Annotated in this window: 59 protein-coding genes and 1 pseudogene (2 of these 60 only partly in view); 25 read left to right on the forward strand and 35 right to left on the reverse strand. The window is 55.6% G+C overall.

Annotation, left to right across the window (positions count from 1 at the left end; genetic code table 11):
• Positions 1 to 56, forward strand: partial view of a glyoxylate/hydroxypyruvate reductase GhrB gene (ghrB, locus tag FA91_RS18385; RefSeq protein WP_034918108.1) — the 3' portion only. 919 nt of this gene lie to the left of the window's left edge; the window shows 56 of its 975 coding nt (coding positions 920-975); its start codon lies off the left edge, out of view; its stop codon occupies positions 54 to 56.
• Between the two features lie 118 nt (positions 57 to 174).
• On the opposite strand, the gene kduD is transcribed toward ghrB, so the two are convergent.
• The 4 genes from kduD to FA91_RS18405 all read right to left on the reverse strand — a co-directional run bounded on the left by kduD (position 175) and on the right by FA91_RS18405 (position 3429).
• Positions 175 to 936 carry a 2-dehydro-3-deoxy-D-gluconate 5-dehydrogenase KduD gene (gene kduD, locus FA91_RS18390; RefSeq protein WP_034918111.1) on the reverse strand — a complete coding sequence of 254 codons (762 nt, stop codon included), beginning with the start codon at positions 934 to 936 and terminating at the stop codon, positions 175 to 177.
• 44 nt (positions 937 to 980) lie between these two features.
• Positions 981 to 1817: a 5-dehydro-4-deoxy-D-glucuronate isomerase gene (gene kduI, locus FA91_RS18395; RefSeq protein ID WP_034918112.1), complete on the reverse strand. Its 837-nt coding sequence runs from the start codon at positions 1815 to 1817 to the stop codon at positions 981 to 983.
• 49 nt (positions 1818 to 1866) lie between these two features.
• A complete protein-coding gene (gene kdgT / locus FA91_RS18400; protein WP_034919563.1) occupies positions 1867 to 2868 on the reverse strand; it encodes a 2-keto-3-deoxygluconate transporter in 1002 nt (333 codons plus the stop codon).
• Positions 2869 to 2955: 87 nt separating this feature from the next.
• Positions 2956 to 3429, reverse strand: a complete 474-nt coding sequence (locus tag FA91_RS18405) for a YhcH/YjgK/YiaL family protein (protein WP_051937321.1) — start codon at positions 3427 to 3429, stop codon at positions 2956 to 2958.
• 328 nt (positions 3430 to 3757) lie between these two features.
• Here FA91_RS18405 and FA91_RS18410 point away from each other — a divergent pair, with 328 nt between their 5' ends.
• Positions 3758 to 5008 carry a valine--pyruvate transaminase gene (locus FA91_RS18410; protein ID WP_034918114.1) on the forward strand — a complete coding sequence of 417 codons (1251 nt, stop codon included), beginning with the start codon at positions 3758 to 3760 and terminating at the stop codon, positions 5006 to 5008.
• 42 nt (positions 5009 to 5050) lie between these two features.
• Here the strand turns inward: FA91_RS18410 and FA91_RS18415 are convergent, their stop codons facing one another.
• From FA91_RS18415 to ibpA, 5 genes are all read right to left on the reverse strand, one after another.
• Complete coding sequence (locus FA91_RS18415; RefSeq protein WP_034918117.1) at positions 5051 to 5719, reverse strand: amino acid ABC transporter permease; 669 nt, start codon at positions 5717 to 5719, stop codon at positions 5051 to 5053.
• 1 nt (position 5720) lies between these two features.
• Positions 5721 to 6446: an amino acid ABC transporter ATP-binding protein gene (locus FA91_RS18420; RefSeq protein WP_034918119.1), complete on the reverse strand. Its 726-nt coding sequence runs from the start codon at positions 6444 to 6446 to the stop codon at positions 5721 to 5723.
• On the reverse strand, positions 6424 to 7125 hold the full coding sequence (locus tag FA91_RS18425) for an amino acid ABC transporter permease (RefSeq protein ID WP_034918120.1): 702 nt from the start codon (positions 7123 to 7125) through the stop codon (positions 6424 to 6426). Before FA91_RS18425 ends, FA91_RS18420 begins: the two co-directional genes overlap by 23 nt.
• A gap of 5 nt (positions 7126 to 7130) precedes the next feature.
• Positions 7131 to 7889, reverse strand: a complete 759-nt coding sequence (locus tag FA91_RS18430) for a transporter substrate-binding domain-containing protein (protein WP_034918123.1) — start codon at positions 7887 to 7889, stop codon at positions 7131 to 7133.
• 312 nt (positions 7890 to 8201) lie between these two features.
• Positions 8202 to 8618 carry a small heat shock chaperone IbpA gene (ibpA, locus tag FA91_RS18435; protein ID WP_034918126.1) on the reverse strand — a complete coding sequence of 139 codons (417 nt, stop codon included), beginning with the start codon at positions 8616 to 8618 and terminating at the stop codon, positions 8202 to 8204.
• A 288-nt stretch (positions 8619 to 8906) separates the two neighbouring features.
• On the opposite strand from ibpA, the gene FA91_RS18440 reads away from it, so the two are divergent.
• On the forward strand, positions 8907 to 9254 hold the full coding sequence (locus FA91_RS18440; RefSeq protein ID WP_034919568.1) for a YceK/YidQ family lipoprotein: 348 nt from the start codon (positions 8907 to 8909) through the stop codon (positions 9252 to 9254).
• Here the strand turns inward: FA91_RS18440 and FA91_RS18445 are convergent.
• The 7 genes and pseudogenes from FA91_RS18445 to yidA form a co-directional block, all read right to left on the reverse strand.
• Positions 9251 to 10522: a DUF3748 domain-containing protein gene (locus tag FA91_RS18445; protein ID WP_156103104.1), complete on the reverse strand. Its 1272-nt coding sequence runs from the start codon at positions 10520 to 10522 to the stop codon at positions 9251 to 9253. The genes FA91_RS18440 and FA91_RS18445 overlap by 4 nt on opposite strands.
• 44 nt (positions 10523 to 10566) lie before the next feature.
• A pseudogene (locus tag FA91_RS18450) lies at positions 10567 to 11678 on the reverse strand (MFS transporter).
• Positions 11679 to 11770: 92 nt separating this feature from the next.
• The gene (dgoD, locus tag FA91_RS18455) at positions 11771 to 12919 is read right to left on the reverse strand and encodes a galactonate dehydratase (protein WP_034918130.1); all 1149 of its coding nucleotides are present in this window, start codon (positions 12917 to 12919) and stop codon (positions 11771 to 11773) included.
• Positions 12916 to 13533 (reverse strand): 2-dehydro-3-deoxy-6-phosphogalactonate aldolase, encoded by a 618-nt coding sequence (locus FA91_RS18460; RefSeq protein WP_034918133.1) that lies wholly within the window; start codon positions 13531 to 13533, stop codon positions 12916 to 12918. Before FA91_RS18460 ends, dgoD begins: the two co-directional genes overlap by 4 nt.
• Positions 13517 to 14398, reverse strand: coding sequence for a 2-dehydro-3-deoxygalactonokinase (locus tag FA91_RS18465; protein ID WP_034918135.1), 882 nt, complete (start codon positions 14396 to 14398; stop codon positions 13517 to 13519). The genes FA91_RS18460 and FA91_RS18465 overlap by 17 nt, the downstream gene beginning before the upstream one ends.
• A complete protein-coding gene (locus tag FA91_RS18470; protein WP_034918137.1) occupies positions 14395 to 15090 on the reverse strand; it encodes a FadR/GntR family transcriptional regulator in 696 nt (231 codons plus the stop codon). The genes FA91_RS18465 and FA91_RS18470 overlap by 4 nt, the downstream gene beginning before the upstream one ends.
• Before the next feature lie 649 nt (positions 15091 to 15739).
• Entirely contained in the window at positions 15740 to 16549 is an 810-nt protein-coding gene (yidA, locus tag FA91_RS18480) for a sugar-phosphatase (protein ID WP_034918141.1), read from the reverse strand.
• 357 nt (positions 16550 to 16906) lie between these two features.
• On the opposite strand from yidA, the gene FA91_RS18485 reads away from it, so the two are divergent.
• The gene (locus FA91_RS18485) at positions 16907 to 17506 is read left to right on the forward strand and encodes a LuxR C-terminal-related transcriptional regulator (RefSeq protein WP_034918143.1); all 600 of its coding nucleotides are present in this window, start codon (positions 16907 to 16909) and stop codon (positions 17504 to 17506) included.
• Positions 17507 to 17566: 60 nt separating this feature from the next.
• Here FA91_RS18485 and gyrB read toward each other — a convergent pair whose 3' ends face one another.
• The 4 genes from gyrB to dnaA all read right to left on the reverse strand — a co-directional run bounded on the left by gyrB (position 17567) and on the right by dnaA (position 23736).
• Entirely contained in the window at positions 17567 to 19975 is a 2409-nt protein-coding gene (gene gyrB, locus FA91_RS18490) for a DNA topoisomerase (ATP-hydrolyzing) subunit B (protein ID WP_034918145.1), read from the reverse strand.
• 17 nt (positions 19976 to 19992) lie between these two features.
• Complete coding sequence (gene recF, locus FA91_RS18495; RefSeq protein ID WP_034918146.1) at positions 19993 to 21078, reverse strand: DNA replication/repair protein RecF; 1086 nt, start codon at positions 21076 to 21078, stop codon at positions 19993 to 19995.
• A 164-nt stretch (positions 21079 to 21242) separates the two neighbouring features.
• Positions 21243 to 22343, reverse strand: a complete 1101-nt coding sequence (dnaN, locus tag FA91_RS18500) for a DNA polymerase III subunit beta (protein WP_034918148.1) — start codon at positions 22341 to 22343, stop codon at positions 21243 to 21245.
• Positions 22344 to 22347: 4 nt separating this feature from the next.
• Positions 22348 to 23736, reverse strand: a complete 1389-nt coding sequence (dnaA, locus tag FA91_RS18505) for a chromosomal replication initiator protein DnaA (protein WP_034918151.1) — start codon at positions 23734 to 23736, stop codon at positions 22348 to 22350.
• A 598-nt stretch (positions 23737 to 24334) separates the two neighbouring features.
• Between dnaA and rpmH the strand changes: the two genes are divergently transcribed.
• From rpmH to FA91_RS18555, 12 genes are all read left to right on the forward strand, one after another.
• Complete coding sequence (gene rpmH / locus FA91_RS20695; RefSeq protein WP_000831330.1) at positions 24335 to 24475, forward strand: 50S ribosomal protein L34; 141 nt, start codon at positions 24335 to 24337, stop codon at positions 24473 to 24475.
• Between the two features lie 17 nt (positions 24476 to 24492).
• On the forward strand, positions 24493 to 24852 hold the full coding sequence (rnpA, locus tag FA91_RS18510) for a ribonuclease P protein component (protein ID WP_034918154.1): 360 nt from the start codon (positions 24493 to 24495) through the stop codon (positions 24850 to 24852).
• Positions 24816 to 25073 carry a membrane protein insertion efficiency factor YidD gene (yidD, locus tag FA91_RS20700; protein WP_072016849.1) on the forward strand — a complete coding sequence of 86 codons (258 nt, stop codon included), beginning with the start codon at positions 24816 to 24818 and terminating at the stop codon, positions 25071 to 25073. Before rnpA ends, yidD begins: the two co-directional genes overlap by 37 nt.
• A 2-nt stretch (positions 25074 to 25075) precedes the next feature.
• Positions 25076 to 26713, forward strand: coding sequence for a membrane protein insertase YidC (gene yidC, locus FA91_RS18515; protein WP_034918155.1), 1638 nt, complete (start codon positions 25076 to 25078; stop codon positions 26711 to 26713).
• Positions 26714 to 26787: 74 nt separating this feature from the next.
• Entirely contained in the window at positions 26788 to 28149 is a 1362-nt protein-coding gene (gene mnmE / locus FA91_RS18520; protein WP_034918157.1) for a tRNA uridine-5-carboxymethylaminomethyl(34) synthesis GTPase MnmE, read from the forward strand.
• 216 nt (positions 28150 to 28365) lie between these two features.
• Positions 28366 to 29376, forward strand: coding sequence for a D-cysteine desulfhydrase (locus FA91_RS18525; RefSeq protein ID WP_034918160.1), 1011 nt, complete (start codon positions 28366 to 28368; stop codon positions 29374 to 29376).
• On the forward strand, positions 29369 to 30091 hold the full coding sequence (locus tag FA91_RS18530) for an amino acid racemase (protein WP_034918161.1): 723 nt from the start codon (positions 29369 to 29371) through the stop codon (positions 30089 to 30091). The genes FA91_RS18525 and FA91_RS18530 overlap by 8 nt, the downstream gene beginning before the upstream one ends.
• 128 nt (positions 30092 to 30219) lie before the next feature.
• Positions 30220 to 31230, forward strand: a complete 1011-nt coding sequence (locus FA91_RS18535) for a glycine betaine ABC transporter substrate-binding protein (protein ID WP_051937323.1) — start codon at positions 30220 to 30222, stop codon at positions 31228 to 31230.
• Positions 31227 to 31997 (forward strand): ABC transporter permease, encoded by a 771-nt coding sequence (locus FA91_RS18540; RefSeq protein WP_034918164.1) that lies wholly within the window; start codon positions 31227 to 31229, stop codon positions 31995 to 31997. The genes FA91_RS18535 and FA91_RS18540 overlap by 4 nt, the downstream gene beginning before the upstream one ends.
• Positions 31997 to 32785 carry an ABC transporter ATP-binding protein gene (locus FA91_RS18545; protein ID WP_034918165.1) on the forward strand — a complete coding sequence of 263 codons (789 nt, stop codon included), beginning with the start codon at positions 31997 to 31999 and terminating at the stop codon, positions 32783 to 32785. The genes FA91_RS18540 and FA91_RS18545 overlap by 1 nt, the downstream gene beginning before the upstream one ends.
• A 108-nt stretch (positions 32786 to 32893) precedes the next feature.
• Entirely contained in the window at positions 32894 to 33082 is a 189-nt protein-coding gene (locus tag FA91_RS18550; RefSeq protein ID WP_051937328.1) for a hypothetical protein, read from the forward strand.
• Complete coding sequence (locus FA91_RS18555) at positions 33082 to 33831, forward strand: SDR family oxidoreductase (RefSeq protein ID WP_034918168.1); 750 nt, start codon at positions 33082 to 33084, stop codon at positions 33829 to 33831. The genes FA91_RS18550 and FA91_RS18555 overlap by 1 nt, the downstream gene beginning before the upstream one ends.
• Positions 33832 to 33859: 28 nt before the next feature.
• Here FA91_RS18555 and FA91_RS18560 read toward each other — a convergent pair whose 3' ends face one another.
• Positions 33860 to 35173, reverse strand: a complete 1314-nt coding sequence (locus tag FA91_RS18560) for an NCS2 family permease (protein WP_034918170.1) — start codon at positions 35171 to 35173, stop codon at positions 33860 to 33862.
• Positions 35174 to 35353: 180 nt separating this feature from the next.
• Here FA91_RS18560 and yieH point away from each other — a divergent pair, with 180 nt between their 5' ends.
• The gene (gene yieH / locus FA91_RS18565; protein WP_034918172.1) at positions 35354 to 36016 is read left to right on the forward strand and encodes a 6-phosphogluconate phosphatase; all 663 of its coding nucleotides are present in this window, start codon (positions 35354 to 35356) and stop codon (positions 36014 to 36016) included.
• Here the strand turns inward: yieH and FA91_RS18570 are convergent, their stop codons facing one another.
• The 6 genes from FA91_RS18570 to pstS form a co-directional block, all read right to left on the reverse strand.
• Positions 36017 to 37246 (reverse strand): MFS transporter, encoded by a 1230-nt coding sequence (locus tag FA91_RS18570; protein ID WP_034918175.1) that lies wholly within the window; start codon positions 37244 to 37246, stop codon positions 36017 to 36019.
• Positions 37247 to 37360: 114 nt separating this feature from the next.
• A complete protein-coding gene (phoU, locus tag FA91_RS18575; protein WP_034918177.1) occupies positions 37361 to 38095 on the reverse strand; it encodes a phosphate signaling complex protein PhoU in 735 nt (244 codons plus the stop codon).
• A gap of 17 nt (positions 38096 to 38112) precedes the next feature.
• On the reverse strand, positions 38113 to 38880 hold the full coding sequence (pstB, locus tag FA91_RS18580) for a phosphate ABC transporter ATP-binding protein PstB (RefSeq protein ID WP_034918179.1): 768 nt from the start codon (positions 38878 to 38880) through the stop codon (positions 38113 to 38115).
• Between the two features lie 43 nt (positions 38881 to 38923).
• Complete coding sequence (gene pstA / locus FA91_RS18585) at positions 38924 to 39811, reverse strand: phosphate ABC transporter permease PstA (protein ID WP_034918181.1); 888 nt, start codon at positions 39809 to 39811, stop codon at positions 38924 to 38926.
• Entirely contained in the window at positions 39808 to 40770 is a 963-nt protein-coding gene (pstC, locus tag FA91_RS18590; RefSeq protein WP_034918184.1) for a phosphate ABC transporter permease PstC, read from the reverse strand. Before pstC ends, pstA begins: the two co-directional genes overlap by 4 nt.
• A 75-nt stretch (positions 40771 to 40845) precedes the next feature.
• Positions 40846 to 41886: a phosphate ABC transporter substrate-binding protein PstS gene (gene pstS, locus FA91_RS18595; protein ID WP_034918185.1), complete on the reverse strand. Its 1041-nt coding sequence runs from the start codon at positions 41884 to 41886 to the stop codon at positions 40846 to 40848.
• 300 nt (positions 41887 to 42186) lie between these two features.
• Here pstS and rhaT point away from each other — a divergent pair, with 300 nt between their 5' ends.
• The gene (gene rhaT / locus FA91_RS18600; protein WP_034918188.1) at positions 42187 to 43221 is read left to right on the forward strand and encodes an L-rhamnose/proton symporter RhaT; all 1035 of its coding nucleotides are present in this window, start codon (positions 42187 to 42189) and stop codon (positions 43219 to 43221) included.
• Between the two features lies 1 nt (position 43222).
• Here the strand turns inward: rhaT and rhaR are convergent, their stop codons facing one another.
• Positions 43223 to 44071, reverse strand: a complete 849-nt coding sequence (gene rhaR, locus FA91_RS18605) for an HTH-type transcriptional activator RhaR (protein ID WP_034918189.1) — start codon at positions 44069 to 44071, stop codon at positions 43223 to 43225.
• A gap of 72 nt (positions 44072 to 44143) precedes the next feature.
• Positions 44144 to 44980, reverse strand: a complete 837-nt coding sequence (gene rhaS, locus FA91_RS18610) for an HTH-type transcriptional activator RhaS (protein ID WP_034918191.1) — start codon at positions 44978 to 44980, stop codon at positions 44144 to 44146.
• A 341-nt stretch (positions 44981 to 45321) separates the two neighbouring features.
• Between rhaS and rhaB the strand changes: the two genes are divergently transcribed.
• From rhaB to rhaM, 5 genes are read left to right on the forward strand one after another with little or no spacing between them, the layout of a single operon-like run.
• Entirely contained in the window at positions 45322 to 46794 is a 1473-nt protein-coding gene (rhaB, locus tag FA91_RS18615) for a rhamnulokinase (protein WP_034919574.1), read from the forward strand.
• Positions 46791 to 48047: an L-rhamnose isomerase gene (locus FA91_RS18620; protein ID WP_034918194.1), complete on the forward strand. Its 1257-nt coding sequence runs from the start codon at positions 46791 to 46793 to the stop codon at positions 48045 to 48047. The genes rhaB and FA91_RS18620 overlap by 4 nt, the downstream gene beginning before the upstream one ends.
• Positions 48048 to 48056: 9 nt before the next feature.
• Complete coding sequence (gene rhaD / locus FA91_RS18625) at positions 48057 to 48881, forward strand: rhamnulose-1-phosphate aldolase (RefSeq protein ID WP_034918195.1); 825 nt, start codon at positions 48057 to 48059, stop codon at positions 48879 to 48881.
• Positions 48882 to 48891: 10 nt separating this feature from the next.
• Complete coding sequence (gene fucO, locus FA91_RS18630; RefSeq protein ID WP_034918197.1) at positions 48892 to 50040, forward strand: lactaldehyde reductase; 1149 nt, start codon at positions 48892 to 48894, stop codon at positions 50038 to 50040.
• A complete protein-coding gene (rhaM, locus tag FA91_RS18635) occupies positions 50037 to 50351 on the forward strand; it encodes an L-rhamnose mutarotase (protein ID WP_034918200.1) in 315 nt (104 codons plus the stop codon). Before fucO ends, rhaM begins: the two co-directional genes overlap by 4 nt.
• Before the next feature lie 45 nt (positions 50352 to 50396).
• Here rhaM and FA91_RS21405 read toward each other — a convergent pair whose 3' ends face one another.
• Both FA91_RS21405 and FA91_RS21470 read right to left on the reverse strand, forming a co-directional pair.
• The gene (locus FA91_RS21405) at positions 50397 to 50519 is read right to left on the reverse strand and encodes a DUF333 domain-containing protein (protein WP_231566786.1); all 123 of its coding nucleotides are present in this window, start codon (positions 50517 to 50519) and stop codon (positions 50397 to 50399) included.
• Positions 50507 to 50641, reverse strand: a complete 135-nt coding sequence (locus FA91_RS21470) for a hypothetical protein (RefSeq protein WP_255350084.1) — start codon at positions 50639 to 50641, stop codon at positions 50507 to 50509. Before FA91_RS21470 ends, FA91_RS21405 begins: the two co-directional genes overlap by 13 nt.
• 233 nt (positions 50642 to 50874) lie before the next feature.
• Here FA91_RS21470 and FA91_RS21125 point away from each other — a divergent pair, with 233 nt between their 5' ends.
• Entirely contained in the window at positions 50875 to 51084 is a 210-nt protein-coding gene (locus FA91_RS21125) for a hypothetical protein (protein WP_156103105.1), read from the forward strand.
• Between the two features lie 34 nt (positions 51085 to 51118).
• Here the strand turns inward: FA91_RS21125 and glmS are convergent, their stop codons facing one another.
• The 3 genes from glmS to FA91_RS18650 all read right to left on the reverse strand — a co-directional run bounded on the left by glmS (position 51119) and on the right by FA91_RS18650 (position 55231).
• Positions 51119 to 52948: a glutamine--fructose-6-phosphate transaminase (isomerizing) gene (glmS, locus tag FA91_RS18640; protein ID WP_034918203.1), complete on the reverse strand. Its 1830-nt coding sequence runs from the start codon at positions 52946 to 52948 to the stop codon at positions 51119 to 51121.
• A gap of 163 nt (positions 52949 to 53111) precedes the next feature.
• Positions 53112 to 54482, reverse strand: a complete 1371-nt coding sequence (gene glmU / locus FA91_RS18645; RefSeq protein WP_034918204.1) for a bifunctional UDP-N-acetylglucosamine diphosphorylase/glucosamine-1-phosphate N-acetyltransferase GlmU — start codon at positions 54480 to 54482, stop codon at positions 53112 to 53114.
• A 170-nt stretch (positions 54483 to 54652) separates the two neighbouring features.
• Positions 54653 to 55231, reverse strand: coding sequence for a TetR/AcrR family transcriptional regulator (locus FA91_RS18650; RefSeq protein WP_034918206.1), 579 nt, complete (start codon positions 55229 to 55231; stop codon positions 54653 to 54655).
• A gap of 107 nt (positions 55232 to 55338) precedes the next feature.
• On the opposite strand from FA91_RS18650, the gene FA91_RS18655 reads away from it, so the two are divergent.
• Entirely contained in the window at positions 55339 to 55878 is a 540-nt protein-coding gene (locus tag FA91_RS18655; RefSeq protein ID WP_034918208.1) for a nuclear transport factor 2 family protein, read from the forward strand.
• Between the two features lie 173 nt (positions 55879 to 56051).
• Here FA91_RS18655 and FA91_RS18660 read toward each other — a convergent pair whose 3' ends face one another.
• Positions 56052 to 56053 carry a 2-nt sliver of a F0F1 ATP synthase subunit epsilon gene (locus tag FA91_RS18660; RefSeq protein ID WP_034918211.1) on the reverse strand. It continues 418 nt past the right edge of the window, so only 2 of the gene's 420 nt are visible here; its start codon lies beyond the right edge, outside the window; only part of the stop codon is in view: it crosses the right edge, with 2 bases visible at positions 56052 to 56053.

Genomic DNA, 56053 nt, shown 5'->3' on the forward strand with positions numbered 1-56053 from the left:
CCGCACTGACGGGCAAGGTAGAGAAAAACTGTGTGAATCCGCAGGTGCTTAAATAGCAGGAAGGTTGGGGAAGGCAGGCCGATCGTAAGACGCCAAAGAAGTCATCCATGCAGGCCCGTCACGCGCCCTCTCTGCGCGTGACGCTTTGCGCCACCCTCCACCGGCCATTATCCTTTAGCGCGCCAGCCAGCCGCCGTCGACCGCCACGGTATAGCCGTTGATGTAGTCAGAAGCGGATGACGCCAGGAACACCACCGGGCCTTTCAGATCCTCCGGCAGACCCCAGCGCCCGGCAGGAATACGCTCCAGAATCGCCGCGCTGCGTTCTTCATCAGCCCGAAGCTGCTGCGTGTTGTTGGTCGCCATGTAGCCAGGCGCTATGGCGTTGACGTTAATGCCGTGCTGCGCCCACTCGTTGGCCAGTAAACGCGTCACGCCCATTACCGCGCTTTTCGAGGCGGTGTAGGAAGGAACGCGAATGCCGCCCTGATACGACAGCATCGACGCAATATTGATGATTTTCCCGCCCGTTCCCTGTTTAATGAACTGCTTTGCCACCGCCTGCGACATAAAGAATACCGATTTGATATTCAGATTCATGACGTCGTCCCAGTTTTTCTCGCTGAACTCAATGGCATCCTCACGGCGGATAATGCCTGCGTTATTCACCAGGATATCGATGTTGCCGCACTCAGCAACCGCCCGCTCAAGCAGGCCGGGGATGACATCTGTCCTGCTGAGATCCGCGGTCAGGCTGAGGAACCGGCGGCCCAGAGCGGTCACGCGCTCAATCGTTTCCACCGGCTCCACAATATTGATGCCGACGATGTCGCAGCCTGCTTCCGCCAGCCCCACCGCCATACCCTGACCTAAACCGGTGTCGCAACCGGTCACCACGGCCACGCGTCCCTGTAGTTCAAATGCATTTAAAATCATAAAAAGCTCCTTAAATCAGCAGAGTAATGTCAAAGGGAGAAGCCTTAGCGAATATCGCTGACTTTTACATGATCCATGTCGTCGAAGACCTGGTTTTCGCCCACCATGCCCCAAATAAAGGTGTAGTTTTTCGTACCCACGCCAGTGTGAATCGACCAGCTTGGTGAAATGACGGCCTGCTCGTTATGCACCAGCAGATGACGCGTTTCCTGCGGCTGTCCCATCATGTGGAACACGGCGGTTTCGTCATCCATATTGAAGTAAAAATACACTTCCATGCGGCGGTCGTGGGTATGACACGGCATGGTGTTCCACAGGTTACCTTCCGCCAGTTCCGTCAGGCCCATTGTTAACTGGCAGGTGGTGAGCACGTCGGGCACCAGGTATTTATTAATGGTGCGCAGGTTGCTGGTTTGCGGGCTGCCCAGCGTTTGCGGCGAAACCCGATCGCGGGTTACCAGGGTAGTGGGATACGTGGTGTGCGCCGGTGCGCTGTTGTAGTAAAACTTCGCCGGCTGCGCTGCGCTGGTGCTGCTGAACACCACCTCTTTCGCGCCTTTACCCACGTACAGCGCCTCTTTATTGCCCACTTCGTAGCAGTGGCCGTCAACGGTAATCGCGCCCGGCCCGCCGATGTTGATCACGCCTAGCTCACGACGCTCCAGGAAGTAGCTCACGCCAAACGCTTTGCCGGCGTCCGCCGCCAGCGCGACGGTTGTGCTGACCGGCATCACGCCGCCGATAACGATGCGATCGATATGGCTGTAGGTCATGGTCCAGGTATCAGCGTCGAAGATTTTTTCGATCAGAAACTCACTGCGCAGCCCATGGGTATCGAGACGTTTTGCGTGATCGCTGTGAATGCTTTGACGAACTTGCATAGTGTTACCTTTTTGTCAGGGACGGCAGCCGCCGTCCGTTACGAATACGTTAGCGCTTGCCGCTCTGCGTGGCGTTAACGATCACCACACGCTTGTCATGCTGCGGCGCGCTACACTGTTTTGACCACAGGGCGGTGAAGATCGGCACCAGCACCGAGGTGACGATAACCGAGGTGGCGACCAGCGCCGTGGCGGCCGGCGCCATCGGACTGAAGTGCGGCACCATCTCTGCAATCAGCACCGGCGTGGCCACGGCAGCGCCTGCCGAACTGGAGGCCGCCACGCCCGCCGTACCGTTGCCGCCGCCGATAAGCTTGTCGGCGATAATCAGCGGAATACCGGTTACGATGATGACGCCCAGGCCCAGCAGGCAGCCCAGCAGGCCGGTATCCAGAATCACGCCCAGGTTGATGGTGTTGCCCAGTGCGAAGCCAAAGAAAGGGATCAGCGTTTGCACGGCTTTGCTGAAGAACTCGCGCAGATCCTCATCCAGATTGCCCAGCGCGAAACCCGCGAGGAAAGGCAGCACCGCACCAACAAAGACGTGCGGTTCAAAGGAAGCGATGCCTGCCGTGCCGAGGATCACCATCGTCATCAGCGGACCAGACTCAATCGACATCAGTACAAAGGCGCCCGCTTCTTCTTTGCTGCCGTACTGCTGCATCAGCGAGGCATACAGGCCGCCGTTGGTCATATCCATGGCAGCGACAATCGCCAGCGTGGACAAACCGGCAAAGAAGCCGACCTCCACGCCGTTTTCGGGAATAACGCGCGATGCTATCGCCGCCACGACCCAGGCGGTGGCGATCTTCGTCACCACCAGCGTGCCGGACTTACGCAGCACGGTGCCGGTCGCCTTCAGTTTGATCGAGGCGCCCATGCACAAAAACCAGACGGCGAGGATCGGCACCGTGCCGCTCATCAGTCCGTTGGTGAACGATCCGAAATATTTGCCCGAACCGGGCGCCAGCGTATGAATAATTGCACCAAGGAACAGAGGAACCAGCATCATCCCGCCAGGGATTTTTTCAATGCTTTGTTTGATTTTCATAATCATCTCACCCGGTTTAATTTTTTGGCGTAGGGGAATACCGCCACGTATGTGGTTTAAAGAGAAAAGCCTGAGTAATGGGACTGTTTATTCGAGAATAGTCATTCTGACTTTTAAGACGGCTTTTTTAATTTTCTCTGAGGTGCCGTTTACGGCACATAACGGACGGTGTAATTCATGCGGGAAAAACACCACAAAGTTGCCGGGCCGCATCGTTAAAAACTGCTCGCCGGGAATATGCTGAAAGAAAGCGATATCCTGCTCCTCAAGGCGATCGTCATCCGCTGCCTCAACGCACTGCGTCAGGCCAAACCCCATCTTCTCCGTGCCTTCTAACAGGATTTGCACATCCAGGTACTGATGATGAAGCTCCGCCGGTCGCGCCGCCTGCGGCTCAGTCATCGGGCTGGAGACAAGCAGGAAAACGTCATCCCCCTCAATCTGATAGCGTCCATCGGCGGGACGGGTCTCAATGACGCTGAGCGCCTGCTCAACGAAATGCTTAAGTTTTTCAGAAAGTCCCTTTACCTGCTGATAATCCAGAATACTGGCCGCTATCATCGTTTTCTTTCCGCAGAGAAGTTAATCCCAACAAGCGATACGGCTGGCTTGCCCTTATTTTCTGCTGCCAACTATAGCGAAACCACCCACAGAAAAAACGTGATCGTTGTCGAACAAAATATATTTACGGTACATTATTTTTATAAAAATAAAACATTGTTTCATTTTTACATTCGTTTGTTGTTAAAAACAAAGATTTAGATTAACAACGCTTTTACAGATTAAAAGCGCAGCATTAACAGCGCCCGGCATTGGCCCGGGTTTGCATCATCACCGGCCTGACGCTAAGGTGAGCGTCTGGATAACATTAACAGGCTGTTGACATGCTATGAGCTTTTCCGCCTTCGGTGACAAATTTACGCGGCATACGGGCATTACTCGCCTGATGGAAGATATGGGTGAAGGACTACGCACGCCGGGCGCGGTGATGCTTGGCGGCGGAAATCCCGCGCAGATCCCTGAAATGAATGCCTATTTTCAGCAGTTGCTACAGGAGATGCAGCAAGACGGCTCACTGACGGAGGCGCTTTGTAACTATGACGGGCCGCGCGGCAAATCTACGTTACTGGTCTCGCTTGCCAGGCTGCTGCGCGACGAGCTGGGCTGGGAAGTCAGCCCGCAGAACATCGCCCTGACCAACGGCAGCCAGAGCGCCTTCTTTTATCTTTTTAATCTTTACGCCGGCCGACGTGCCGACGGCAGCAGAAAGCGCGTGCTGTTCCCGCTGGCGCCGGAGTACCTTGGCTATGCCGATGCCGGGCTGGATGAGGAGCTGTTCGTCTCCGTCAGGCCGGATATCGAAATGCTGCCGCACGGGCAGTTCAAATATCACGTGGATTTTGAACATCTGCATATCACCGACGATATCGGGCTGGTCTGCGTTTCCCGCCCGACCAACCCGACCGGCAACGTCATCACCGATGAAGAACTGATGAAGCTGGACGTGCTGGCGCAGCAGCATGACGTTCCCCTGCTGATTGATAATGCCTATGGCGTTCCCTTTCCCGGCATTATCTTCAGCGAGGCGCGGCCGCTGTGGAACCCCAATATTATTCTCTGCATGAGCCTGTCCAAACTGGGCCTGCCCGGCACGCGCTGCGGCATTGTGATTGCAGATGAAAAGATCATTAACGCAATCAGCAATATGAACGGCATTATCAGCCTGGCGCCGGGCAGCATTGGCCCGGCGATTGCCCATCAGATGATCCAGCGCGGCGATCTGCTGCGGCTGTCGGAAACGGTGATCCGCCCGTTTTACCAACAGCGAGTGAATGAAACCATTGCGCTAATCCGCCGCTATCTGCCGGAAGATCGCTGCCTGATACATAAACCGGAAGGCGCGATTTTTCTCTGGCTCTGGTTCAAAGATCTGCCAATTACCACGGAAGTGCTTTATCAGCGTCTTAAAAAGCGTGGCGTGCTGATGGTGCCGGGCCACTTCTTCTTTCCGGGGCTGGAGCATGAATGGCCGCACACGCATCAGTGTATGCGCATGAACTACGTGCCGGACAGCGACATCATTGAGAAAGGCATCGCGATACTGGCCGGGGAGATTGCGAAGGCGCATCGTGAAGGATAAAAACAGGCCGCGGGCGCGGCCTTTTTTTGCGGTTCCAGCCCGTTACTGCTGATAAAGCAGCCGACGCTCAACCGTTCTGGCCAGTATCACAACCACGGTGATAATCGCCAGATAGACCAGTGCGGCAAACAGATAGGCTTTAAAAAACTCGAAGTTTGCAGAGGCCACCTCCTGAATACGCGCAAAAAATTCAGGATATTGAATAAGAAAGGCGATGGTGCTGTCTTTAATATTATTAATGATCTGATTGGTCAAGGCGGGTACAGAGGTGATCAGCACCTGCGGCAATAAAATTAAGCGAAAACACTGCCAGCGGCTGAATCCCTGTACCGTCGCGGCTTCGGCCTCTGAAGGGCTCAATGAGTTAAAGGCGGTTGTCATATAGGCCGCATTATAGGCGCCTACGTTGAGGGTGAAACCGACCAGCGCCACGGTGAAAGAAGAGAGAAACAGACCGGCCTGAGGCAGGCCGTAGTAAATAACAAACAAAATAATAATCAGCGGCGTCCCGATAAAAAAATCCATGTAGAACGCCGTCAGCTTTTTAATAAGCGGTCGCGGGCTGAGGCTCAGGAAAAAAATAATAATTCCCCAAAAAAAACCGGTCACTGAAACCGCGACGGCCAGTTTCAACGTTTCTTTCACACCGTCCAGCACCAGCGGAAATTGCTCTTTCAGCTCACTGAAAAAATCCACCCATCCGGCCAGCATATTATTCGCCCCCAAAAAAACGGCGAATGTCCGCATCCGATCCGGATGATGAGAGTTGTTTAAACGAACCTTCGGCAGCGATGCGGCCATGATTAAGGAAAGTGACCCGGTCAGAGAGTTGCTCAGCGAGTCTTACGTCGTGCGTCACGCATAAAATGGTCACTTTTCGCCCGTGCAGGCTGCCAATCAGCGACCCCACCTCACACGTCATCAGCGGATCGAGTGCCGAAGTGGGTTCGTCAAAAACGATAACTTCGGGATCGGTTGCCAGGGCACGGCTCAGCGCCACACGCTGCTGTTGCCCGCCGGAAAGCTGAGAAGGATATTTTTTACTGTGGGGCGCCATTCCCAGTTTCTCCAGTTCATCCAGCGCCTTATCTCTGGCGCGGGCAGGCGACATATTAAACACTTTCCGCAGCGCCAGCGTAATATTATCGGTGACGTTCAGATGCCGATAGAGCGCATAATTCTGGAAAACAAAGCCAACTTTTTTTCTGAATTCAAGCGTATTAAAATTTTTGTCGTGGATGTTTTTTTGGTGAAAAAGGATGTCGCCTGAATCCGGCTTATCGAGTTTCGCCAGGCAGCGCAGGAGCGTGGTTTTGCCGCACCCTGACGGGCCCATGATGATTTTCACCTCGCCAGCTTCGATGGTTAAACTAATGCTGTCGAGTATTTTTTTATTGCCCAGTGTCTTACTGACGTTATTCAGTTCTACCAGCGCCATAGGTTTTTACCTTAATATCTTTCAGTTCCTCATCGGTCATATGTAATTTATTTTCAATCATTCTTGTTACAGACGCCGAGAGTTTATAAATAATGAAATAGAGTATGCCGGCCAGCGTATAGATCTCGAGCCCACTCATGGTCACGGCCGTAAGGTTCATTGCCTGTTTAGTCATTTCCGGCATACCGACGGTATAGGCGAAAGGAGACGCTTTTAATACGGATGAAAATTCGTTGAGGATGCCAGGAATAGCAAAACGGAACATCTGAGGCAGCTCAATATATTTTATTATCTGGAACTTACTCATGCCTGATGTCTGCGCGGCTGCAATTTCTGAACGGTCAACCAGCTGAAGCGCGCCGCGAAAGACTTCCGCAAGATAGCTGCCGCTGATTAAACCAATACTGATATTGAGTGCAAGCAGAGGTGAAATGGTCAGGCCCGTCGAGGGAAGACCAAAGTAGACGAGGAAAACAGCGATCAGGACCGGAATACTGCGAAAAATGTAGACCAGCGCATTCATTAACGCCGTGAGCGGCGCAAAATCAAGTCGCCGTAAAACGGCGACGATAACGCCAATAATCAGGGCTGAAGTAAAACACGTGAACGTCACAATCAGCGTGTTAACCAGCCCTTCAGCCAGCAAACTCAGCACGTTAAGCACAGTGGGCAACTGCATGAGTGCTATTTCATCCATTTATCCACAACGGCCGCGATCTTCGCTTCACCCTGTTCATTTAGCCATGCATTAAAATCATCCCGCACGGGCGATCCTTTTTTGAAAGCAAAGCCAAGATGGTCGACGCCTTTGAAAACATAGCGGCTTTCAATCGGCAATTTTTGCTTATTTTTATAATTGAAATAGACCGGATCTTCGATGAAAGCCAGATCCAGGTTGCCGTTTTTCAGATCGGTAATCGTTTCATTATAGGATGGATAAAGTTTTACTTTACTCAGGGTGTAATACCCTTTTGGCTCAAGATCTGACTTAATCAAATCAGCATATGCCATGCCGCGAGGATAGCCGACAGAGTATTTCTTTAATTCTTTCAGGTCGTCCAGGTTAATTTTACGATCTGACATGCTGACAAGATTAAACGAGTTAACATAATAAGGTGCGGAGAAGTCCATCACTTTTTTACGTTTGTCCGTTATGGATATACCTGAAAAAGCGACATCTGACTGCCCGCTGGCCACCGCGCCTAACATACCATCCCACGAATATTCAGTGATTTTTAGCTGACAGTGCCGCTCTTTACAGTAGGCGGAGAAAAGCTCGAGATCGATACCCTCTATTTTACCGTCGGCGCTTTTAAACAGCATCGGCGGCGACGCAGGCGAAACGGCAATATTCAGGGTTTTTCCATCGACCGGGTTAGCCGCAAAGGCCGCGCTGGACGATGCTGCTAACAGGATCGCCAGTGAGATTTTTTTTAAAAACATTGGAAACTCCGGATGTTAATTATCAGAGGTAACGATAATACCGCCACAGGTATGAATCAGAGATGCCCTGCTCCTGACCGCACGGTTCTTGAGAGCATGACGACGCTGTTTCTCATGTTTTATCTTTCTGCTAAAAAAGTAACAGCTATGTGGCAAGTTTTTCAGGGAAGTTCCATACGATTTTATTATGAAGTGTAGCTGAAAATAAAAGCGCTGGGGATAGGGTGATGGCGAAACGATTAATGCAGACTCGGCGGAGAATATTTTGATGGGGCGGAAAAAGTCGGGCCGCACAATGCGGCCCGACATCAATTATTTAACGATCTCAATACGGCGCGGCTTGTTCGCTTCCGGCACCACGCGCTCCAAATCAATATAGAGCAGGCCGTTTTCCAGACGGGCGTCGCGAATATTCACGTGCTCAGCTAACTGGAATTTCCGCTCAAAGTTGCGTTCGGCAATGCCCTGATACAGGTAAGTGCGCTCCTGTTGCTCTTCGGGGTGCGCGCCGCGAACGGTCAGCAGGTTGTCATGGGCGGTGATTTCCAGCTCTTCCTGAGCGAAACCGGCCACGGCAATGGTAATACGGTACTGGTTCTCTGCTACCAGCTCGACGTTATACGGAGGGTAGCCGCCATTGCTCTGATTCTGGTTGGATTCCAGCAGGTTGATAAGGCGGTCAAAACCAATTGATGAACGATAAAGTGGGGCAAGATCGAAATTACGCATTGTAACGACTCCTGAGTTTCAGCGAGAAGATGATTCAGACCCTCCACAATGGACAGGTCACCGGCCCAAAAGCGGTACCCTGTCGGCGTACGCTGTGTGACCTGATAAGTAAAATGGTGACGGGTAAGCCGCTTTCAAGAGGCGCAAATGCAATTTTTTTTACCCTCGCAGCGTGGATGACATACACTCAGAGAAGAATTTGCCGGGCCTCTGCATAAATCACCAAAGAGTGACCGTCCGGTAATCATAATCAGACCGGCGCCTGCCGTGACTGAAGGGATGATGAATATGATAGCTTTCAAAACGTGCCGTCTCGCCGGGCTTTTGGCCTGCCTTTCCGTAACCAGCTGCGCCAGCGTTATGTCCCACACCGGGCCGGATCAGGGATATTATCCCGGCACCCGCGCCAGTGCAGCAACGGTTGCCGACAGCAACAGCGGCTGGGTGATGCGTCCGCTTGCCGCCATCGATCTTCCTTTTTCCGCCGTTCTCGATACGCTGCTGCTGCCGTGGGATTACTATCGTTCCGACAGCGACAGAGCGAATGATTCACCACGTGCGCGCGTGCTGCGCAGCGAAAAACTAAATCATACCGATGAAGGCCTGGCGCAGTCGGCACCGTTTCCGAAGCATTAACGCCCCGTATCGGCAGTAAAGATTTGCTGCCAGCCGTTGACGTTGCGCAGGTAGGCCACCTTCCTGCCATCCGGCGAGCACACCACCGCATCCGCCAGCGGCGCTTCCAAAGTACGGGCGGTGAGCCGCTGCATCTCGCCATTAGCAACGTGGCAGAGCATGACGCTGTTATCCTGAATCAACGCGACGGCCGTACCCGCCGGGTGCCAGCTGAAGGCGGACTGAATATCGCTGTTCACCTGTGAAACCTGCCGCGGCTCGCCGCCGTTGGGCGATATCGTCCAGAGCTGCACCACGCCATGTTCATCTTTCATTAAAAAAGCGATGGCGCTGCCGTCGGGAGCGCTGCGTAGCCAGTGGCGCGGCGTCTGCGCCAGCCCCGGAAAGGCGCGCGAATGAGTGAACGTCAGCCTGCGCTGCTGCACGCCCTTCGGCGGTGCGGGAAGCTGGCTTTCGGTGCCTTCCAGCGGCCTGCCGCCCGCCAGCGCATAGTCAGCCATCTCCTCCGGCAGATCGACAATAAACACCTCCGGCACCTTTTCGCCCTTCTCCGACAGCGTATCGCCAATAAACGCCAGCGCCCAGCGCTGCCGCTGGCCGTCGGCGCGCAGATAGCCGGTCTGGCCTGTCCAGCCCTCTTCATAAGCGCGGTTGATCTCATCACTGCCCGGACGAGGCGAAGACGTTGTCTGGCTGACCAGCACGCAGAAATGGCTGCCGTCGTACTCGCGAGGATGCTGTTTGGGCGGGCACACCGCACGCAGCGGCACCGCCACGCCAACGTTGCGCAGATCTTCGCGGGTGTCGCGCTCGTGCATAACGTGATCGTTATAGGTGAAGCTCAGCCGCGAACCGTCAGGGCTGAAGACGTGAACGTGTGAACCGCCACGCAGCGCCCCCGGGGTAAAGGGCGGCGTGATATCACAGGCATCAAGGTTTTCCGCCCGGCCCTGCCGGATGATCACGCCGCGACGGTGGTGGAAATCGTACGTCCAGCCCGCATCGGGATGTTCCGGGCCGTGAATACAGACGTAGCGCGGCGGCAGATCGGGGCTGGCGGTAACCACGCCGACGTGCGCGCCGTCTTGCGCCTGCCAGATCGTCTCCGTCTGGCCGCTGGCGACGTTAACGCGCTCAACGGTCAGGCTGGTGAATGAAGCGCCGGAAGGCCGCAGATCGTAAACCAGCCATTCGCTGTCGGCTGTCCAGATATTGATATTGGTGAGTTGATGATGATGCTCATCAAAGGTGATTTGTTTCATAACGATAAACCCTGACGCGGTTGAATAGCCTCAGGGTAAATCATTCAGGGTTATTCGCCTACCCGCTCCACTTTGCCGACCAGCATGATGTAAGCCAGCGCGCCGAGCAGCGCCACCGCTGAAATATAAATCAGCGCCGGGGCAAAACCATAATCCTGCGCCAGATACCCCACCACCAGCGGCACGGTGATGCCGCCCAGGCCGCCGACAAAGTTAAACACGCCGCCGGTCAGGCCGATCAGGCGTATCGGCGCCAGCGAGGAGACCAGCGACCAGGTGATTGAGGCGAAGCCGTTGCCGAAAAAGGCCAGCGCCATCAGCGCCATAATCCACATCGGATCGCTGGTGTAGTTAGCGGCCATGATTGAGGTGGAGATCAGCAGGCCGCAGATGACCGGTGTTTTTCGTGCAATACCCAGCGAATAACCTTTCCGTACCAGGCGATCGGCCACCCAGCCGGAGAGCAGCACGCCAAAGAACGCGGCAAGAAAGGGCACCGTGGTCATAAACCCGGCCTGCAACGCGGCGATGCCTTTTTCCTGAGTAAGGTAGTTGGGGAACCAGGTAAGGAAAAACCACAGCGTCGACGTCACGGCAAACTGGCCGAGGTAAACACCCACCAGCTTGCGGTGAAACACTCGCTTCCAGTCGGCGCGGGTCAGGGGGATACGGTCTTTGTGATCAGCAGCGGCGTCAGAAATGCCAGGCCGACGAACTGGCCGGAAGTGTAAAACCCCACCGCCGAAGCGCGCTCGCGTTCCGGGAACCAGCTGGTGACCATACGGTTATTGGTGGGGAACGCGGGTGCTTCAAATATACCGGTAAGGGCGCGCAGCCCGATAAGCGTAAATAAGCCGGTCGCGAAACCCTGAAATAACGTAGCTACCGACCAGCCGAAAATGGCGATGAAATAAGTGAGCCGTGAACCGACACGATCGAGAAACCAGCCGCCGGGTATTTGACAAAGCGTATAAAGCCAGGCGAAGGCGGAAAATATATAGCCCATCCCGGCCCTGGTAATACCAAACTCCTGCTGAATATGCGCAGAGGCGACGGCAAGGTTGGCGCGATCCACATAACAGATGACTACGGTGATAAATATCATTATCAGCGTCAAATAGCGACGACGGGTAGGTTTTTCATTATTAACAGAGAGTTGCATAAGACCATCTCCTGAATTACGCGCAGCGGTATCCCTGCGCTGCGCGCATCTATGTTAACGTCGTTTTAATTACATTTATTTAGGGTAGTGCATTACCATTCCGCCACGGAGCCATCCGGGAAGCGCCAAAGAGGATTACGCCAGTCAGGTGCATTTTTGCTGCGCTCTTTTACCAGTTCCTCATTTATTTCCACACCCAGGCCTGGCTTATTCGGCGGATAAAAATGGCCGTCATTCATTTTAAAGTCATCTTTATTGGTGATGTAATCAAGCAGCTCCGCGCCTTTATTATAATGAATGCCCATACTCTGCTCCTGGAATACTGCATTGCGGGAAACGAAATCCACATGCAGACAGGAAGCCAGCGCAATCGGCCCCAGCGGACAGTGCGGCGCCAGCGCCACATCGTAGGCTTCCGCCATCGCGGCGATTTTATAGCATTCGGTAATGCCGCCCGCGTGTGACAAATCGGGTTGCAAAATCGCCAGGCCGCCCGCTTCCAGCACGCGCTTAAACTCAAAGCGCGAGAACATCCGCTCACCGGCGGCGATGGGAAGATGGGTTTGCGCCGCCAGACGTGGATAGTATTCCGCCTGCTCGGCGAGCACCGGCTCTTCAATAAACAGCGGACGGTACGGTTCCAGTTCTTTAATCAGCACTTTCGCCATGGGCGCACTGACGCGGCCGTGGAAATCGAGGCCAAATTCGATCTCGCTGCCGAACGCTTCACGAATTTGCGCCACGGTATTCACCGCTGCATCAACCTTACGCGAGTTATCAATCACGCCCATCTCTTCGCAGCCGTTCAGCTTAAAGGTGTCGAAGCCGATCTCGCGCAGCTTATTAATGCCATCAATAACCTCAGCAGGACGATCGCCGCCCACCCAGCTATAGGCTTTGATTTTGTCACGCACCAGGCCGCCGAGGAGTTGCCATACCGGCACGCCAAGTACTTTACCTTTAATGTCCCACAGTGCCTGATCGATACCGGCAATGGCGCTCATCAGGATCGGGCCGCCGCGATAGAATCCGCCGCGATACATCACCTGCCACAGATCGTTGATGCGCGCCGGATCCTGGCCAGTCAGGTAGTCTGACAGCTCATGCACTGCCGCTTCGACGCTGCGCGCGCGGCCCTCTATCACCGGTTCGCCCCAGCCGACCACGCCCTCATCGGTTTCAATCTTCAGAAACATCCAGCGCGGCGGCAGGCGGTAAGTTGTCAGTTTGGTAATTTTCATTGTGCGGCTTCCTTCCAGGCTTTTACGAATGCGCGTGCCTGCTCCGCCGTGCGTGAAACCGGCTGTCCGGCGCGATAGAGATCGCTGCCCAAACCGGCGCCAGCGCAACCTGCGGCCAGGAACACATGAAGATTTTCAGGCGTAACGCCGCCCACGGCGAACACCGGCACCTGCGGCGGCAGCACCGCTTTCAGTGCTTTGATGTAGTCGGGGCCGAAGGCGGACGAAGGGAAAATTTTCAGCGCCTGTGCGCCCGCCTTCAGTGCGGTAAAGGCCTCCGATGCCGTGGCGCAGCCCGCCGCAACGATCATGCCCTTTGCAACAGCGCGACGGATCACCGCAGCATCGGTATTCGGCGTCACCACCAGTTTGCTGTTCATTGCGGCAAGCTGGTCAACCTGCTCCGGTTCCAGCACCGTGCCGGCGCCAATCAGCGCGCGGTCGCCAAATTGCGCTACCGTACTGGCGATGCTTTTTTGCCACTCAGGAGAATTCAGCGGAATTTCAATCGCATCAAAGCCAGCATCAATCAGCGCCGACACGTGCGCTTCAGCCTCTTCAGGACGAATGCCGCGCAGAATAGCAATCAGCGGCAGGTTAGTGGTCCAGTTCATCAGCAATGCTCCTCATTCCATGCCGGAAAGCGCGGTCGCCGTCCAGCCATTGTGCCGGAAGCCCGACAAGTTTCAGGGCGCTCAGGTAACGCTCCGCCAGCGAGCGTCCGCCGATGACGGTCAGCGGTTGAGCAGCCGACTGCATAAATTCCTTCGCCATCAGCGCCACCTCATGACCAATCAACAGGCCGGAGAGAAAGTCGCTGACCGATTCGCGCGGGCGCGAGCCGAGCACGTGCGCCGCACGCACCTCGAACAGCCTGGCAAGCAGGCTGCTGTCCGCCGCGCCGGTTTCCAGCCCGGCCTGAAAAGCCTGCACGTCGGGCCGCTGCGTGGGCAATCCGGCACCGATCAGCGAATGTTTCAGCAGAATATGGTGGAGTTCGCCGGTCAAAACGGTACGAAAATCGGCGATCGTGCCGCCTTCCGCGCGAACCCATTTGCAGTGTGTACCGGGCATCACGTAATACGTACCCGGCGCAAGCTGCGCCGCGCCCAGCAATTGCGTCTCTTCGCCGCGCATCACGTTTTGATTATCAGGTCGATTAACGCTGAGGCCAGGCACGATCCACGCTTTGTCTTCAACCCGGGTAAGCCGTGAAGCGATCTCATTCAGCGCAACCGGGCAGCTCAGATAGGGCACGCTTAACCAACCCGCGTTGCTGCCCACCATACCCGCCATCACCACCGGCAGTTCGTTTACCGGCCAGCCGTCGGTGACGCTGGCGAAAACCTCAGCGGGCGTTCTGCCGTTCAGTCGCGTGACGCCTGCTTCGGAGCGGCGTTCGTCGCAACACTCTCCCTGCCGGTAGTACCAGGCCCGCAGGTTGGTGGAGCCCCAGTCGATTGCGATGTAGCTTGTCACATAATATCCTTCATTCGTCGGGTTGAGCTGGCGATCATGGTCAGCGCCGCTTTCTCGGCATCATCCGGTTTCTGACGGCGAATGGCATCAAAGAGCGCCTGATGTTCCTGCAACGTGTTCGGCATATTGTCGCTATCCGGCATATAAGTACGCTCAAAAATTGCCCGCTGTAGCGAGCCGATCGCAACGTTAAGCTGCTGAAGTACCGGATTGTGCACCGACTCCAGCACCGCTTCATGAAAGCGAATGTCCGCCTGATTAAACGCCGCGCGATCGCGATGGTTAGCAATCATCTCATTCAGCGCGAGCTCAATTTTGGCCAGATCGTTCGACGTGGCGCGTTCCGCAGACCAGCGGGCGATTTGCGGTTCCACAAGGTTGCGCACCTCGCTCATGGCGGCAATCAATCGCGGATCGTGGTCATGCCTGAGCGACCATTGCAGTACCTCACTGTCGAGAAAGTTCCACCGGCTGCGCTGCGAAACAAAAGCGCCGCGATAACGCTTCATCTCGATCAGCCGCTTTGCCATCAGCGAGCGAAACACTTCACGAATAATATTGCGCGAGGTGCTGAACCGCTCACAAAGCTCAGCTTCTGCCGGCAGCGCGGCGCCCGGCGAATAGCTGCCGGAGACAATTTCCTCGCCCAGCGTCGCAATAATGCGATCCGTTTTACTGAGTTCTTCTTTCATAGGGTCCCGTGCTGTCTGGTTGCATTCCCTTTAACGTACCACCGTTCAGCCAGGTCTCGCACCCAGGGTACGGCAGAAGGGGATTGTAGTACTTATCATTAATATTGTACTACAATACAGATCACAAAACAGACAAAACAGACAAAACAAGATATACGGCGCCCTGAACAGTGAGCAGTTCATTAAACGGTTAACGCCTGTCGCAATCAGCCTGAGGGCAGGCTGGCATCGGAGCAGAAGGCTTGTCTGGCTGCGGCACTGACGCCAGACGAAAATGGCTCATCGTCAGGCCTAACAGCGGCGATCCCAGAGAGGATGTAAACCACAACGGAGACAAAAATCTTTGGGCACGCCTCCAGGCAGATGAGGATAAGAATATTGTCTCTTTGAGCGCGGAAAATAACAGAGGCGAGAAGAACTTCGATAGGGAAATTGCAGTGAACGGCCTTATCACCCTGGAGGAGAGCGTTATCAGGTGATGTCTTAACAGCCCCGACAAATCTGTGGTGGTACATCCCGGACGGGCGTATTGAGCCCAGCGGTCTGCATTTTGCCCGTTCAGGCGCATCAGGGACACTGAGCCAAAAATTGCCCCTGCGTATCGCTCGTTACGCGATGCATCAGCAGGGATAATTTTTAAGGTATGGCCTTACAACACAAACTTCTCGATGGCGTGCGCCACGCCATCTTCACTATTGGTTTTAGTGACAAACTGCGCCACGGCCTTCACGCTGTCAATCGCATTGCCCATGGCAACGCCCGTGCCGGCAAATTCGAGCATCGCGATATCGTTTTCCTGATCGCCAAGCGTCATCACCTGATCGCGCGTCAGCCCCAGTTTGTCCGCCAGCGCCTTCACGCCCGCGCCTTTATTGACGCGTTTATCCATAATTTCAAGGTAATAAGGCGAGCTTTTCATAATGGTATAGCGTTCGCGCGCCGCCTGTGGGATACGAGGTATCGCCTCGTCCAGCTTTTGCGGCGGATCGATCATCATCACTTTGGGAAACGTCATGGCCGGATCCATCTCATCAACGGCGCGGTAGCGCAGCGGAATGCCCGTAATGGCCGATTCGTGTACGGTATATTCGCTGATATCCTTGTTCGCGGTGAACAGCAGGGATTTGGTCAGCGCCTGAAAATGAATGCCAAGGTCGCGTGCCAGCTTTTCAAAATAGAGGTAGTCGTCAAAGGTCAGGGAGATCTCCGCCACGCATTCGCCGTTAGCCGCTTGCTGAACCAGCGCGCCGTTATTGGTGATGCAAAACTGCCCTTCCTGCTGTAAATCCAGCTCCATCAGATAACGCTGCACGCCAATAAACGGGCGCCCGGTCGCTAATACAATCGCCACGCCTTTATCGCGCGCGGCACCAATCGCCTGCTTCACGCGCGGGCTTATCTCATGCTGTGGGTTAAGCAGCGTCCCGTCCATATCGATCGCAATCAGTTTTATTGCCATAGTTTCCTCGCCAGCCCGATAATTTGTTTCATGCTAACGCGATTCAGCGCACATTGACCAGCGCGATTGACGCCGCGCTTTATCCGACAGGCGGCGGTCGGGGTAAATTTTTCCGGGAAAGGGTGGCGTAATCAGCGGCTTTGCGCGTAAAGTAACCGGTGTGACAATCATCAAAGGAAATTTCTTTGCTTTCCTGATATCGGGTTGATTTCCGGTAAATCAGGTCGCTATTACGTCAAATAATATCCATTAACGATCGACATTTCACACCGGTAGCTCTACAGGATTCGTTACAGCGGGCCGGCAAAACGCAGGAAAGCGTAAAACGCAGAGAAGACTATTTCATGGAGGAAAGTAATGAATATTCTGATCGTCAGCAACAATAATTTCTTCATTTCAGGTGCCATCGCGTTGATTTCTAAAGCGTGGCCGACCAGTGTTGCTTCCGGCCTGGTTTTTATGGTTTCCACAGACGATCGCGCGCCGCTCGAACCGGACATCATTATTCGCGACGTCTGTATTCCACCGGCGGTGCCCGCGTCCTCCGCCAACGCGCCTCGCCAGAAACTGTTGTCAAACAGAACCACTCTAACCTGGGTAACCCTTTTTTTTGCGAAACAGTGTTCGGAAAAGCATGGCACTCACTGTCCGCTCCACTATTTTTATCTGGAGAAAAGCGAATCGGCCAATGGCCTGCTGACGTTATTCAGGCGGCGACATCCGGCGCTGGCCAGCCATGCCGTGCAGCACTGCGGTCAGCGAACGCTACCGCTCAGCAAACAGCAGGCAATGGTGGTCAGATATACCAGAGAAGGCATGTCGTTAACCGATATTTCACGCATGACGCACCTGAGCGTTAAAACCATCAGCACGCATAAGCGTGCGGTAATGCGGAAGCTTGGAATAAAAAATAACAGCGAATTTTATCAGTTTGCGCTGGCCGGTTACGTTCAGTAACCGGCTGGAACCATAAAAAAGGCAAATCATCAGATTTGCCTTTTTTGCGTTTCCGCTGCGTTAAATATCGATGTTTGCCGCTCTCAGAGCATTTTCCTCGATAAAGGCGCGGCGCGGCTCAACCGCATCGCCCATCAGCGTGGTGAATAGCTGATCGGCTGCGATAGCGTCTTTGACCGTCACCCGCAGCATACGGCGGCTGTCGGGATCCATCGTCGTTTCCCACAGCTGTTCCGGGTTCATTTCGCCCAGACCTTTATAACGCTGCACCGAGAGACCACGACGCGACTCTTTCACCAGCCATTCGATTGCCTGTTCGAAGCTGGCGATCGGCTGACGACGTTCGCCGCGCTCGATAAAAGCGTCCTCCTCAATCAGGCCGCGCAGTTGCTCACCCAGCGCGCAAAGTTTGCGATATTCGCCACCGGTCAGGAATTCATTTTCCAACGGATAATCGGTATCGACGCCGTGCGTGCGCACGCGCAAAACCGGTTCGAAAATGTTCAGCTCGCGGTTTTCACGCACGAGGCCGTTATAGGTGCTGCCATGCTGTTCGTTCTCGTTGAGGCGAACAACCAGCGCATCCAGCCACTGTTGAACCGGCGCGCCGGCGCTGATATCGCTCAGCGTCGCGTGGTAAATCAGCGCGTTAAGCAATGCCACCGGATAGCGACGCTCCATGCGCTTGATCATTTTGCGCGTGCTGTTGAATTCAGATACCAGTTTTTCCAACGGCTCGCCGCCCAGCGCAGGCGCGCTGGCGTTAGTGTGCAGCGTTGCGCCGTCCAGCGCGATGGCAATCTGATACTGATCCATCGCTTCGTCATCCTTGATATACTGCTCCTGCTTGCCTTTTTTCACTTTATACAGCGGCGGCTGGGCGATATAGACGTGGCCGCGCTCGATGATTTCCGGCATCTGACGGTAGAAAAAGGTCAGCAGCAGCGTACGGATATGCGAGCCATCCACGTCGGCATCGGTCATGATAATGATGCTGTGGTAACGCAGCTTGTCCGGGTTGTACTCGTCACGACCAATGCCGCAGCCCAGCGCGGTAATCAACGTGGCGACTTCCTGCGAAGCGAGCATCTTGTCGAAGCGCGCTTTTTCAACGTTAAGGATTTTACCCTTCAGCGGCAGGATGGCCTGATTTTTACGGTTACGCCCCTGCTTGGCTGAACCGCCTGCGGAGTCACCTTCCACCAGGTAGATTTCAGACATCGCGGGATCGCGTTCCTGACAATCTGCCAGCTTGCCCGGCAGCCCGGCCAGATCCAGAGCGCCTTTACGGCGCGTCATTTCACGCGCGCGGCGGGCCGCTTCACGGGCGCGCGCCGCATCAATGATTTTGCCCACGACGATTTTTGCGTCGCTGGGGTTTTCCAGCAGGTATTCCGCCAGCAGTTCGTTCATCTGCTGCTCGACCGCTGATTTCACCTCGGAAGAGACCAGTTTGTCCTTGGTCTGTGAGGAAAATTTAGGATCCGGCACTTTTACCGACACCACCGCAATCAGACCTTCGCGGGCATCATCGCCGGTCGCACTGACCTTGGCTTTTTTGCTGTAGCCTTCTTTGTCCATATAGGCGTTAAGCGTACGGGTCATCGCGGTGCGGAAACCCACCAGATGCGTGCCGCCATCGCGCTGCGGAATGTTGTTAGTGAAGCAGTAGATGTTTTCCTGGAAACCATCGTTCCATTGCAGCGCCACTTCCACGCCAATGCCGTCTTTTTCCGTAGAAAAGTAGAAGACGTTGGGATGAATAGGCGTTTTGTTCTTATTCAGGTACTCAACGAAAGCCTTGATGCCGCCTTCGTAGTGGTAATGATCGTTTTTGCCGTCGCGCTTGTCTTCCAGCTTGATCGAGACGCCGGAGTTCAGAAACGAGAGTTCACGCAGGCGCTTTGCCAGGATCTCATACTCAAAATCGGTGACGTTGGTAAAGGTTTCATGGCTTGGCCAGAAGCGCACGCGCGTGCCGGTTATATCGGTTTCACCAGTCACGCTCAGCGGTGCCTGTGGCACACCGTGAACGTAAATCTGCTGATGAACCTTGCCTTCACGACGGATCGTCAATTCCAGCTTTTCGGACAGCGCGTTAACCACGGAAACGCCCACGCCGTGCAGGCCGCCGGACACTTTATAGGAGTTGTCGTCAAATTTACCGCCCGCGTGCAGTACGGTCATGATGACTTCTGCGGCGGAAACGCCTTCTTCTTCATGAATACCGGTAGGAATACCACGCCCATCATCCTGCACGGAAACAGAGTTATCGGCGTGAATGGTCACGAGGATATCTTTACAGTGACCGGCGAGTGCTTCGTCAATGGCGTTATCCACAACCTCGAATACCATGTGATGCAGACCGGTGCCGTCATCCGTATCGCCGATATACATACCGGGGCGTTTGCGTACCGCATCCAGCCCTTTTAGAACTTTGATACTTGAGGAGTCATAAGAATTCGACATCAACGTTTCTCGCTCGTTTAATCTTCAGGTTGAACCGCTATTTTACCCTGTTCTACGTGGAACATCTTGCCCTTTTCGTCAGCCATATCGATCACATGTTCGGCGCCGATGGCGCTGACGAAAACCTGGGCCTGCGTGGCCTTCAGTCGGGAAGCAAGCAGCTGACGACGCGTCTCGTCAAGCTCAGAGGCAAAATCATCTATCAGATACAGGCAACGTCGCCCGCTCTGTCGGGTAAGGAACTCACCCTGCGCCAGTCTCAGGGCGCACATCAAAAGTTTTAACTGGCCGCGTGAGAGCAAATCCTCCACCGGCGTGCCGTCGGCGCGGATGCGAAAATCCGCCTTGTGCGGCCCGCTGGCGGTGTAGGTCAGCGCGCGATCGCGCTCGAACTGCCGTTCGAGCAGTTCGAAGTAGTCCGTTTCTTTATCCCAGCCGCGTTGAAAGGAGAAACTGAGGGAAAACTCCGGTAAAAAACGGGCGCAGGTGGCAGTAATATCCTGCGCAATCGCTTCGCTGTAGGCCGCGCGCCAGCGGCTGATCTGTTCTGCCAGCGGCGCCAGCTCCTGATCCCAGGCGCGAAGCTGCTGGTAGCGCGACACCTGCCGCAGCGCGGCGTTACGCTGCTTCAACAGGCGGCGGAGATTGCTCCAGGCGTTGAAAAAAGCAGGTTCGTTGTGAAAGCAGCCCCAGTCGATGTAGGCACGTCGATATTTAGGGCCGCCGTTTAATAGCGTAAAACCTTCCGGCGTAATCAGCTGCATCGGCAACATCTGCGCCAGCTCGGCCACTTTATGGCCGTCGCTGCCGTCGATGCGCACTTTACTGTCGCCCGCACGATTTTTGGTCAGGCCGACAGATATTTCCCGCTCTGCGCCCTGAATGCGGCCATGCAGCACAAAGGCATCCTGCTCGTGACGAATAACGCGTCCCGCCTGCAAACTGCGAAAGGCGCGCCCGTGGCCCAGCGTGTAGATCGCCTCCAGCACGCTGGTCTTGCCGCTGCCGTTGGCGCCAACTAAAAAGTTGAAACCGGGCGCCAGGGCCAGATCCGCGTTTTCAATGTTTCGGAAGTCTTTGATCAGAAGGCGGGTTAAAGCCATAGGTGAATTAATTCCGCGGACACAAGTCGGGTTTTCGCTACGGGCCAGGCCGTCGGCGTCGCGACCAGTTTGCTCACGGCCAGCGCACAGTCACCGGAGCGTACTGAAGTACGTGAGGATGGCGAGCACTGCCCGAGGGCAAAATGGCAAGTAAGCCAGGCCGATTACAATCTCATCGGCATGACCACATAGGCGGCGGACTGACTGGCCGCATCTTCGATCTGCACACTCGACACGGAATCCGTCAGCAGCAGACGCACGTTCTCGCACTTCAGCGCGTTAAGCACGTCGAGTACGTAGCTGACGTTAAAGCCGATCTCCAGATCGGTGCCGCCGTAGGTAACATCAAGAATCTCTTCCGCCTCTTCCTGTTCAGGATTATTGGCGGTGATCTTGAGCTGATTTTCGCTGACATAAAGGCGAACGCCGCGAAACTTCTCGTTAGAGAGAATGGCCGCGCGGGCGAAAGCCTGTTTCAGCAAATCGCAGCCTGCATCCAGCGTTTTGTCGGGGTTCTTCGGCAATACGCGGCGATAATCGGGGAAACGGCCGTCGACTAACTTGGAGGTAAAGATAAAGTCGCCCACGTGGGCGCGAATATTGTTGCTGCCAATCTGCACCCGCAACGGCGTGTCGCCGCCGTCCAGCAGGCGAACCAGTTCAATCACGCCTTTACGCGGCACGATCACCGAATGACTGGGCAGCGCAACGCCCACCGGCATCGAGCACACCGCCAGACGGTGGCCGTCGGTCGCCACGGTACGCAGCTCTTCGCCTTCGGTTTCAAACAGCATGCCGTTAAGGTAGTAACGCACGTCCTGATGCGCCATTGAAAACTGCGTGGCTTCAATCAGGCGCTTCATGGTCGCCTGGGGCAGGGTGAATTCGACTTCACTCTGCCAGTCGTCCAGATTAGGAAAATCGCTGGCAGGCAGCGTGGAGAGTGAAAAACGGCTGCGCCCGGAGCGCACCAGCATTCTCTCACCGTCGAGGATCACCGTGATTTCGGCGCCTTCGGGCAAACCACGGCAGATATCAAAAAATTTGCGGGCCGGTACGGTGGTGGCGCCGGGTTCATGATCCTGCGTCAGCGCGACGCGGGCCACCATCTCCATTTCTAAATCGGTGCCGGTCAGCAGCAGATTGCCGTCATTCACCTGGACAAGCAAATTGCCAAGAATTGGCAGCGTCGGGCGACCGCCCAGCGGGCCGCTGACCTGCTGTAAGGGCTTCAGTAAATGCTCACGTTCTACAATAAATTTCATAGCGTCAGGAGGATAATGTTCTGATTAAATTAGAGAAATCTTCTTTAATATCGTGACTTTCTTCACGCAGCTGCTCGATTTTACGGCAGGCGTGAAGCACGGTTGTGTGGTCACGACCCCCAAAAGCGTCACCGATTTCCGGCAGGCTGTGGTTCGTCAACTCTTTCGCCAGCGCCATCGCCATCTGACGAGGACGGGCAACCGAGCGCGAACGGCGCTTTGACAACAGGTCAGCCACCTTAATTTTATAATATTCAGCAACCGTTTTCTGAATATTATCAATGGTGACCAGCTTCTCCTGAAGCGCCAGCAGATCGCGCAACGCCTCGCGCACAAAATCGATAGTGATGGCGCGTCCGGTAAAATTGGCGTTGGCAATGACGCGGTTCAGTGCGCCTTCCAGTTCGCGAACGTTGGAACGCAGGCGCTTGGCAATAAAAAACGCCACTTCGCCCGGCAGACGAATATCGTTCTCATCGGCCTTTTTCATCAGGATCGCCACGCGGGTTTCCAGCTCCGGCGGCTCAATCGCCACCGTCAGGCCCCAGCCAAAGCGCGACTTCAGGCGATCTTCCACGCCGTTGATCTCTTTCGGATAGCGATCCGACGTCAAAATGATCTGCTGATTGCCTTCCAGCAGCGCATTAAAGGTGTGAAAAAACTCTTCCTGCGAGCGCTCTTTATTCGCAAAAAACTGAATGTCATCGATTAACAGCGCGTCAACCGATCGATAATAGCGTTTGAACTCTTCAATGGCGTTATTTTGCAGCGCCTTAACCATGTCCTGCACGAAGCGCTCGGAGTGCATGTACACCACTTTGGCGTTGGGCTTGCGTGCCATAATGCCGTTGCCTACCGCATGCAGCAGGTGGGTTTTGCCGAGGCCGGTGCCGCCATAAAGGAAGAGCGGGTTATAGGCGCCGCCAGGATTGTCCGCGACCTGACGCGCCGCCGCGCGGGCCAGCTGGTTCGATTTACCCTCAACGAAATTGTCAAAGTTATGCTTGGTATTCACGTTGGAGCGGTAGGAGAGTTCTGCCGGCGCAGGCAAGTTATCCCAGCTAGGGCGCGAAGGCGCAGGGCGAGCCGGTGCGGCGCTGCTCTGCGCGCTGGTCGCCATGGCGGGCTGGCTTATCTGCCGCGTAACGGGCTTGCTTCCCACTTCAAAACGCAGCAGCGGCGTGTCGTTTCCGCAAAAATCATTCAGTAATGCATTGATATTATTAAGATATTTATCGCGAACCCAGTCGAGCACGAAACGGTTTGGCGCATACAGGGCAAGCGTATTGTCGTTTAATTCGGCCTGCAACGGACGTATCCACATGCTGAATTCAGTGGCAGGAAGTTCATCCTGCAAACGGGCAAGGCACTGTTGCCAAAGCGTAAGTGACACGGCGGACTCCACTCGAAAAAATTCGACAAGAAAAAAGGCGCTGAAGCGATAAATTCATCATTGTTGACGCATGCAGATGGGTAGCATACGAACCGCTGTCTGCGGTTTCTCCGCCGCTGTCTGACCCGAAGGATCGCAAACGGAAGGGCGGATCATAGCGTAAAGCGCGGCAGAGATCTTCACTTTCTACACAGTTTTGATCCAATTTATCCACAGGCAATGAAAGCCGGGATAAGTTTACGCTTTCACGGGTAAAAGGCATTCAGGATCGTCCGTATTCGTTTAAAATTCACGGCGCCATCACGTTCTCGTTGGAAATTTATGTAACGGGATCGCGAGAAGATCCCGGCGATCCTTGCGCTTTATCCCGCACGCCGTATAATCCTCACCCCGGCGTGTTGCGCGCTGGCCCTTATCGACTGTTTTACGGTTGGATGGGATACCCGGTCGCGACTTTAACGCGAAGTAAATTGACTCTGGACTGTACAATTATTACAATCCCGCCTCTTTATCAAAGACACACTTGAGGCGTCGGTTGGTTTACTGACCATGAAACGCGTCATCCAGTGAAATTTTTCAAGTTTAGGTAGAAATCGCCATGAAACGCACTTTTCAACCGTCCGTACTGAAGCGCAACCGTTCACACGGTTTCCGTGCTCGTATGGCAACAAAAAATGGTCGTCAGGTTCTGGCACGTCGTCGTGCTAAAGGCCGCGCTCGTCTGACCGTTTCTAAGTAATAAAAGCTAACCGCTGAGTGGTTAAGCTCGCATTTCCCAGGGAGTTACGTTTGTTAACTCCCACTCAATTCACTTTCGTCTTCCAGCAGCCACAAAGAGCTGGCACGCCGCAAATGACAATTCTCGGCCGCCTGAACTCGCTGGGGCATCCCCGCATCGGTCTTACCGTCGCCAAAAAACACGTCAAGCGCGCACACGAACGCAACCGGATCAAGCGACTGACCCGCGAAAGCTTTCGTCTGCGTCAACATGAACTGCCCGCAATGGATTTTGTGGTGGTGGCGAAAAAAGGGGTTGCCGACCTGGATAACCAGGCGCTAACGGAAGCGTTGGAGAAAATATGGCGTCGACACTGTCGCCTGGCTCGCGGCTCCTGATTGGGCTGATTCGCGTCTATCAGCGCGTTATCAGCCCGCTCTTAGGACCTCACTGTCGCTTCCATCCAACCTGTTCTCAATACGGAATTGAGGCATTGCGCAGGTTTGGTGTGATAAAAGGCAGTTGGTTGACGATAAAACGCGTATTAAAATGCCACCCTTTGAACCCGGGTGGCGACGATCCGGTGCCGCCAAATAACATTGATACCAGAGAACATTAACGATGGATTCGCAACGCAATCTCTTTCTCATCGCTTTTCTGTTCGTGTCTTTTATGATCTGGCAAGCCTGGCAGACGGACCATGCTCCGCAGCCTGTGCAGACTCAGACCACACAAAACACGACCGGCGATGCCGCAAATCAGGCCGTGCCTGCCAGCGGACAGGGCAAAACGATCACCGTGAAGACAGACGTTCTGTCTTTGAATATCAATACCCGCGGCGGCGATATCGAGCAGGCCAGACTGCTGGCGCATCCGGACGAACTGGGTTCGACGCAGCCGTTCCAGCTGCTGGAAACCAAACCGAACTTCCTTTATCAGGCGCAGAGCGGCCTGACCGGACGTAACGGCCCGGACAATCCGGCCAACGGTTCACGTCCGCTGTTTACCACCGCGCAGGATAGCTTTGAGCTCTCCAACGATCAGAGCGAACTGCGTATTCCGCTGACGTTCACCGCTGAAAACGGCGTGACCTGGACCAAAACCTTCGTGCTGAAGCGCGGCGAATACGCTATCGGCGTTGAGTATCAGGTTAACAACACCACCCAGCAGCCGCTGGAAGTGGCAATGTTCGGCCAGCTCAAGCAGACCATCGATCTGCCGAAGCATCGCGATACCGGCAGCAATAACTTTGCGCTGCATACGTTCCGTGGCGCGGCTTACTCCAGCAGTGAAACCAACTACGAAAAATATAAGTTCGACAAAATCAGCGATAACGAAAACCTGAACGTCACCACCGCCAACGGCTGGGTAGCGATGCTTCAGCAGTATTTCGCTACCGCGTGGGTGCCTCGCACTGCGGGCAACAACACGCTGTACACCAGTAACCTGGGCAACGGCGTGGCGGCAATTGGCTATAAGTCTGCGCCGGTGACCATTGCGCCAGGCAGCCAGCAGAACCTGGCCGCGACGCTGTGGGTTGGCCCGGAAATCCAGGACAAGATGGCTGCCGTAGCGCCGCATCTGGATCTGACGGTTGACTACGGCTGGCTGTGGTTTATCTCGCAGCCGCTGTTTAAGCTGTTGAAATTCCTGCACAGCTTTATCGGTAACTGGGGCTTCTCCATTATCGTTATCACCTTCATCGTGCGCGGCATCATGTACCCGCTGACCAAAGCGCAGTACACCTCGATGGCGAAAATGCGCATGTTGCAGCCGAAAATTCAGGCAATGCGCGAGCGTTTAGGCGAAGACAAGCAGCGCATGAGTCAGGAGATGATGGCGCTGTACAAAGCAGAGAAGGTGAATCCACTGGGTGGCTGTCTGCCGCTGGTTATCCAGATGCCTATCTTCCTGGCGCTTTACTACATGCTGATGGGCTCGGTTGAGCTGCGCCATGCGCCGTTCGCGCTGTGGATCCACGACCTCTCCGCGCAGGACCCGTACTACATCCTGCCGATCCTGATGGGCGTGACGATGTTCTTTATTCAGAAGATGTCGCCAACCACCGTGACCGACCCAATGCAGCAGAAGATCATGACCTTCATGCCGGTCATCTTCACCGTCTTCTTCCTGTGGTTCCCGTCAGGGCTGGTGCTGTACTATATCGTCAGCAACCTGGTGACCATTATCCAGCAGCAGCTTATTTATCGCGGGCTGGAAAAACGCGGGCTGCACAGCCGTGACAAGAAGAAAGCATAACGACCTCCGCATCTGAAAGATGAAGGGTGGCAAAATAAGGCGGTCGGTTGACCGCCTTTTTTATGGAGCAAACTATGAATAGCGAAACCATCGTTGCACAGGCGACGCCGCCAGGCCGCGGCGGCGTGGGCATATTGCGCGTGTCGGGAAGCAGAGCCGCTGAGGTGGCGCAGGCGCTGCTGGGCAAGCTGCCGAAACCGCGCTACGCCGACTATCTGCCGTTTCGCGACGAGGACGGCAGCGCGCTGGATCAGGGCATTGCGCTATGGTTTCCCGGCCCGAACTCCTTCACCGGCGAAGACGTGCTGGAGCTTCAGGGCCACGGCGGCCCGGTGATCCTCGATCTGCTGCTGAAACGCATCGTGGCGATACCCGGCGTACGCATCGCGCGCCCCGGCGAGTTCTCTGAACGCGCCTTTCTTAACGACAAGCTGGATCTGGCGCAGGCGGAAGCCATCGCCGACCTGATCGACGCCAGCTCTGGCCAGGCCGCGCGCTCGGCGCTGAACTCGCTACAGGGCGTCTTTTCGCAGCGTGTTAATCATTTGGTGGAAGCACTTACTAACCTGCGAATCTTTGTTGAAGCGGCCATCGACTTTCCCGATGAGGAAATTGATTTTCTTTCCGACGGTAAGATAGAGGCGCAGTTAGCGCAGGTCATCGCCGATCTTGACGGCGTGCGCGCCGGGGCGCATCAGGGCAGCCTGCTGCGCGAAGGCATGAAGGTGGTGATCGCCGGACGACCCAATGCCGGAAAATCCAGCCTGCTCAACGCACTGGCCGGGCGGGAAGCCGCTATCGTCACCGACATTGCGGGCACTACGCGCGACGTGCTGCGTGAACACATCCATATCGACGGTATGCCGCTGCATATTATTGATACGGCGGGCCTGCGCGAGGCGGGCGATGAAGTTGAGCGAATTGGAATTGAACGCGCCTGGCATGAAATCGGGCAGGCCGACCGGGTACTTTTCATGGTGGATGGCACCACCACGGCTGCCACCGAACCTGCCGAGATTTGGCCTGATTTTATCGCACGTCTGCCTGCTGCGCTGCCGGTCACCGTGGTACGTAACAAGTCTGATGTAACCGGTGAAGCCGCAGGTATAGAAGAAGTGAATGGTCACTCACTTATTCGTCTTTCCGCACACACCGGCGCAGGCATTGCCGCGCTACGCGACCATCTGAAGGCGAGCATGGGATTCTCTGGCAACATTGAAGGCGGGTTTATTGCGCGTCGCCGCCATCTTCAGGCATTAGAGTTAGCGGCCACTCACTTACTTCAGGGACGATCGCAGCTGATTGACGCGCGCGCGGGAGAACTGCTGGCCGAAGAACTGCGCGTCGCTCAGCAGGCGCTTAGCGAAATCACCGGTGAATTTACCTCAGACGACCTGTTAGGCCGGATTTTCTCCAGTTTTTGTATCGGGAAATAACCTGCCCACTGCGCCTTCGTTCCGCACAGTGCTTTGCTGTGCGGGATTTTTAGCGATAAATCACGCGCTTCTGTGAATAACACCACGTTCATGAATTTAATCGCTATCTAAAGCAATAAATGTTTTTAAGGACCTGATGCAACCCGCTTTACACTGGAGAAAAGGCGGCCTGGATTCTTTTCATGGCCCGCCAGTGTTTAAAATAAAGGAGTTCTCATGCATCTGGCCCGCTTCCCCCGCCTCAACCTCGGACATTTTCCCACCCCGCTTGAGCCGCTGAATCACCTTACCCGCTTACTGGGCGGCCCGCAGTTATGGATTAAGCGCGACGACTGCACAGGCCTCGCGACCGGCGGCAATAAAACGCGCAAGCTGGAATTTTTGCTGGCTGATGCATTGGCGCAAAAGGCCGACGTGATTATTACGCAAGGCGCAACGCAATCTAACCACGTGCGTCAGACCATTGCCGGTGCGGCAAAACTTGGACTAAAGGCGAAAGTGTTTTTGGAAAAGCGGGTAACGGATTTTGGCGAGGACTATCAGCAGTCGGGCAATGTTCTGCTGGATCACCTTCTCGGAGGCGAAGTGGTGGCGCATCTGGAGGCTGGCACGGATATGGCGCTGGCGATGGAGGAATATGCACAGTCGCTGCGTGAGCAGGGACACACGCCTTATATTATTCCTGGCGGCGGCTCTAATCCTGTTGGCGCGCTGGGTTATGTGGCCTGCGCGGAAGAGCTGTTATATCAGTCAAGCCAGCAGCGCTTACGCATCGATCACGTCGTGCATGCCACAGGCAGCACCGGTACGCAGGCCGGGCTGGTCGCGGGTTTCACCGCCAGCAACAGCGGCATTCCGGTATTGGGAATCAGCGTTCGCGCGCCGAAAGAGAAGCAGGAAGAGAACGTTCGTCAGCTTGCCGTGCGCACGCGTGAACTGCTGGGCGTAAAAGGCGAACTGCCTCGCGAGGCGGTGAAAGCGAACAGCGATTATGTTGGCGATGGTTACGGCCTGCCGACAGAAAGCATGCTGGAAGCCCTGACGCTGCTGGCACAGCACGAGGGCATTTTATTGGATCCGGTTTACTCGGGTAAAGGTATGGCGGGCCTGATCGATCTGATACGTAAAGGGCATTTCCGTCAGGACGAAAACGTGGTGTTCATTCACACCGGCGGCGCGGCGGCGCTGTTCGGTTATCGCCAGGTGCTGGACGCATACCGTGGCTGATCGCTTTTTATTGGGCGTGTTGGGCGGCATGGGCCCGCTGGCTACCGTGGACTTTCAGTATAAAATCCTGCTGGCGGTTGGCGCAGACAGCGATCAGCAGCAAATCCCAATGGTTATCTGGAACGTGCCACAAATCGCCGATCGGCAAAAAGCGCTGGCGGGCCGTGGTCCCTCACCGTTGCCCCAGTTACTGACGGGAATCGAACAGCTCAACCGTACTGGCGCCACGCATATCGTTATTGCATGCAATACAGCTCATCACTGGTTTGCGCCGCTGGCCGAGGCAAGTAGAGCGCCGCTGCTGCACCTTGCCGACGCCACGCTTGAGGCCGTGCTCAATTTGCCGCAGCAGCCAGCGCGCGTTGGCATGATCGCCACTGAGGCAACCTGTGCAGCCGGATGGTTCCAGCAACGTTTTGACCGACACAATATTGCCACGCTCATCCCAACGGCACAGGAAATGAACGAATGGTTCGTCCCGGGCTGTTACGCGGTTAAGCGGGGCGCTTTACAGGAAGGCGGCGAGTACCTGGCAAAGCTGGCACAGGCGCTGTGCGATCGCGGCGCTGAACGACTGGTGCTTGCCTGCACTGAAGTGCCGCTGGCGCTCAACGCTGTCAAGTGGTCGCCGGCGCAGCCGACAATTGATCCTGCCGAAGCGATGGCAATGTTGTGCGCCAATATATGGCGACAGCGACGTGCGGAAATAGTATGAGTCGCAGAAATATAAATAAACATCGGGCAACTGCTATTTCCAATAATCGATATCCGCTATTCATATAAATGATTAAGCGGTAACTCTTTATAATGCAGTCACATATTATTTATTGCGCCCGGAAAAAAATGAACAAACACCTTATTCTACTGTTGGCGACTGCCAGCCTGTGGAGCAGCCTGAGCCAGTCGGCTGATAAACCTGAAGAAGTTCGCGTTGCCTACAGCGGCGGATCGCAGGTCATTATGCTGGCAAAAGCGGATGGCTCACTGGAAAAAGAGCTGGGTAGCAAAGTGAAGTGGGTACAGTTTGCCTCCGGCGCGGACGCGCTAAGTTATTTTGCCAGTGGCGCTATTGATATTGCTAATTTTGGCTCAAGTCCGGCAACGGCGGGCGTGGTGCGAAAACTCCCTGTGGAGATCATTGGCATTTCCGGCGTCATTGCCAGCTACGAACGTTTAATTGGCAAAAACGGTATCCGCACAATTAAAGATATTGAAGGTAAACGCGTGGCTTATCCGCCAAATTCTACGGCGCAATATGCGCTTGAGGCCGCGATTACCGTTAATAAACTCGATCGCAGTAAAATTACCCTGTTAGCTTTACGCCCGGCGGAAATGGTGGCGGCATGGCAGCGCGGCGATATCGATGCAGGATACGTCTGGGCGCCCTTTGCTCAACAGCTTGAATCCAACGGCGGACATCAGGTCTTCGCCACGAAAGATCTGCAAAAAAGCGGCTACCTGATTTATAACAATTACGTTGTTCGTAAAGCCTTTGCAGAGAAGTATCCGCAGACCGTAAGCGCCTTCCTGCGCGTGCATCAGCAGAAGGTTGATGCGTTCCGTAAAGATCCCGAGCGCGCAGCGGCCATCGTTGCGAAAGAGGTTGGCGCGCCGGTAGCCACCGCAGCCAATACGTTGGGTGGCCTGGAGTATCCGTCACTGAGTGAACAGACGACCACGGCCTGGCTGGGCGATGGAACCGATGCGGATAACAGCGGAATCGGTAAAGCACTGACCAAAACCGCAGGCTTTCTTGCCGACATTGGCGAAATCCGTAAGCGCGATATTCCCGGTCACTGGAACGACGCGATCAACTCGCGCTATATCCGTGAAGCGGCAGCGCCTGCCAAATGAAACTGAGTCAACAGGTCGCAATCGGTACGCTTTCGGTCACGCTGTTTTTTATTCTGTGGCAAGTGGCAGCAACGCGGCAATGGGTTGATCCGCTATTGCTGCCGTCGTTGACTGACATTGGCATTACGACGGAAGAGCTGCTGGCTGACGGTTATCGACAGGTGCCGCTGTGGCAGCACATTGCTGTCAGCCTTGCGCGGGCGCTGGGCGCCTTTGCGGTGGCGATTTTATTGGGCGTTCCCCTTGGCCTGCTGATGGGCCTGTCTCCGACCCTTGCCGCCGTGCTTAATCCCTTTGTTCAGTTTCTACGGCCGCTGCCGAAAATCGCGTTGATCCCGCTGGCTGTGGTGTGGCTGGGGATTGGTGAAGCATCAAAATTCTTTTTAATTTTCATCGCCACCTTCTTGAGCGTAGTGGTGGGCGCAAGCGCAGCGGTGGAGCGCATTGGCCGCTCGCGCATCCGCGTGGCACAGACGCTGGGCGCCAGCCGCAAACAGATATTTTCTCGCGTGGTGCTGCCGGATGCGCTGCCGGAGCTGTTTACTACCGTTCGTCTCTCTATCGGCATCGGTTGGACCTCGCTGATTGCCGCTGAAATGGTGGCGGCCAGTTCAGGCCTGGGCTGGATGGTGATCAACGCCAGCTCTTATCTACGCACCGATATCGTTATGCTCGGCATTCTGCTACTCGGCGGAATTGGTTATTTACTGGATTTAATACTGCTGGGCCTACAGCGCTGGCTGGTGCCGTGGGCGGGAAAAGAATAATGCCGCACATTTCTCTTGATAACGTCTCTCTGCATTACTCAGCGAAGCCGCAACCGCTAACGGTCCTGGAAGATATCACTCTGGCTATTGCGGAAGGCGAGTTCGTGGTGCTGCTCGGCCCTTCGGGCTGCGGAAAATCGACCATTCTCAATCTGGTGGCGGGGTTCCAGACGCCGCAAAGCGGCTCCGTGATCTGCAAGGGTAAAACGGTTCAGAGACCAGGACCGGATCGCGGCATGATTTTCCAACAGCCGAACCTTTTTCCCTGGCTCTCAGTACTGGAGAATGTGACCTTTGGGCCACGCCTGCAAAAACATCAAAAAACCGAGGTTACAGAGCAAGCCCGGCAGTGGCTCGATCGCGTGGGGCTGGCGGGGTTTGAACATCATGCTCCGTGGCAGCTTTCCGGCGGCATGAAACAGCGCGTAGCGCTGGCGCGCGCCTGGCTACCGGGGCCGGACGTGTTGCTGCTGGATGAACCTTTCGGCGCGCTGGATGCGCAGACCCGAATAATGATGCAGGAACTGCTGCGCAAAGCGTGGACTGAAACCTCCACCACGCTGCTGTTTGTTACTCACGACGTTGAAGAGGCGCTGTTTCTGGCAGACAGGATCCTGATCATGTCTGCCAGACCTGGAAAAATCGTGGATGAAATCGTGCTGCCTTTTGGCCGCGAGCGCGACATCGAAACGCTGGCAGAGCAGCCAGACTACCGTGAGATTAAACATCGCGTGTTACATCGGGTACGGCAGGAGGCCAGACGGCATCTGAGCTGGCGTCTTCCATAAGTTAAAAAATTCCGAAAAAACGATCGGCTGCGTAAAGCATTGTGAAATAAGCTAAGAAGATTCTTATACTATTGCCGATTGCAGCTGATTGTTATCACGGAGTGATCAATGGCAAATTATTTTGCGCGCTGGACGCTGGTTATTTCAGGCTTATCGCTCGGCCCGTTCGTGGGCGGCGCGTTGTTTGAATGGTATGGAAAAGCGCTTTTCTGTGCGATGGCGCTTTGCTGCCCTGGCATTGCGGCATTAATGCTGGTGGGGAAATCCCGTACTAACGCCCGACTGGAAGAACAATAATGAAGAAAAATATTACGCTCATCACCGGCGGCGCTCGCGGTATTGGCCGGGCGACAGCGCTGAACCTGGCGGCCAAAGGCCATAAGGTCTGCATCGGCTACCATTCGCGCGAAACGTGTGCGCAGACCGTGGTGGAGAGCATTCGTCAGCAGGGCGGCGAAGCCCTCGCCATTTGCGCTGATATTGCCAGCGAAGATCAGATTGTCGCTATGTTTCAGCAGATAGATGAACAGCTCGGCCCGCTGACCGGCCTGGTTAACAACGCCGCGATGCTTCAGCAACAATCCTCCATTGAGCAGTTGACCAGCCAGCGGCTGGAAAGGGTGCTCGCCACTAACGTGACGGGCAACATTATCTGCGCTCGCGAGGCGGTAAAGCGTATGTCGTGGCGTCATGGTGGCCAGGGCGGCGCGATTGTTAATGTCTCTTCCGCCGCCTCGCGGCTTGGCGCGCCGCACGAATATCTCGATTACGCCGCGTCAAAAGGCGCAATCGATACGTTTACCATTGGGCTTTCTTTAGAAGTGGCGGCACAGGGCATACGTGTTAACGCCGTGCGGCCCGGCTTTATCTACACGGAAATGCATGTTGACGGCGGCGAACCGGGTCGCGTTGATCGGGTGAAGGCGCTGATCCCGATGAAGCGCGGCGGCACGCCGGAAGAGGTTGCGCAGGCGATCGTCTGGCTACTCTCCGACGACGCCTCTTACGTCACCGGAAGCTTTATCGATCTTGCGGGTGGCAAATAACGCACGTCAAGGCGGCCGGGCGCTCAGGTTAATGCGCGTCGATAAATACGATCTTCAGCACAAACAGCAGCGCGACAACCACCACACACGGGCTGATTTCCCGCCAGCGGCCGGTGCCCAGCTTCATCACGCAATAGGAGATAAAGCCCAATGCGATCCCCTCGGTGATGGAGAAACTGAACGGCATCATGGCGGTAGTGACAAAAGCGGGCACCGCTTCGGTCAAATCTTCCCACTTCACCCGCGCCAGGCTTGAGGTCATCAGTACGCCAACGTAGATCAGCGCGCCTGCGGTAGCGTAAGGCGGCACCATGCCCGCCAGCGGCGAAAGGAACATCACGGCCAGGAACAGGATGCCGGTGACCACCGCAACCAGGCCGGTTCGGCCACCGATTGAAACGCCGGAGGTGCTTTCAATGTAGGCGGTAACGGAAGAGGTACCGATGTAAGCGCCCGCTACCGAGCTGAGGCTGTCGACATACAGCGCCTGTTTCATGCGCGGGAAAGTGCCTTTTTCATCGGTCAGACCGGCTTTGTCCGTTACGCCAATCAGCGTGCCGGACGAGTCAAAAAGGTTAACTAACATGAATGAAAAGATGATACCGGCCATACCGATATTGAACGAACCGGCTAAATCGACCTCACCCAGCACGGCGGTCACGCCGGTTGGCATCGAAAACACGCCGCCATATTGGACGTCGCCGGTCACCAGGGCGATCAGCGTCACCACGACGATGGAAACCAGCACGGCAATATGCACGTTACGCGAAGCCAGCACGGCAATAATAAAGAAACCCAGTGCGCCCAGCAGCACGCTGTGCGAGGTCAGATCGCCGACGGCCACCAGCGTGTCTTTATTGGGTACCACGATACCGGCGTTTTTCAGTCCGATCATCGCAATAAACAGGCCGATACCGGCGGTGATCCCCACGCGCAGGCTGAGGGGAATATTGGCGATCATCCAGTAGCGAATGCGGAAAATGGTCAGCAGCAGCAGACCAACAGCGCCCCAGAAAATAGCGCCCATGCCCACCTGCCAGGAGATGCCCATGGCCCCCACCACCACAAAGGCAAAAAAGGCGTTCAGCCCCATCGCCGGTGCCAGCGCCACCGGCAGGTTGGCAATCAGCCCCATCAAAATACTGCCGCCAGCGGCAATCAGGCAGGTTGTCACAAATACCGCCTGGGTATTCATGCCCGCCACGCCAAGGATCTGTGGATTCACGAAAACGATATAGACCATGGTGAGGAACGTCGTGAAGCCTGCTATCACTTCGGTACGCACCGTCGTGCCGTGCTCCTGGAGTTTAAAAATCCGCTGCATCAGACCGGAGTTATTCATTGTTTCATTCCAAAACGGAGAAGGATTTTTCGTCGGCTATCCTAACCTATTCATCGAAATTTGGTAGACGGACGAACGGTTTTTTCGCAACCGATTGCGCTGCTGAGTGTTGATTAACGGGTCGCATTTCGCGGTGAGTCAAGTAAAGTGTCGGAACAGGGCAACAAGGGAGAACCGCCGATGTCTGTTGAATGTGTCTTTTTTGATTGCGACGGGACGCTGGTTGACAGCGAATTGTTATGTACGCAGGCCTACGTCAATACCTTTGCACGGTTCGGCGCAGAACTTTCGCTCAACGAGATGTTTGAAAAATATAAGGGCGTGAAGCTCTACGATATTATCGATGATGTCTGTGCGCAGCATCAACTCTCCGCCACGGTAGACGATCTTGAACCCGCTTATCGTAAAGAGGTCGCCAGACTTTTTGATCGTGAACTGAAACCCATCGCCGGCGCCCGCGCGCTGCTGGAAAAGATGAACGTGCCCATTTGCGTGGTATCGAACGGCACCGTCGGTAAAATGCAGCATTCGCTGGGCCTGACGAAAATGCTGCGCTTTTTTGATGACCGGTTATACAGCGGCTATGACATCAACAGTTGGAAACCCGATCCCGATTTGATGCTGCACGCGGCCAGCGAGATGGGCGTGGCTATCGATCGCTGCATTTTGGTGGACGACTCAGAAGCGGGCGCAAAAGCTGGTATCGCGGCAGGCATACCGGTTTTCTACTACTGCGCGGATGCGCACAACAGGCCGCTGGCGCATCCGCTGGTGACGTCTTTTGATGATATGGCGCAACTGCCCGACCTGTGGAACGCGCGCGGCTGGACGCTGACGACCTGATCAGCCAATCGCGCCCAGCCGATCCTCGCTGCCCTGGGTTTTGGGTAACAAAAACAGCGTGGCGACGATATCCAGCAGGTAGATAAGCGCCAGCAGAGTAATGGCGGCAACAAAAGAGAGCTGGCTGGCCAGCATACCGATCACCAACGGGCCGAAGCCGCCGACGCCGCGCCCCAGATTAAACAGCACGTTCTGCGCCGTGGCGCGCGCCTGCACCGGGTAGGTGTCGGAAATCAGCGCGCCGTAGCCGCCAATCATGCCATTAACGAACATCCCCATAACCGCGCCGCTGAACAGCATAATCGTGGGGTCGCGGAGCTGCGCGTAAATCACCACCATAATCACTGCGCCGAACTGATAAAGCAGGAAGATTTTCCAGCGTGCGAAGCGATCGGCCAACATGCCGAACAGCCAGATACCAAAGATCATGCCGACGACCGTCACCGCCGTCCACAGGCCTGATTTTGTCAGCGTAAAACCAAAACTGGACGAGAGATAGCTCGGCATCCAGATCATCAGCCCGTAATAGCCGAAGTTCTGTACCGAGCAGAGGATCAGAATGCCAAGGCTGGCCTTCGCGGTGGCGGCATCTCTGAACAGCAGCTTCAGGCGTGCGGAGAACGACAGCGTCTGGGTGTTTTTTTGCGCGCGGGTGAAGCCTTCAGGCTCGCCTGCGCCCCGTCGGATAAAAAATGACACCAGCGCAGGAAACAGCCCGACCAGAAACATACCGCGCCAGCCGATAACGTCCAGCAGCAGCGGCGTAATAAACGCCGCCAGCAGCACGCCGAGCTGCCAGCCAATACCCACCCACGCCGACGCGCGATTGCGCTTATTGGCCGGCCAGGCTTCGGCGATCAGCGCCATACCGATACCGAACTCGCCGCCCAGCCCGACGCCCGCCAGCGTGCGGTAGATCAACAGATCCCAGTAGCCCTGCGCCGCCGCACACAGGCCGGTAAACAGCGAAAACATCAGAATGGTGAAGGTCAGCACGCGAATGCGCCCCAGTCGATCGCTGAGGTGGCCAAAAATGATGCCACCCGCCACGGCGCCAATCAGCGTCCAGGTGACCAGCGAACCGGCCTGAGAAGCATCCAGTGCCAGCGAAACGCTGATGGCAGGCAGCATAAAGCCAAGAATAAGCAGATCGAAGCCGTCCATTGCGTAACCGCTGACGGCGGCCAGCATGGCCTTCGCGGGCGTGGTGCCCGGCTGCTGAGAAGTCATGTGCGTTCCCTGTCTGAATAAATGTGCGGCAAGTATAATTTTGCAGACGCAGCCATTCCAGAGGAAAACGCGGAGGCAGAGAAATCAGGCCGAATTAATCCGGCCAGGTAAGGATCAGGCGGGCGTGCTGCTGCTGTCGTCGCCGGTAAGCAGTTTATCAAGCTGGTCGCCACCGACGTGGCGGAAGTCCTGACCTTTCACGAAATAGAAAATGATTTCACAAATGTTCTGACAGCGATCGCCAATACGTTCAATGGCGCGTGCGCAGAACAACGCGGTCAATACGCTGGGAATGGTGCGCGGATCTTCCATCATGTAGGTCATCAACTGGCGGACGATGCCTTCATATTCCTGATCCACCTTTTTGTCTTCCCGGTAGATTTCGATCGCCGCATTCAGATCCATACGCGCGAAAGCGTCCAGCACGTCGTGCAGCATCTGGATGGTGTGGTGCCCCATCGACTCCAGACTCACCAGCAACGGCTGGTGCGACTGACCAAATTTTTCCAGCGCGGTGCGGCTGATTTTTTCCGCCACGTCGCCGATACGCTCCAGTTCGGAGATCGTTTTGATGATCGCCATCACCAGCCGCAGGTCGCTGGCGGTGGGCTGCCGCTTGGCGATAATGCGCACGCAGGCTTCATCAATCGACACTTCCATCATATTCACTTTCTGATCGCCGTCTATGACCTGCTGCGCCAGTTCGCCGTCCTGATTATGCATCGCGGTGATCGCATCGGTCAGCTGCTGCTCCACCATGCCGCCCATGGTCAGCACCTGGGTACGAATGTGCTCCAGCTCGGCGTTAAACTGCCCGGAGATATGTTTGTTCAGATTCAGGTTATCCATCGTGTTCTCCAGTCAAATCAACCATAGCGGCCGGTAATATAGTCTTCAGTCTGTTTCTGGTGCGGCTTGGTAAACAGCGTGTCGGTATCGCTGAACTCAATCAGCTCGCCCAGATACATAAAGGCGGTGTGATCGGAGCAGCGCGCCGCCTGCTGCATATTATGCGTAACGATCACCACGGTGTAATCCTGCTTCAGCTCGGTGATCAGCTCCTCAATGCGACCGGTTGAGATCGGGTCCAGCGCCGAGCAGGGTTCATCCAGCAGCAGCACTTCGGGACGAATGGCGATGCCGCGCGCGATGCATAAACGCTGCTGTTGCCCGCCGGAAAGGCTGTAGCCGCTCTGATGTAACTTATCTTTGGTTTCCGTCCACAGGGCCGCCTTAGTCAACGCCCACTGCACACGCTCATCCATATCGGCGCGCGACAGCTTCTCAAACAGCCGCACGCCAAAGGCGATATTATCGTAAATCGACATCGGAAACGGCGTGGGCTTCTGAAAGACCATACCGACGCGCGCGCGCAGCAAAGCGATGTCCTGGCTGGCGGTCAGGATGTTTTCGCCATCCAGCAGAATTTCACCCTCGGCGCGCTGTTCGGGATAGAGCGAGAACATCTTATTGAAAGTGCGCAGCAGGGTTGATTTGCCGCAGCCCGACGGGCCGATGAAGGCGGTCACCTGGTTTTTGGCGATATCCAGGTTGATACTCTTCAGCGCATGGAATTTCCCGTACCAGAAGTTTAAATCACGCACCTGAATCATCTTACCGCTATTGTCAGCCATTCTCTTTCTCACTGGTTCGCGCCGCCGCAGCCGCGCTTCTTCATTAATGTTTGCCTTTGGCGAAGATCACCCGCGCCAGAATGTTCAGCAGCAGTACGCAAAGGGTGATCAGCAGCACGCCAGCCCAGGCCAGACTTTGCCATTCGGCAAACGGGCTCATGGCGAATTTAAAGATGGTTACCGGCAGGTTGGCCAGCGGCTGCATCATGTCGGTGCTCCAGAACTGGTTGGAGAGCGACGTGAACAGCAGCGGCGCGGTTTCACCCGCAATGCGCGCAATCGCCAGCAGCACGCCGGTCAGGATGCCGGATACGGAGGCTTTCAGCGTAATCGCCGAAATCATCTTCCACTTCGGCGTGCCCAGCGCGTAAGCCGCTTCGCGCAGGCTGTCCGGCACGAGCTTCAGCATGTTTTCCGTGGTGCGGATAACAATGGGGATCTGCAACAGCGCCAGCGCCACCACGCCCGCCAGACCCGAAAAGTGCTGCATCCGGGCGACAACGAGAGTGTAAACGAACAGGCCAACCACAATGGAGGGCGCGGAGAGCAGGATATCGTTAATAAAACGCACCACCTCCGCCAGCCAGGATTTGCGGCCGTATTCCGCGAGGTAGATCCCCGCCAGAATACCCAGCGGCGTGCCGACCGCCGTCGACCATAAAATCAGCAGGCCGCTGCCCGCGATGGCGTTCGCCAGGCCGCCGCCTGCGGTATTCGGCGGCGGCGTGTTGGCGGTAAACAACGACAGCGTCATGCCGTCAATGCCGCGGGTGACCGTTGCAAATAAAATCCACACCAGCCAGAACAGGCCAAAGGCCATGGTCAGCAGGGAAAGCGTCAGGGCGATGCGGTTTTTCATTCGCCGCCACGCCTGCATTTTGCGGCGTGAGGCGTTCAGTTCGGCGCGGGCCTGCATCTCCATGGTGGTCATGAGCGCGCTCCTTCATTTTTCGCCAGCCGCAGGATCATAAATTTAGAGCAGGCCAGCACGATAAACGTAATGATAAACAGGATCAGTCCCAGCTCCATCAGCGCGGCGGTATGCACGCCGGATTCCGCCTCGGCAAACTCATTCGCCAGTGCGGAGGTGATGCTGTTGCCCGGCATAAACAGCGAGGCGCTGTCCAGCTGCCAGGTGTTGCCGATAATAAAGGTGACCGCCATGGTTTCACCCAGCGCGCGGCCAAGACCAAGCATAATGCCGCCAATTACGCCGTTTTTAGTAAACGGCAGCACGATGCGCCAGATAACTTCCCAGGTGGTACAACCGATGCCGTAGGCAGATTCCTTCATCATCACCGGGGTTTGTTCGAACACGTCGCGCATCACCGAAGCGATATAAGGAATGATCATAATGGCAAGAATGATGCCGGCGGCAAGTATGCCGATACCAAAGGCCGGGCCGGAGAACAGCGCGCCGACGATGGGGATATTCGCCATCAGGTCGCCCAGCGGCGTCTGGAAATACGTGGCAAACAGCGGGGCAAAAATAAACAGTCCCCACATGCCATAAACAATACTGGGGATCGCCGCCAGCAGCTCTATCGCCACGCCAAGCGGACGACGCAGCCAGGCCGGCGCCAGCTCGGTCAGAAACAGCGCGATGCCAAAGCTCACGGGAACGGCAATAATCAGGGCGATAAGGGAAGTCACGACGGTGCCGTAAATCGCCACCAGCGCGCCAAACTGCTCGCCGGGCGCATCCCAGGTTTTGGTCCACAAAAAGGAAAAGCCGAACTTCTGTATGCTGGGCCAGGAGGAGATAATAAGCGAGACAATAATCCCACCGAGCAGCAACAGCACGACCAGCGCCGCCAGCTTAACCAGCGCGCCAAACAGAATGTCACCTTGCTTTCCGGGAGCCTTGAAAGTCGACCTGGTTGCAGCCATAGCGTTCTCAATGTCGGAAGTGTTGAGGCGGACTGAACGCCGCCTCGCGGTATGGGCGAATAGCTCCGCCGCAGCTTAGTACAGCGCTTTGCCGCTGCTGTCTTTCACATTGGTTTTCCAGGCTGCGCGAACCTGCTCAACCACGGTGTCCGGCAGTGAAGCGTAGTCCAGGCTGCTGGTGGTTTTGCCGCCGTTTTTATACGCCCAGTCGAAGAATTCAAGCACCGCTTTGCCTTTTTCAGCGTTCGCCTGATCTTTATGCACCAGGATGAAGGTGGTTGAGGTGATCGGCCATGCGTTATCGCCTTTCTGGAAGGTCAGATCCTGGGCAAAAGATTTGCTCCAGTCAGCGCCTTTCGCCGCATCGCTAAAGCTCTGCTCGCCCGGTTCGACCGCTTTGCCATCGGCATCCAACAGTTTGGTATAGGCCAGACTGTTCTGCTTCGCGTAGGCATATTCCACATAGCCGATGGAGCCTGGCAGACGCTGAACGAACGCGGCGACGCCATCGTTGCCCTTGCCGCCCAGGCCGGTTGGCCAGTTTACGGTGTTGCCTTTACCCACTTTGCTGCTCCAGTCGCTGTTCACTTTTGCCAGGTAGCTGGTGAACACGAAGGAGGTGCCGGAACCGTCCGCGCGACGCACCACGTTGATGTTGCTGTCAGGCAGTTTCACGCCGGGATTCAGCTTTGTGATGGCCGGATCGTTCCATTTTTTGACCGTGCCGAGATAGATATCACCAACGGTTTTGCCATCCAGCGTCAGCTGGCCGGATTTCACGCCAGGGATATTCACCGCCAGCACCACGCCGCCGATAACGGTCGGGAACTGGAACAGACCGTTTTTCTCTAAATCTTCATCTTTCATTGGCGCATCGGAGGCACCAAAATCCACGGTTTTGGCGATAATCTGCTTCACGCCGCCGGATGAGCCGATCCCCTGATAGTTAACCTGAGCACCCGTCGCTGCGTTGTAATCTGCCGCCCACTTATTATAAACCGGCGCCGGGAAAGTCCCGCCCGCACCGGTGAGATTAGTGGCGGCAAAGGCAGATACCACGCTTAAGGAAAGAGCCGCTGTCACGCACTGCACCAGGGTTTTTTGCATCAGAGTCATATTCCCTCCGGGGGATTAAAAGTCGGGTCGTATGCCGTTTTAATAAGAATATTGATTGCTGCTGGAGGCAAAATAGGACAGTTTCGTGACAGTAAAATGTACGCAATATGACAGTTTTATTACAGCCCGCCGGGCGATCGGCAAATTGTGATCGCTGTCAGCAGCATCCGCTGAATTCTGCCAGCTTTACCCGTTAAGCGGCACTCCCCTGAAGGTTAGCCTGTTCTCTGCTCTTTAGACTCACCAGCATCAGGATCTGTTTATCCGATCCGGCCACCTCAAAAAGAGTGAGGAAAAAGAATGAGCAACGCAATCACCATGGGAATTATGTGGCACCTGATCGGTGCCGCCAGCGCGGCCTGCTTTTACGCCCCGTTTAAAAAAGTTCGTCACTGGTCCTGGGAAACCATGTGGTCGGTCGGCGGTATCGTTTCATGGCTTATCCTGCCGTGGGTTGTCAGCGCGCTGCTGCTGCCGGATTTTTGGGCCTACTACGGATCTTTCAGCGCCGCCACGCTGCTACCGGTGTTTCTGTTTGGCGCCATGTGGGGGATTGGCAATATCAATTACGGCCTGACCATGCGCTACCTCGGCATGTCGATGGGCATCGGCATTGCCATCGGCATTACGCTGATTGTCGGTACGCTGATGACGCCGCTGATGAACGGGAAATTCGACGTATTGCTGGGTACGCAGGGTGGCCGGATGACGCTGCTTGGCGTGCTGGTGGCGGTGGTTGGCGTGGCGATCGTCACCCGCGCCGGGCAGCTTAAAGAGCGCCAGATGGGCATTAAAGCGGAAGAGTTCAACCTGAAAAAAGGCCTGCTGCTGGCGATAATGTGCGGCATTTTCTCGGCAGGCATGTCTTTCGCCATGGACGCGGCGAAACCGATGCACGAAGCGGCAGCCAGCCTCGGCGTCGATCCGCTCTACGTTGCTCTGCCGAGCTATGTGGTGATTATGGGCGGCGGCGCATTAATTAACCTGGGCTTCTGCATTATTCGCCTGGCAACGGTGAAGACGCTGTCGGTCAAAGCCGATTTCTCGCTGGCTACGCCGCTGATTATCGCCAACGTGCTGCTTTCCGCGCTGGGCGGTCTGATGTGGTATCTGCAATTTTTCTTCTATGCGTGGGGCCACGCGCGGATCCCGGCGCAGTACGACTATATGAGCTGGATGCTGCATATGAGTTTTTACGTGCTGTGCGGCGGGCTGGTTGGGCTGGTAATGAAAGAGTGGAAAGCGGCCGGCCGCCGTCCGGTGAGGGTGCTGGGAATTGGCTGTATGGTTATCATTCTGGCGGCGAATATTGTCGGTCTGGGAATGGCTAATTGAATCAGGACGTTAACGCAAACTGTTGACGCCACAGCCGTGGCGTCACGCCCGTCTCTCGGGTGAACGCGACAGAAAAATAGTTACTGTCTTCAAAGCCACATTGTGCAGCGATGTCGCTGATTAACAGGTTACTGTGGCGGAGTAAGTACTGCGCCTGGCAAATGCGCATCTGGCGCAGATACTGACTGATGGTCATGCCGGTTTGCTGTCGGAAAAGCTGACGCAAACTCCGTTCCGCCACCTTATGATGATGGCAAAAAAGCGCAAGATCGAACGGCACATCGAGACTGTTTCCCAGCGCGGCCATCAGCAAATCCAGCTTCTCTTCCTCCCGCAAACCCGTCGCATTCACCGCCTGATAGCGATGCCGACGCAGGTTAATCACCAGTTGCAAAAACAGGCTTTCCGCCAGGCAGCATGACAGGGGATCCGTCTTTGAGCTTTCCTGCGCCAGCTGGCTGATGATTTGCCGTGCCTGCGCCATTCCCTGACTGCTCAGTCGCCAGCGCGGATCGCCGCTCTGCGCGGTTCCGCTGCTTAACAGATCCTGCCAGTCGACATTGAGTTGCAATCGCTCCGGACAGTAAATGATGTTGTGCAGCACCAGGCCGTTTACCGATTCATAGCGGTGGCGATCGTCGGCGCGGATATAAAACAGGTCGCCGCAGGTGATAAGCCACGGGCGATCGTTAAGAATATGCAGCCCGTTGCCGCGCCATACCAGCACCAGCTCGCAAAATTCATGGCTGTGTTCGGCAAAAACATTTTGCGGATAGCGATCGGCCACCACCACCGACTGCGCGGCAGACGCAAAGAAATCGGTTTTTTTGAGGATTAACTGAGTTGACACAGCGTATCTCCGCAGCTCGACAGCCCGCGATTATTACCCATCTGCGCAAAAAAAACGGTGACTCGATTCGCGTTACGGCCCGTGCCGTTCCAGCCCCTGACGAACGGCGCGCGGAGAGCAGCCAAACTCACGCTTGAACAGCGTTGAGAAGTGATTGCTGTCGCCAAAACCGCATTGAAACGCGATATCCGTAACGCTCTCCTCGCCGTGACGCAGCAGATGGCGCGCTCTGATCAGGCGCAGACGATTGAGGTAGCGCTGCGGCGTCAGTCCCGTTTGTTGTTTAAGCTGGCGATGGAGCGTACGCAGGGAGAGCGTGAAGTTGTCGGCAAGATATTCCCAACACACCTCCTCGGCGAAATGCTCCTCCAGCCAGGCGATCAGGTGGTTCAGACGTCCCTCAGGCTCGTCGGTCTTCTCCGCCAGACCGGCCTGACGCAGCAGCACCAGCAACTGCATAAACAGAATTTCACGGTTAGCGACGGTGTGAGGATCGCTTTCGTTATCCATGCCAACAAAGCGTTCGATAATCTCTTTCACCTGATGCAGCACGCGCTGATTCACACGCCAGTGCGAAGGATAAACGCTGTCCTTCTCAGCGGGCAGCAGCTTTTCAACCCCGGACAGGAAACAGAAGGCATCCGGCGCGCGATAGAGCACGTTGGTCAGAAACAGATTTTCAGTATGTTCATAGAGATGGCGATCGTGATCGCGCACGAAGCAGACCGATCCGCCGCTCAGCGTGTAGGGCTGGCCGTTAAAAACATGCGTACCGGTACCGCGTTCGACGATAACGATTTCGAAAAAATCATGATGATGTTCAGGAAACGCCGACTGCGGAAGACGAGGTTCAATCGCCACTGAAGCCTGCGCGGAAGGGAAAAAATCAACGCCATGCAGTACCGTCATCGTAACCTCCCATCACCAAAAGATGGGATGATGGTAGAGAATGCTTCTCAACTCCACCTTAAAATCCTGACAAAAAAAAGCGTAAAACCTGTTTTTTTTCAAAGAAATGCTGTCATTTATCCAGAAATGCGAGTGGGGTCACAGGCGGATTTTTATCCAACATGCATCCGTTTTCAGGCAGGCCAGGCGCGCGCGTCGTCTGGCTTGCCTGAAACTGTGAGCTCTCTCGCATCTATCTTTGCTTCCTTGCCAGCCTGTTCTGACGGCTGTCAGTAGCATGAAGGCCCCCCCAGACGCCGGTTTTTATACTGATGGAAAATGATCCCAATAAGGACTCCATCATGACTCTTCGCCATAGTGTTGCCGTTGACCTGGGCGCCTCCAGCGGCCGCGTGATGCTGGCGCGTTTTGATACTCTCACTCAGCGGCTCTCTTTGCGGGAGATCCACCGTTTCGCCAACTGCCTGAAACGCGTTGAAGGCCATGACACCTGGGACGTGGACGCGCTTGAAGCTGACATCCGTTTCGGCCTGCAAAAAGCCTGCGATGAAACCCCGCACATCGACAGCATCGGTATCGACGCCTGGGGCGTGGATTATGTGCTGATCGATAACGCCGGAAACCGCGTCGGTCTGCCTTTTTCCTATCGTGATAACCGCACCGACGGCGTGATGGCGCAGGCATGCAGCGAAATCGGCCGTGAGGAGATCTATCACCGCAGCGGTATTCAGTTTTTACCCTTTAATACCCTTTATCAGCTTCGCGCGCTGGCAGAGCAGCAGCCGGCGTGTCTGGACGCCGTCGCTCACGCGTTGCTGATCCCGGACTATTTTTGTTTCCGCCTGACCGGCGCGCTGAACTGGGAATACACCAACGCCACCACCACGCAGATGGTGAACATCAACACGGACACCTGGGATCGACGGCTGCTGGCGTGGACGGGCGTGCCTGCGCACTGGTTCGGCACGCCAACGCATCCGGGCAATGTGATTGGCGAATGGCGGTGCCGCGCGGGAACAAGCGTGCCGGTGGTCAGCGTGGCAACGCACGACACCGCCAGCGCGGTGTTCGCGGCGCCGCTGGCGGGCAGCGATGCCGCCTGGATCTCTTCCGGCACCTGGTCGCTGATGGGGTTTGAGAGCAAAACGCCCTGCACCAGTGAAGCGGCGCTGGCCGCCAATGTCACCAACGAAGGCGGGGCGGAAGGACGCTATCGCGTGCTGAAAAATATTATGGGTTTGTGGCTCCTTCAGTGCGTCATGCGAGAGAGAGCGATAACCGACCTGCCCGATCTGATTGCCCGCGCGCAGCAGATCCCCGCCTGCCGCTTTGTTATCAATCCCAATGACGATCGCTTTATCAACCCGGCAAGCATGTGCGGTGAAATTCAGGCCGCCTGTCGTGAAAACCACCAGCCGGTGCCTGAGTGCGACGCTGAACTGGCGCGCTGCATATTTGACAGCCTGGCGCTACTTTACGCCGACGTCTCAGCCGAACTGGCCGCCCTGCGAGGGCGTCCATTCAGCAGCCTGCATATCGTTGGCGGCGGCTGCCAGAACCATTTACTTAACCAGCTTTGCGCGGATGCCTGCGGTATCGAGGTGATTGCCGGGCCGGTAGAAGCCTCCACGCTGGGTAATATCGGCTGCCAGCTTATGGCGCTGGACGATATCCACGATGTCGATGCCTTCCGCGAGGTGGTACGCCACAACAGCGATCTCACCCTGTTTTCTCCTGATTCAGAGAGCGAAATTGCCCGCTTCGTCGTGCAGTTTCGGCAAAACCGTCAAACACGTAAGGAGCTTTGCGCATGACCACTCACATCGAAAAAGCCTGGGACCTGGCAAAACAGCGTTTTGCCGCGGTAGGGATTGATACCGATGAGGCGCTGCGGCAGCTGGATCGCCTGCCCGTTTCCATGCACTGCTGGCAGGGCGACGATGTTGCCGGGTTTGAAAACCCGGAAGGCGAGTTGAGCGGCGGTATTCAGGCCACCGGCAACTATCCGGGCAAAGCGCGTAACGCCATCGAGCTTCGTGCCGATCTCGACCAGGCGCTGAGCCTGATCCCTGGCCCGAAGCGCCTGAATCTGCACGCGATTTACCTGGAATCCGACACGCCGGTCGCACGCGATGAAATCAAGCCGGAACACTTTAAAAACTGGGTCGAATGGGCGAAAACCCGCAAAATGGGGCTGGATTTTAACCCTTCCTGCTTCTCGCATCCGCTGAGCGCGGACGGCTTTACGCTCTCCCATGCCCGTGACGACATTCGCCAGTTCTGGATCAACCACGTGAAGGCAAGCCGCAAAGTCTCGGCCTGGTTCGGCGAGCAGCTCGGCACGCCGTCGGTGATGAATATCTGGGTGCCGGACGGGATGAAAGATATCACCGTGGATCGTCTTGCCCCGCGCCAGCGGCTGCTGGCGGCGCTGGACGAGGCGCTCGCTGAGAAGCTTAACCCGGCGCACCACATTGATGCCGTGGAAAGCAAGCTGTTTGGCATCGGCGCGGAAAGCTATACCGTCGGCTCCAACGAGTTTTGCCTCGGCTATGCCGCCAGCCGCCAGACCGCGCTCTGTCTGGACGCAGGCCACTTTCATCCCACGGAGGTCATCTCCGATAAAATCTCCAGCGCCATGCTTTACGTGCCGCGTCTGTTGCTGCACGTCAGTCGCCCGGTGCGCTGGGACAGCGATCACGTGGTGCTTTTGGATGACGAAACCCAGGCAATCGCCAGCGAAATCGTTCGTCATAACCTGTTTGACCGCGTCCATATCGGCCTTGATTTCTTCGATGCCTCAATTAACCGCATCGCCGCCTGGGTTATCGGCACCCGCAATATGAAAAAAGCCCTGCTGCGCGCCCTGCTGGAACCCACGGAACAGTTAAGACAGCTTGAACAGGCAGGCGATTACACCGCCCGCCTGGCGCTGCTCGAAGAACAGAAATGCCTGCCGTGGCAGGCGGTGTGGGAGATGTACTGCCTGCAACACGATACGCCGGCAGATGCCACGTGGCTTGCCGCCGTTCGTCACTATGAACAACATATATTAACGCAGCGTTAAGGAGCCTCCATGCAACGCATTCTTTCTTCATGGTTTATTCAGGGGATGGTGAAAGCCACCAGCGATATGTGGCTGAAAGGCTGGGACGAGCGCAACGGCGGCAATATCAGTTTGCGCATTGATGCAGAGGACATTGAGCCCTGGCGCGACGAGTTGGTGAAAGCGCCGCGCGTGGTTGAACTGAGTCAGCCTGCCCGCGATCTGGCAGGCTGCTGGTTCCTGGTCACCGGCTCCGGAAAATTTTTCCGCAACGTTCAGTTCGATCCGGCGGACAGCCTGGCGCTGCTGCAAATTACCGAAGACGGCATGGCTTACCATATCCACTGGGGATTGGTTAATGGCGGACTGCCGACCTCCGAGCTGGCGTCGCACCTTCAGTCTCATGCGGTACGTAAAGCGGTATCCGGCGGCCTTGACCGGGTGATCATGCACTGCCACGCGACGAATTTGATCGCCCTGAGTTACGTGCTGCCGCTTGATGTTCCCACCTTTACCCGAAAACTGTGGGAGGGCAGCACCGAATGTCTGGTGGTATTCCCGGACGGTATCGGCATCGTGCCGTGGATGGTGCCGGGCACGGACGGCATCGGTTCCGCCACGGCGGAGCAGATGCGCGCGCACAGCCTGGTGCTGTGGCCGCACCACGGCATTTTTGGTACCGGCCCAACCCTTGACGAGGCCTTCGGCCTGATTGATACCGCAGAAAAAGCGTCAGAAATCCTGGTGAAGGTTTACGCGATGGGCGGCATGAAGCAGACCATCACCACGGCGGAACTGATTGCGCTTGGCGAGCGTTTTGGCGTGACGCCGCTGGCGTCAGCATTGAAGGATTAAGGAGCAGATCATGAGTTTTATGCTGGCACTACCTAAAATCAGCCTGCATGGCACGGGCGCAATCGGCGATATGGTTAAGCTGATCGCCGGCAAAAACTGGGGCAAAGCGCTGATCGTCACCGACGGACAACTGGTGAAGATGGGGCTGCTGGACAGCCTGTTTTCGGCGCTGCATGCGCACCAGCTTGCTTATCAACTTTTCGATGAAGTGTTCCCTAATCCGACCGAAGCGCTGGTGCAAAAAGGGCTGGCGGCGTTTAACCATTCAGCCTGTGACTACCTCATCGCCTTTGGCGGCGGCAGCCCGATTGATACGGCAAAAGCGATAAAAATACTCACGGCCAATCCGGGCGCGTCCATCGATTACGCCGGTGTCGGTCACGTCACGCATTCCGGCGTGCCGCTGGTGGCCATCAATACCACCGCCGGAACCGCCGCAGAGATGACCAGTAATGCGGTGATTATTGATGCCGCGCGCCAGGTGAAAGAGGTCATTATTGATGCGAACATCATTCCTGACATTGCCGTGGACGACGCCAGCGTGATGCTGGATATTCCGCCTGCGGTGACGGCGGCAACCGGTATGGACGCGCTGACACACGCTATTGAGGCTTACGTCTCGGTGGGGGCGCATCCGCTAACGGACGCCAACGCGCTGGAAGCAATCCGCCTGATAGGCCAGTGGCTGCCAAAAGCGGTGGAGGAGGGCCACAATGCGCAAGCGCGCGAGATGATGGCCTGTGGGCAATATCTGGCAGGCATGGCTTTTAACAGCGCCGGACTTGGCCTGGTGCATGCGCTGGCCCACCAGCCGGGCGCGACGCACAATCTGCCGCACGGCGTCTGCAATGCCATTCTGCTGCCGATTGTCGAGGCCTTTAACCGACCCAACGCCGTCGCGCGCTTTGCGCGTATCGCGACCGCAATGGGCGTGGACACGCAGGCGCTCAGCGAGGAGCAGGCGAGTATTGAAGCCATTAATGCCATTTACGGACTTTCTGCCCGTGTCGGCATCCCGTCCGGCTTCAGCGACCTTGGCATAACCTCCTCAGATATTGAAGGCTGGCTGGATAACGCCCTCGCCGATCCGTGCGCGCCGTGCAATCCGCGAACCGCTTCCCGCGAGCAGGTGCGCGCGCTCTATCTGGAGGCGTTATGATCCGCAAGGCCTTTGTCATGCAGGTGAATCCTGATGCCCATGAAGCGTATCAACGGCGTCATACGCCGATTTGGCCGGAGCTGGAAACGATTCTTAAACAGCACGGTGCTCATCACTACGCTATCTACCTTGATGCTGAGCGCAGCCTGCTTTTTGCCACGGTAGAGCTTGAGTCTGAAGATCGCTGGGCGGCGGTGGCGCAAACGGAGGTCTGCCAGCGCTGGTGGAAGTATATGCGGGAAGTGATGCCGACGAATGCGGACAACAGCCCGGTGAGTAGCACCCTGAAAGAAGTTTTTTATCTCGCCTGATCTATGCTGCTTTAAATCAGGCAAGCCCTGCTGAAGCGGGGCTTATTACTGACCGCCGTTAAACTTTCGAAACAGCAACCCTTCTTCAATAATATTGCCGTCGCTGAGCTTACCAAGGCCAATTTTGCTGACGTTGGCCTGCTTTACGATCTCTGTTACACCGCCCATTTTTTAAAAAAAGAGGCCGGATTTACTATCGCCAATGCTTCCGAAACGGTGCCGGTAAACAAAGCCATAGCCAAAACTATTTTTTGAGCGGCATTCATCATTCGATTTACTTGTTGCTGCATTTCTCTACTTCTGGATGAAACAGCAAAGCACAGTTTGCCTGCCATAGCGTCGACGATAAAAAAGAGTTTCATTTGTTCTGTATCAATAAAAAAGCTGCGTTTTAATTTAAGTCTACAAAATCTCACCCTCGCTTTAAATTAAAAAACATACATGACAAAACTATATAATTTTATTATTCCAACCGTCACGAATGAATTTTATATTCGCGTTATTCAACAACACAGCAAGGAGTATGTTTGAATGCGTGCAGCATCACGTTAACAGACCGAAAATTATGAAAAATTTATTAATTGCCCTAACTTTAATTGCAGGATTTTCATCAGTAGCAACTGCTTCTGGTTCAACTTCTGCTTCTGCTGGCTGTAGCCCCAATGCCAAGCACTGCATTTGCTGGCCTGATGGCCGTTGCGCAGATTTTGGTGATATTGGTATTTTCCCATAAATATTAAATGCCCCCGGAATTCGGGGGCATTTTTTTATTCTACAGTAACTGATTTTGCCAGATTACGCGGCTGGTCAACATCGGTGCCTTTGATCAGCGCAACGTGATACGACAGCAGCTGTAGCGGCACGGTGTAGAAGATCGGCGCAATAATCTCTTCCACGTGCGGCAGTGGAATAATGCGCATCCCTTCTGAACTGCTGAACCCGGCATCCTGATCGGCAAACACATACAGCAGACCGCCGCGCGCGCGCACCTCTTCAATGTTGGATTTCAGCTTCTCCAGCAGATCGTTATTCGGCGCCACCACGATGACCGGCATGTCCGCATCAATCAGCGCCAGCGGGCCGTGCTTCAGCTCGCCCGCCGCATACGCTTCGGCGTGAATGTAAGAGATCTCTTTCAGCTTCAGCGCGCCCTCCATTGCAATCGGATACTGATCGCCACGACCGAGGAACAGCGCATGATGCTTATCCGAGAACTCTTCAGCCAGCGCCTCGATCAGTTTGTCCTGCGACAGCATCTGTTCAATGCGGCTCGGCAGCGCCTGAAGCCCGTGTACGATATCGTGCTCAAGCTGCGCGTCAGCGCCCTTCAGACGGCCAATTTTCGCCACCAGCATCAGCAGCACGGTAAGCTGGGTGGTGAACGCTTTCGTGGATGCCACGCCGATTTCGGTGCCCGCTTTGGTCATCAGCGCCAGGTCGGATTCACGCACCAGCGAGGAGCCGCCAACGTTACAGATGGCCAGCGAACCCAGATAGCCGAGATCTTTCGACAAACGCAGCGCGGCAAGGGTATCCGCCGTTTCGCCCGACTGGGAAAGGGTGATCATCAGGCTGTTTTTACGCACGGCGGATTTGCGATAGCGGAACTCGGAGGCGATCTCCACGTCGCAGGGCACGTTCGCCAGTGACTCGAACCAGTAGCGCGAAACCATGCCGGAGTTATATGACGTGCCACAGGCGACAATCTGAATATGTTCAACCTGGCTGAGCAGCGCGTCAGCGTTCGGGCCAAGCTCGGAGAGATCGACCTCGCCGTGGCTGAAACGTCCGCTCAGGGTGTTTTTGATCGCCACCGGCTGCTCGTAAATCTCTTTCTGCATGTAGTGACGATAAACGCCTTTGTCGCCCGCATCATACTGCGCGTTGGATTCGATTTCATTGCGCTGTACCTGCTCGCCGCTGCGGCTGAAAATAACCACATCGCGACGGGTCACTTCCGCAATATCGCCCTCTTCGAGGTAGATAAAGCGGCGGGTAACCGGCAGCAGCGCCAGTTGATCGGAAGCAATAAAGTTTTCGCCCACGCCACGACCAATCACCAGCGGGCTGCCGGAGCGGGCGGCCACCAGCACGGCAGGATCGCGGCTGTCCATGATCACCATGCCGTAAGCACCGCGTAACTGAGGGATCACCCGCTGCACCACTTCGCGCAGCGTACCGCCCTGTTTTTGCTCCCAGTGAACCAGGTGAGCAACCACTTCGGTATCGGTTTCAGAGGCAAAGGTGTAGCCGCGGGCGATCATCTGATCGCGCAGCGGTTCATGGTTTTCAATGATGCCGTTATGCACGATAACGATATGTTCAGAGATATGAGGATGCGCATTGGCTTCAGAGGGTTCGCCGTGCGTTGCCCAGCGCGTGTGCGCGATGCCCGTGCCGCCCGGCAGCGGCGTGGTTTCCGCTGCTTCCGCCAGTTTCTGCACTTTACCTAAACGGCGAAGGCGGGAGAGCTGACCATCGGCGGTCACCACCGCCAGTCCGGCGGAGTCATAACCGCGATATTCAAGACGACGAAGCCCTTCCAGCAGGATCTCGGCGATATCGCGCTGCGCTACTGCACCTACAATTCCACACATAGTAATGTTTTCCTGACATTTATGGCGCTGTGGCCATGAGTATTGTCTTTGACCCGATCAGTCCGGTATTTTCCGGTTCCCCAAGCCTTGTAGAGAGCGGGGATTATTATTATTCACTGCACGAACGCGGGCGGGATGCACTCCGCCCGTTAACATTTTAAGGTTACTTCTTTTTAACCGGGCGCTGCCAGTCAGCTTTCAGCTGCTGATCTTTGCGGTTGTAAACCAGGCCGCGTGCGGCAACGTCTTTCATCACCGTGGTGCCTGCCGCAATAGTGGCGCCGGCGGGAACGGTGACCGGCGCCACCAGTTGCGTATCGGAACCGACGAAAACGTCATCGCCAATCACGGTTTTGGATTTGTTGACGCCATCGTAGTTGCAGGTGATGGTGCCCGCGCCGATATTGACGTTAGCGCCAATCTCGGCATCGCCAAGGTAGCTCAGATGGCCCGCTTTGGAGCCTTTACCCAGCGTGGCTTTTTTCATTTCAACGAAGTTGCCGACGTGCGCGCCTTCCGCCAGTTCGCTGCCCGGACGCAGCCGCGCAAATGGCCCGACGGTGCAGGCAGGCGCCAGCTCAGCATCTTCCAGCACGCTGTAGGGGCTGATGTCGCAATCGTCGCCGATGACACAGTTTTTGATAACGCAGCCGCTGCCGATTTTCACGCGGTCGCCCAGCGTGACCTTGCCTTCGATGATCACATTGGTATCAATGACCACGTCACGGCCGTGCGTCAGTTCGCCCCGGAGATCGAAGCGCGACGGATCGCGCAGCATCACGCCCGCCAGCAGCAGTTTTTCGGCCTGCCCGGCCTGATAAACGCGTTCCAGCGTTGCCAGTTGCAGACGATTGTTCACGCCGTCGGTTTCGGTGGTGCGGGAAGGGTGGACCGCTTCAATAACACGGCCTTCCTGATGGGCGAGGGCGATGATATCAGTGATGTAATACTCACCCTGGGCATTGTTGTTGGTGAGCTTGCTCAGCCAGCGTTTAAGATCGGCGCCATTTGCCAGCAGAATGCCCGTATTAATTTCATGGATTGCCAGTTGCTCTGCCGAGGCGTCTTTCTGTTCCACGATACCCACGACTGAGCCGTTTTCGCGAAGGATGCGCCCATAACCCGTAGGATTCTCCAGAATGACCGTCAGCAGCGCGATACCGCCTTCAGGTTTAGCGGCACGCAGTCGTTGCAGCGTTTCTACAGAAATCAGCGGCACGTCGCCGTACAGCATCAGAATGTCTTCGTCATCCGCAAAGTGCGGCGCAGCCTGCTGCATGGCATGTCCGGTTCCCAGTTGCTCAGCCTGCAACACCCAGTTTAAAGCGGGATCGGTTAAGGTTGACTGCAAAAGCTCGCCGCCATGGCCATACACCAGGTGAACCTGATCGGCCCCCACACGGTTGGCAGCATCAATGACATGCTGCACCATTGGCTTACCAGCAAGCAGATGCAGAACTTTAGGCAGGTCGGAATACATACGGGTTCCCTTGCCAGCAGCAAGGATCACCACGCTTATAGCGGTGTCAGACATACAAATCCTGATAGTTCGGTAAGTAAAAAGGAGTAAAGCGTTTCAGGGAGGAAATTACTACATTTTTTTCGGCCCAAAAATAGCTAAACAGGCAGGATAACGCCTGTGTGATGAACGTGTCGACTGCGCGACCTTCCCGGCCGCGACACCGCTTTATACTCTCCCCATCATCAGACGGAAGAATCTTTGAGCAGCAACCCGACCAACGCGACGCAGTGCTCTTTCCACATCAAATCAGGTCTGATGGTGGCCACCCCGGCAATGGCTCTCAACAGATCAAGCGGCGCTATTACGATTTTGCTCTCTCTCTCCCTGTTCACTGCCTCAACAAGCATGGTGACAGATGGCGACAGGCTTGCAGGCGTAGCGCCGTACAGCTCTTCTGGCCCGCCGATCAGCGTATCTAAAACATCACCGATATTCTGTTTCGTTTCAAGAAAGTCGATAAATAAATACAACCATGCTCGCAAAGCATCAATGGGCGGCCTGATCCTGACAAGTTCGGCGGCAGCGTCATTAAGTCTGATGGTTTCCTGTAAATAAACCGCCTGAATTAAATCATCGCGGGTGGGGAAGTGGCGATACAAGGTGCCAATCCCCACCCCTGCATCGCGGGCTATCTGCTCCAGGCGAGCGGCGGCACCCTGCGTTTCAAAACACACTTTGGCGGCGGCAATGAGTTTGAACCTGTTACGTTCCCCATCCGCACGTGGCCGTCGCGCCCTGGCGTGGGTAATTTTCTCTGACACAATTTACACCCTTGATAAACGGAGGTGTCCTCCGTATATTTATAAGCGGAGGATCCCTCCACATAAGGTCTCGTCTCTTTATTCACTCTATTCCGAAAGGAGATTTCATGTCCACGTTTATCAATACGGCTATACAGCTTGCCCGGCTACGTAATGCCGAACCGGATCAGAAGCTTAATTACCTTCTTGACTATATAGCGATTGCTGATTTGGTACAGCGATATGGGCACGCCACCGACACGCATGATTTCAGGTTGTTGCGAACCTGCTATGGCGATCGCATCGATATCGATCACACTCCAACGATTGGCATGGGCCGGATGCGCGTTTCAGCCGACAAATGGTGCCAGCTTGCTGAAAAGTTTCATGGCCAGCTTGATGGCGACGAGCACATCATGATCCCTCAAAATATTGTGATTAATGGTGACACAGCTTCCTGCCACGTGCTCATGCATGCCAGCCATTTTTATCGTGGCGCAAACGGCAGCCCGTATCAGACGCTTGTTGGCACTTATGATCTCAAATTTGTCCGAAGTGAAGAGGGATGGAAAATCACTGAATCTGTCCAGGGAGTAAGCTGGACGGAAGGAAACTGGCAATTTCACAATGACATCAAGGACTCTCTGGGGACGCCGGATTTGAGCTGATCTTCCGTGTCTGGCGCTGATATGAGCAGCCCTTCCCTCGGGGTGATGCGCTGACCCTAAACGCCGGGTTTAGATTAAAAAATCGGCGGCGATAATGACGGCGATCCCGTTTGCTGAACATAAAAAAATGCCGCTCAGTTTCCTGAACGGCATTCTGCATGCTTAAACCTGGGTT

Origin of the sequence: Erwinia sp. 9145, assembly GCF_000745075.1 — a bacterium.
Classification (GTDB): Bacteria; Pseudomonadota; Gammaproteobacteria; order Enterobacterales; family Enterobacteriaceae; genus Erwinia; species Erwinia oleae.

Coding starts and splice junctions, on each gene's coding strand:
- kduD (WP_034918111.1), bottom strand. CDS start 936: ATGATTTTAAATGCATTTGAACTACAGGGACGCGTGGCCGTGGTGACC.
- kduI (WP_034918112.1), bottom strand. CDS start 1,817: ATGCAAGTTCGTCAAAGCATTCACAGCGATCACGCAAAACGTCTCGAT.
- kdgT (WP_034919563.1), bottom strand. CDS start 2,868: ATGAAAATCAAACAAAGCATTGAAAAAATCCCTGGCGGGATGATGCTG.
- FA91_RS18405 (WP_051937321.1), bottom strand. CDS start 3,429: ATGATAGCGGCCAGTATTCTGGATTATCAGCAGGTAAAGGGACTTTCT.
- FA91_RS18410 (WP_034918114.1), top strand. CDS start 3,758: ATGAGCTTTTCCGCCTTCGGTGACAAATTTACGCGGCATACGGGCATT.
- FA91_RS18415 (WP_034918117.1), bottom strand. CDS start 5,719: ATGCTGGCCGGATGGGTGGATTTTTTCAGTGAGCTGAAAGAGCAATTT.
- FA91_RS18420 (WP_034918119.1), bottom strand. CDS start 6,446: ATGGCGCTGGTAGAACTGAATAACGTCAGTAAGACACTGGGCAATAAA.
- FA91_RS18425 (WP_034918120.1), bottom strand. CDS start 7,125: ATGCAGTTGCCCACTGTGCTTAACGTGCTGAGTTTGCTGGCTGAAGGG.
- FA91_RS18430 (WP_034918123.1), bottom strand. CDS start 7,889: ATGTTTTTAAAAAAAATCTCACTGGCGATCCTGTTAGCAGCATCGTCC.
- ibpA (WP_034918126.1), bottom strand. CDS start 8,618: ATGCGTAATTTCGATCTTGCCCCACTTTATCGTTCATCAATTGGTTTT.
- FA91_RS18440 (WP_034919568.1), top strand. CDS start 8,907: ATGATAGCTTTCAAAACGTGCCGTCTCGCCGGGCTTTTGGCCTGCCTT.
- dgoD (WP_034918130.1), bottom strand. CDS start 12,919: ATGAAAATTACCAAACTGACAACTTACCGCCTGCCGCCGCGCTGGATG.
- FA91_RS18460 (WP_034918133.1), bottom strand. CDS start 13,533: ATGAACTGGACCACTAACCTGCCGCTGATTGCTATTCTGCGCGGCATT.
- FA91_RS18470 (WP_034918137.1), bottom strand. CDS start 15,090: ATGAAAGAAGAACTCAGTAAAACGGATCGCATTATTGCGACGCTGGGC.
- yidA (WP_034918141.1), bottom strand. CDS start 16,549: ATGGCAATAAAACTGATTGCGATCGATATGGACGGGACGCTGCTTAAC.
- FA91_RS18485 (WP_034918143.1), top strand. CDS start 16,907: ATGAATATTCTGATCGTCAGCAACAATAATTTCTTCATTTCAGGTGCC.
- gyrB (WP_034918145.1), bottom strand. CDS start 19,975: ATGTCGAATTCTTATGACTCCTCAAGTATCAAAGTTCTAAAAGGGCTG.
- recF (WP_034918146.1), bottom strand. CDS start 21,078: ATGGCTTTAACCCGCCTTCTGATCAAAGACTTCCGAAACATTGAAAAC.
- dnaN (WP_034918148.1), bottom strand. CDS start 22,343: ATGAAATTTATTGTAGAACGTGAGCATTTACTGAAGCCCTTACAGCAG.
- rpmH (WP_000831330.1), top strand. CDS start 24,335: ATGAAACGCACTTTTCAACCGTCCGTACTGAAGCGCAACCGTTCACAC.
- yidD (WP_072016849.1), top strand. CDS start 24,816: ATGGCGTCGACACTGTCGCCTGGCTCGCGGCTCCTGATTGGGCTGATT.
- yidC (WP_034918155.1), top strand. CDS start 25,076: ATGGATTCGCAACGCAATCTCTTTCTCATCGCTTTTCTGTTCGTGTCT.
- mnmE (WP_034918157.1), top strand. CDS start 26,788: ATGAATAGCGAAACCATCGTTGCACAGGCGACGCCGCCAGGCCGCGGC.
- FA91_RS18525 (WP_034918160.1), top strand. CDS start 28,366: ATGCATCTGGCCCGCTTCCCCCGCCTCAACCTCGGACATTTTCCCACC.
- FA91_RS18535 (WP_051937323.1), top strand. CDS start 30,220: ATGAACAAACACCTTATTCTACTGTTGGCGACTGCCAGCCTGTGGAGC.
- FA91_RS18540 (WP_034918164.1), top strand. CDS start 31,227: ATGAAACTGAGTCAACAGGTCGCAATCGGTACGCTTTCGGTCACGCTG.
- FA91_RS18545 (WP_034918165.1), top strand. CDS start 31,997: ATGCCGCACATTTCTCTTGATAACGTCTCTCTGCATTACTCAGCGAAG.
- FA91_RS18550 (WP_051937328.1), top strand. CDS start 32,894: ATGGCAAATTATTTTGCGCGCTGGACGCTGGTTATTTCAGGCTTATCG.
- FA91_RS18555 (WP_034918168.1), top strand. CDS start 33,082: ATGAAGAAAAATATTACGCTCATCACCGGCGGCGCTCGCGGTATTGGC.
- FA91_RS18560 (WP_034918170.1), bottom strand. CDS start 35,173: ATGAATAACTCCGGTCTGATGCAGCGGATTTTTAAACTCCAGGAGCAC.
- yieH (WP_034918172.1), top strand. CDS start 35,354: ATGTCTGTTGAATGTGTCTTTTTTGATTGCGACGGGACGCTGGTTGAC.
- FA91_RS18570 (WP_034918175.1), bottom strand. CDS start 37,246: ATGACTTCTCAGCAGCCGGGCACCACGCCCGCGAAGGCCATGCTGGCC.
- phoU (WP_034918177.1), bottom strand. CDS start 38,095: ATGGATAACCTGAATCTGAACAAACATATCTCCGGGCAGTTTAACGCC.
- pstB (WP_034918179.1), bottom strand. CDS start 38,880: ATGGCTGACAATAGCGGTAAGATGATTCAGGTGCGTGATTTAAACTTC.
- pstA (WP_034918181.1), bottom strand. CDS start 39,811: ATGACCACCATGGAGATGCAGGCCCGCGCCGAACTGAACGCCTCACGC.
- pstC (WP_034918184.1), bottom strand. CDS start 40,770: ATGGCTGCAACCAGGTCGACTTTCAAGGCTCCCGGAAAGCAAGGTGAC.
- pstS (WP_034918185.1), bottom strand. CDS start 41,886: ATGACTCTGATGCAAAAAACCCTGGTGCAGTGCGTGACAGCGGCTCTT.
- rhaT (WP_034918188.1), top strand. CDS start 42,187: ATGAGCAACGCAATCACCATGGGAATTATGTGGCACCTGATCGGTGCC.
- rhaS (WP_034918191.1), bottom strand. CDS start 44,980: ATGACGGTACTGCATGGCGTTGATTTTTTCCCTTCCGCGCAGGCTTCA.
- rhaB (WP_034919574.1), top strand. CDS start 45,322: ATGACTCTTCGCCATAGTGTTGCCGTTGACCTGGGCGCCTCCAGCGGC.
- FA91_RS18620 (WP_034918194.1), top strand. CDS start 46,791: ATGACCACTCACATCGAAAAAGCCTGGGACCTGGCAAAACAGCGTTTT.
- rhaD (WP_034918195.1), top strand. CDS start 48,057: ATGCAACGCATTCTTTCTTCATGGTTTATTCAGGGGATGGTGAAAGCC.
- fucO (WP_034918197.1), top strand. CDS start 48,892: ATGAGTTTTATGCTGGCACTACCTAAAATCAGCCTGCATGGCACGGGC.
- rhaM (WP_034918200.1), top strand. CDS start 50,037: ATGATCCGCAAGGCCTTTGTCATGCAGGTGAATCCTGATGCCCATGAA.
- FA91_RS21405 (WP_231566786.1), bottom strand. CDS start 50,519: ATGGGCGGTGTAACAGAGATCGTAAAGCAGGCCAACGTCAGCAAAATT.
- FA91_RS21470 (WP_255350084.1), bottom strand. CDS start 50,641: ATGCAGCAACAAGTAAATCGAATGATGAATGCCGCTCAAAAAATAGTT.
- FA91_RS21125 (WP_156103105.1), top strand. CDS start 50,875: ATGTTTGAATGCGTGCAGCATCACGTTAACAGACCGAAAATTATGAAA.
- glmS (WP_034918203.1), bottom strand. CDS start 52,948: ATGTGTGGAATTGTAGGTGCAGTAGCGCAGCGCGATATCGCCGAGATC.
- glmU (WP_034918204.1), bottom strand. CDS start 54,482: ATGTCTGACACCGCTATAAGCGTGGTGATCCTTGCTGCTGGCAAGGGA.
- FA91_RS18655 (WP_034918208.1), top strand. CDS start 55,339: ATGTCCACGTTTATCAATACGGCTATACAGCTTGCCCGGCTACGTAAT.